The following is a 57,671-nucleotide window of genomic DNA, read 5'->3' as shown; positions in this document are numbered from 1 at the left end:
AGCGGGGTAACTTGCAGCAGGGCGCGCAGTTGCTGGTCGAGCAGTTCCGGGCGTACCTGAGCCATGCGAATACCGCGCAGGCCCAGTACCGGGTTGGCCTCGACGGGCAGCGGCAGGTAGTCGAGCTGCTTGTCGCCGCCCACATCGATGGTGCGAATGATCACCGACTTGTCGCCCATGGCATCCAGCACGGCCTGATAAGCCTGGCGCTGCTCTTGCTCATCCGGCGCGGTGCGACGGTCGACGAAGAGGAATTCGGTGCGCAGCAGGCCGACGCCGTCTGCGCCGTTGTCAAACGCCACTTGGGCTTCGGCGCTGGAGGCGACATTCGCCGCGACTTCAACCGTCACGCCGTCGGTGGTGTTCGCCGATTGCCGGGCTTGGGCCTGTTGCTGCTGGCGTCGCAACTTCTGTGTTTCGCGAATCTGGTGAACTTCGGCGTGGCGCGCTTCGCTGGGGGCCAGTTCCAGGCGGCCGTTGGCGGCATCGAGCACCACCCGTTGGCCTTGGGGTACGTCGAGCACTTCATTGCCCAGGGCGACGAGACATGGCAGGCCTTTGCCCCGGGCCAGAATCGCCACATGGGAGGTCGCACCGCCTTCGGCCATGCAGATGCCCGCAGCCTGTTGCGCGCTCAATTGCAGGAGGTCCGAAGGTGTCAGCTCATGGGCACTGACAATCGCCCCCGCCGGCAATTCGAAATGCCAGGCTTCACCCAGCAACGCCCTTAGCACCCGTTGTTGCAGGTCGCGCAGGTCGTTGGCGCGCTCGGCAAACAGTGGCTTGCCCAATGCCAGCAGCACGGCGCACTGGGCCTGGATCGCATCCCGCCAGGCGTGGGTGGCGGCGCTGCCCTGTTCGATGGTTGCGCTGGCGGCGTCGAGTAACGTCGGGTCTTCCAGCAGAGCGAGGTGCGCGGCGAAGATCTCCTCTTCTTCGACGTTCTTGCGTTGGCGGGCCAGTTCCAGAGTGTTGCGGATTTCGCCACGCACTTGCTCAAGAGCCACATCCAGTCGTTGCAGTTGTTCGTCGACGTTATGGGTGTCGGTGTCTTCCGGCAACTCGATGCCCGCCAGGCGGAACAGCGGCCCACATACCAAGCCCGGAGCGGCGCAGACGCCTTGCAGCACATTGGCTTCGGTATTCGCCCGGCGTGGTGTGGCGGCGACCGGCGTGTGGTGTTCCTCGTGGATCGCCACGGACAGCGCGGCGACCAATGCCTGTAACGCCGCCTCGCCATCCTTGCCGCGACAGCTCACCCGTACCTCGTCACCTTCACCAATGCCCAGCCCCATCAGGCCGATCAAGCTGTCGCAAGCCGCCGTCTTATCACCGAAGTGCAGCTGTGACTGGCTGCTGAAACCCTGAGCAGTCTTGCGGATCAGTGCAGCAGGGCGTGCATGCAATCCGCCACGGTGTGTGATGCGCACTGTAGCGCTCACTTGCGCGTCCGAGTTATCCACAGCGGTGTTAACCGGTGCGGATGTGCGCACGGCAATCCGCATCAGCGCGTCACCGACCTTCACCGTCTTGCCTGCAATCGGTTGCAGCTCAAAGCGCTCACTGTTGGTCAGGATGATCAAGCTCACCAGGCTCTTGCACTGGCGCGCAATGCGGTCCAGATCAAACTGCACCAACGGCTGACCCTCGCTCACCCGTGCGCCTTCCTTCACCAGCAAGGCAAAGCCTTCGCCATTGAGTTCCACGGTGTCGATGCCCACATGCATCAGTACTTCGGCACCGTTATCAGCGCGGATGGTCAGGGCGTGCCCGGTGCGGGCGACGTGGATGATCACGCCGTCACAGGGCGCCTGCAGGCAGTCGTTCAGCGGGTCGATAGCGATACCGTCGCCCATGGCGCCGCTGGCGAACACTTCGTCGGGGACGCGGTTCAGGGCCAGCACCGGCCCACTCAAGGGGGCGCTAAGGGTCAATGGATTATTGTTGTTGGGCATGGGCACGGTACTCATCAGGAAAACGCCGCTTTAGTGCGTGCGGGTGACTTTGCTCAGGTGGCGCGGCTGGTCCGGGTCCATGCCCCGTGCCTGCGCCAGGCCGGCGGCCATCACGTAGAAGCTCTGGATCGCCAGGATCGGGTCCAGGCTCGGGTGTTCGGCGCGGCTCAGCGTCAGGTCGCGTTCGGCGATATCGTCCGGCGCGGCCAGCAACACGCGGGCGCCGCGTTGGCGCATGTCGGCGGCCAGGCTCAGCAGGCCGGCCTGCTCGGCGCCGCGTGGGGCGAACACCAGCAGAGGGTAGTTCTCGTCGATCAAGGCCATCGGCCCGTGGCGCACTTCGGCGCTGCTGAACGCTTCGGCCTGGATCGCCGAGGTTTCCTTGAGCTTGAGCGCGGCTTCCTGGGCGATGGCAAACCCGGCGCCACGGCCGATCACCATCAAGCGCTGGCTGCCTTTGAGGGCGTCGACGGCCAGGCGCCAATCCTGTCTGGCGGCGTCACGCAGGCCCTCGGGCAAGGCCTGACAGGCTTGCAGCAAGTCGGCTTCTTGATTCCAGTGGCCGACCAACTGTGCACTGGCGCTCAGGGTGGCGATGAAGCTCTTGGTGGCGGCCACGCTGAGTTCCGGCCCGGCGCACAGCGGCACATGAAATTCACACGCGGCTTCCAGCGGTGAGTCTTCGGCGTTGACCATCGAGATGCTCAAGGCACCCCGCTTGCGTAGCAGGCGCAGGCTGTTGACCAGGTCCGGGCTCTGCCCAGATTGGGAGAAACCAAACGCCACTTGGCCGCTGACTTTCATCGGCGCCTGCAACAGGGTCACCACCGACATTGGCAGCGACGCCACCGGAATGCCCACGTGTTGCATGGCCAGGTAGGCGAAGTAGCTGGCGGCATGGTCGGAGCTGCCGCGGGCGATGGTCATCGCCACCTGTGGTGGCTGGCGGCGCAGGCGGCCGGCGATTTCTTCCAGCATCGGGTCCAGGCGTTGCAGTTGGGCCGCGACGGCGTCGCAGGAGGCCAGGGCCTCTTCAAGCATTTTTGAAGTCAATGGTGTCTCCTTCGACCATTACGTCGGTGAGTGTCAGGGAGCGGTCCAGGCGCACGCAGTCGGCAAAGCTGCCCGGTTGCAGGCGGCCGCGTTCTTGCAAGCCCAGGTAGTCCGCAGGAAATTGCGACAGGCGTTGTGAGGCTTCACTGATGGGCAGGCCGATTTTCACCAGGTTGCGCAGCGCCTGGTCCATGGTCAGGGTGCTGCCGGCCAGGGTGCCATCGGCCAGGCGCACGCCGCCCAGGCATTTGGTCACGGTGTGGCTGCCCAGCTTGTACTCGCCGTCGGGCATGCCGGCGGCGGCGGTGGAGTCGGTGACGCAATACAGGCAGGGAATCGAGCGCAACGCCACGCGCATGGCGCCAGGGTGCACATGCAGCAAGTCCGGGATCAGCTCGGCGTACTGGGCGTGGGCCAGCGCGGCGCCGACGATGCCGGGTTCGCGGTGATGCAGCGGGCTCATGGCGTTGTACAAGTGGGTGAAACTGGTGGCGCCAGCGGCCAGGGCGGCAACGCCTTCTTCATAGCTGCCCAGGGTATGGCCGATCTGCATGCGCACGCCGCGTTCGCTGAGGGCGCGGATCAGGCCGTCGTGGCCGGCGATTTCCGGGGCGATGGTGATCACCCGGATCGGCGCCAGGCGCAGGTAGGCTTCCACTTCCTGCATCAACGCGGTGTGGGCGAAGTTGGGTTGGGCGCCGAGTTTGCCCGGATTGATGTAGGGGCCTTCCAGGTGCACGCCGAGTACGCGGGCGCTGCCGGCTGGGCGCTGTTCGCAGAACGTGCCGAGCTCACCAAGCACGCGGGAGATTTCTTCCACCGGCGCCGTCATGGTGGTGGCCAGCAGCGAGGTGGTGCCAAAACGCACGTGGGTACGGGTAATGGTCTCGAAGGCGCCCGCACCTTCCATGATGTCCGCGCCGCCACCGCCATGCACATGCAGGTCGATAAAGCCCGGCAGCAGGTAGGGCAGGTCGTTGTCGGCCGGGTCGCACGGCGTGCCGTCAATGGCGACAACCTTGCCGTGCTCGTGCACCAGGCGACCACGCATCCAGCCGCTGGGCGTGAGGATATTGTCTTCAGTCATGGGCAGTTCTCTAAGTTCACAATTCGGCGGAATAATCATGGCGGCGCAGTTCTGCGACAAAGTCGTAGTAATCGTTGCGGCAGTAGGTGTCGGTGATTTCAATCGGCGTGTTATCGGCGGTGTAGCCCACGCGGGTCATCAGCAGCATGGCGGTGCCGGGGGCGATGCCGACCAGCGCGGCGAACTGATCCGAGGCATTGATCGCCTGGATATGCTGCAAGGCGCGCACGATGGGCTTGCCGATGCTTTCCAGGTATTCGTACAACGAATTGCCGATGGCCTGGGGATGGGGCAACACCGAGGCCGGCATGGCGGTCATTTCAATCGCCATCACCGTGTCATCGGCTTTGCGCAGTCGCTTGAGGCGCGCCACTTTGTCGGTGGGCGACAGGCCCAGGCGGATCAGTTCTTCATGGGTCGGCGGGGTGATGTCGCGCTCCAACCACTGAGACGTGGGCACAAACCCCTTGAGCCGCAGCATTTCGCTGAACCCCGACAGGCGTGACAAGGGTTGTTCCAGGCGCGGCGTGATGAAGGTGCCGGAGCCTTGGCTGCGACGGATCAGGCCTTGAGCCAGCAACACTTCCAGCGCTTTACGGGCGGTGACCCGCGAGATGCTCAGTTGCTCGCTGAGGGCGCGTTCCGAAGGCAGGGCCTGTTCGGATTTCCACTGGCCGGCATGGATCGCTGCTTCAAGGCTGCGGGCCAGTTGCAGGTACAGCGGCGTGGATTGCTTATCGTCGGGGCGCAGGGCCAGGATGGGGTTCATCTGTCAGGTTTCCGATGCGTTATTGGAGTGTTGTCGCCCGGTAATGGCCGAAAACTAATACCACTTAAATACCATGTCAATGCTACCAAAACGGTGCGAATCCCGGTTTCAGGGCGCTTTAATGGGGCTTGGTATCAAGTGGTATTAGAGAGGTCTTTGTGGCGCGCACAAGTGCAGGGTCCCGCGCGGTGAACTGGTATTCACCGGCAGGCGCTGCCTGGGGCAGGAATTATTTTCGAATTATTTTACGAACGGCACGCGATTACGGCCGAATCTCGATGAGGGTGCCGTCTTTGACCAGGTTCCACACTTCGCGCATATCCACATTGCGCATGCCGATGCAGCCGTCGGTCCAGTCCAGGGTGTGGAACCACTGTTCCGGGTAGTCTTCGGTGTCGGGGGTGCCGTGGATCATGATCATGCTGCCTGGCTTCACGCCTTCGCGGCGGGCGCGGGCGGCGTCGCTGATGTTCGGGTAGGAAATGTGCATGGCCAGGTTGAAGCGGTCGCTGGTCTTGCGCCAGTCGATCCAGTAGAGGCCTTCGGGTGTGCGGCGGTCGCCTTCGATCAGCTTGTGGCCCTTGGGGTTCTTGCCCAGGGAAATGCGATAGGTCTTGAACGGCTTGCCGTCGTTGATCAGCTGCAGCTGGTGGGCGGACTTGAGTACCAGGACTTTCTCGACCGTTTTACCGCCAAGGGTTTGCACCGTGGAGGCCGGGGACAGCGTGGCGAACGACAGGCAGATCAGAGCAAGCAACCAACGCATTGAAACGGTATCCCTTTGGCGACATTGGCCGGCTTGTTATTGGGCGGGCTTGGACAGCGGTGGCACAGATTCGCTACGTACCGGGTACGCCTGTTGGCGACGGTCAGCGAAGAAGCATTCTAAGGTACGCCCGACCGTGCGGAAAGCCAGCTCGGACCAAGGGATGTCGGCTTCGTCGAACAGCCTCACTTCCAGGCTCTCCTGGCCAGCGGCGAAGTCCAGGTCGATCAGTTCGGCGCGGTAGAAGATATGCACCTGGCTGATGTGCGGCACGTTGATCAGGGTATAGATGCTCAGGTTGCGCACCCGGGCGCAGGCTTCTTCCAGGGTTTCACGCATGGCGGCCTGTTCGACGGTCTCGCCATTTTCCATAAAGCCTGCGGGCAGGGTCCAGTAACCCAGGCGTGGCTCAATGGCGCGGCGGCATAGCAGCACTTGGTCGCCCCATACCGGCACGGTACCGGCGACGATATTGGGGTTCTGGTAATGAATGGTCGAGCAGTGGTCGCATACATAGCGCAGGCGTGCGTCGCCTTCGGGAATGCGTTGGGTTACCGGTTTGCCGCACTGGCTGCAGAAATTCATGCTGGGGTTCCTGGACAATGGGCACATCTTGGCTCGGTGCCGGGCGTTCCTGCAAGTTGTCGTTTCGCGACAGCGCTGCGGTTTTGGGGTTGGGCGCTCGCACGCTTTGGTGCATGATGCAAGGTAGCCAACAGACCGAGATGACTCATGCTGGACGAGCTACTTCGCCGGGTAAGCAACCACACCCCCCACACTCTGGAAACCGACGGGCGTTTCCCCGAGGCTGCGGTGCTGGTGCCGATTACCCGCAGTGACGAACCGGAGCTGATCCTGACCCTGCGCGCCAGCGGCCTGTCGACCCACGGTGGCGAAGTGGCCTTTCCCGGCGGGCGCCGCGACCCCGAAGACCCGGACCTGATCTTTACCGCCTTGCGCGAAGCCGAAGAAGAAATCGGCCTGCCGCCGGGGCTGGTTGAAGTCATCGGCCCGTTGAGCCCGCTGATTTCCCTGCACGGCATCCGCGTAACGCCCTATGTGGGCGTGGTCCCCGATTACGTCGAATACCTGGCCAACGACGCCGAGATTGCCGCCGTTTTCAGCGTGCCTTTGGACTTTTTCCGACAGGACCCACGCGAACATACTCACCGCATTGATTACCAGGGCCGTAGTTGGTACGTGCCAAGCTACCGGTTCGGCGAATACAAAATCTGGGGGCTGACGGCAATCATGATTGTCGAGCTGATCAACCTGCTCTATGACGATGCCAAGATCAGCCTGCACCATCCTCCCAAGAGCTTCATCAATCTATAAGCCATCGTTTAAATGGCATGCCGTGAGGAAAAACCATGAAATACCGCCTGGGCGACGCCCGCGTCGAGACCCATCCCAACAGTTGGGTTGCACCGAATGCCACGCTGGTGGGCAAGGTCAAGCTGGAGGAGGGCGCCAACGTCTGGTTCAACGCGGTGTTGCGTGGCGATAACGAGCTGATCCTGATCGGCAAGAACAGCAACGTGCAGGACGGCAGCGTGATGCACACCGACATGGGCTACCCGCTGACCCTTGGCACCGGCGTGACCATTGGCCATAACGCCATGCTGCACGGCTGCACCGTCGACGACTACAGCCTGATCGGTATCAACGCAGTGATCCTCAACGGCGCCAAGATCGGCAAGCACTGCATCATCGGCGCCAACTCGCTGATCGGTGAAGGCAAGGAAATCCCCGACGGCTCGCTGGTCATGGGCTCGCCGGGCAAAGTGGTGCGTGAGCTGACCGAGGCGCAAAAGCGCATGCTTGAAGCCAGCGCCGCGCACTATGTGCATAACTCGCAGCGTTATGCCCGTGACCTGGTCGAGCAGGAATGAGCACGATTGAACGACCGGTCGCCTCGCCCTGCGTCAGCATTTGCGCACTGAATGATGACGATATCTGCACCGGCTGCCAGCGCAATGTGGATGAAATCACGCGCTGGAGCCGCATGGACAACGCCGAGCGCCGGGTGGTGCTGGGGTTGTGCCATGAGCGGGCGGTGGCGAGTGGGATGGTGTGGATGACCCCTGGGAAATCTGGCGCCTGACAGGCCGCCATCGCAGGCAAGCCAGCTCCCACCCTTGATGTGTGAATACCCTCAAATGTGGGAGCTGGCTTGCCTGCGATGAGGCCCTGCCAGACGACATCCTTGTAATTGTGTACCCTGTGCGGCATTGCCCACAGGTCCATCCTCCATGTTTTTCCTGATCGCCTACATCAGCAGCGTCGTGCTGATCAACTTCGCCTTCTCCACCGCCCCACACCTGGACATCATCTGGTCCGCCTGGGGCGGCCTGGTATTTATCCTGCGCGACATGGTGCAAACCCGCTTCGGCCATGGCGCAATCATCGCCATGCTGGCGGCACTGGTGCTGTCCTATATCACCTCCGACCCGTCCATCGCCCTGGCCAGTGCCACGGCGTTTGCGGTGTCCGAATGCATCGACTGGCTGGTGTTCAGCATCACCAAGCGCCCGCTGCATGACCGCCTGTGGATAAGTTCGGCGCTGAGCATTCCCCTCGATACCTTTATCTTTTTCGGCCTGATCGGCGCACTGACGCCGGCGGTGGCGGGCACGGCGTTGGTGTCCAAGTTCGCCGGTGTCACCGTGGTCTGGCTGATCATGGCCTGGCGCATCCGCCGGCGGGCTGTCGCCAACTGAGGCCAATTTTTACAGTTCATGTAAAATGCCGGCCTTTCTCCCCCATGATCCGCTCCCCTGAGGACCTGAGATGACCCGAATCGGAACTCCATTGTCGCCAACCGCGACCCGCGTTTTGCTGTGTGGCTGCGGTGAGCTGGGCAAGGAAGTGGTAATCGAACTGCAACGCCTGGGCGTTGAAGTGATTGCCGTGGATCGCTACGCCAACGCGCCGGCCATGCAGGTGGCGCACCGTAGCCATGTGATCAACATGCTTGACGGGGCCGCATTGCGTGCGGTGATCGAGGCGGAGAAACCGCACTTTATCGTGCCGGAAATCGAAGCCATCGCCACCGCGACCCTGGTGGAACTGGAGGCCGAAGGCTTTACCGTCATTCCGACCGCCCGCGCCACGTCGTTGACCATGAACCGTGAAGGCATCCGTCGCCTGGCCGCCGAAGAACTGGACCTGCCGACCTCGCCGTACCACTTCGCCGACACCTTCGAAGCCTACAGTAAGGCTGTCCAGGACCTGGGCTTCCCGTGCGTGGTCAAGCCGGTGATGAGTTCGTCGGGCAAGGGCCAGAGCCTGTTGCGCAGCACTGATGACGTGCAGAAAGCCTGGGACTACGCCCAAGAGGGCGGGCGTGCCGGCAAGGGCCGGGTGATCATCGAAGGTTTTATCGACTTCGACTACGAAATCACCCTGCTGACCGTGCGCCACATCGGCGGTACCACCTTCTGCGCGCCGGTAGGGCATCGCCAGGAGAAGGGCGACTATCAGGAGTCCTGGCAGCCGCAGGCCATGAGCCCCATTGCCCTGGCAGAGTCAGAGCGCGTAGCCAAAGCCGTGACCGAAGCCTTGGGCGGTCGTGGTCTGTTTGGTGTGGAGTTGTTCATCAAAGGCGATCAGGTGTGGTTCAGCGAAGTGTCGCCGCGCCCCCATGACACTGGCCTGGTGACCCTGATTTCCCAGGACCTGTCGCAGTTTGCCTTGCACGCGCGCGCCATCCTCGGCCTGCCGATCCCGTTGATCCGTCAGTTCGGGCCTTCGGCGTCTGCGGTGATCCTGGTGGAAGGGCAGTCCACCCAGACCGCATTCGCCAACCTCGGCGCCGCGCTGAGCGAGCCGGATACAGCGTTGCGTCTGTTTGGCAAACCTGAAGTGAATGGTCAGCGCCGTATGGGCGTGGCACTGGCGCGGGACGAGTCGATTGAAGCGGCTCGTGCCAAGGCGACCCGTGCTTCCAAGGCTGTTGTTGTAGAGCTCTAAGCCGCCACGCTCGTTCCCACGCTTTGCGTGGGAATGCCTCTTGTGACGCTCTGCGTCGCGCTTGGGGACGCAAAGCGTCCCTAACTGCATTCCCACGCAGAGCGTGGGAACGAGCATGGGGTCAGGCGACCTTGTTCAAGTCGTTATCCCGCGTCTCTTTCAGGCACAGCACCGCAATCAAACTCAGCAACGCTGCTGCCGATACATATCCCCCGACATAACTCAAACCACCCATCGCCACCAGCTTGGTCGCGAAGAACGGCGCCGCCGAGGCCCCCACGATCCCACCCAGGTTATACGCTGCCGATGCACCGGTATAACGCACGCGGGTCGGGAATAATTCCGGCAGCAGGGCGCCCATCGGTGCGAAGGTCACGCCCATCAAAAACAGCTCCAACGCCAGAAACAGCGCCACGGCCCAGGTCGAGCCATGGGTCAGCAGCGGCTCCATGGTAAAGCCCGACAGAATTGCCAGGACCGCGCCGACAATCAGCACCGGCTTGCGCCCGTAGCGATCACTGGCCAAGGCGGCCAATGGCGTTGCCAGCCCCATGAACAGCACCGCAAAGCACAGCAGGCCGAGGAAGGTTTCACGGCTGTAGCCCAAGGTGGAAACGCCGTAGCTCAACGAAAACGCCGTGGTGATGTAGAACAGCGCATAGCACACCACCATCGACGCGGCGCCCAGCAGTACCGGCAGCCAATGCTGGCTGAACAGTTCCACCAGCGGCACTTTCACGGGTTTTTCCTTGGCCACTGCATTGGCGAATACCGGCGTCTCATGCAGTTTGAGGCGCGCATACAGGCCCACCATCACCAGCGCGGCGCTGAGGATGAACGGAATGCGCCAGCCCCAGCTGCGAAATTGCTCGTCATTCAGGCTCATGGCCAAAATCAGGAACAAACCGTTGGCCGCCAGGAAGCCTATCGACGGGCCCAGTTGGGGAAACATGCCGAACCAGGCGCGCTTGCCCTTGGGGGCATTCTCGGTCGCCAGCAAGGCCGCGCCGCCCCATTCTCCACCCAGGCCGAGGCCTTGGCCGAAGCGCAAAACACACAAGAGAATCGGGGCCCAGGCGCCGATGCTGTCGTAGCCCGGCAACAAGCCGATCAAGGTGGTGCACACCCCCATCAGCAGCAGCGAAGCCACAAGGGTTGATTTACGGCCGATGCGGTCGCCGAAGTGACCGAATAACGCCGACCCCAGTGGCCGGGCGATAAAGGCGATGCCGAAGGTCAGAAACGACGCCAGCATCTGTGCGGTGCCAGAGGTCTGTGGGAAAAACACCGGGCCGATCACCAGAGCGGCAGCCGTGGCGTAGATGTAGAAATCGTAGAACTCAATGGCGGTGCCGACGATGCTCGCGGTGGCGACGCGGGCGGTCGAGTTGGCAGGTGCGGCGCTCGCAGCCTCTTGGTAGGTGGTGCTCATAACGTTATCCCTGACGGTTATTGCGCGTTTGGACGCGGATTATTATTGGTCGAACACCCATGGATCAGGGCTATGCGCGGAGCGGCTCGGGATGGGAGCAAACGCCGGTCGGACATGGTAAGGCGGTGCCAGGACACGCTGAGTGCGGGTAGCACGCGGTCGGGCGGGGCTTGGGTAAGCCGCTGGGATTATAGGAAGGGGGCTAAGGATCCAACAAGGGGCTGGTGAGGATCTATGGCCTGGAACTGGATCAATGTGGGAGCTGGCTTGCCTGCGATAGCATCACTGCGGTGTGACTGACACACCTAAGTGCCTGCATCGCGGGCAAGCCCGGCTCCCACACAAGCCAGCTCCCACATTGACCGGGTTGAGCCTGCTGAGGTCAGGCGGCCACTGGCACGTGGCTGGTATGCCAGATCAATACTTTGCTCACCCGGTTGTCCTCGGTCTCGAGGATTTCCAGGCGATAGCGGCCGACTTTCAGGCACACCGCGCAATCGGGGATGGTTTCCAGCGCTTCGGTCACCAGGCCGTTGAGGGTCTTGGGACCGTCGCTGGGCAGGTGCCAGCCCAGGCTTTTGTTCAGTTCGCGGATCGAAGCGGCGCCGTCGATGATGTAGCGGCCATCGGGCTGGGCTTCGATATGCGGGTTATCCACCGCCTGATCGCTTTCGAATTCGCCGACGATCTCTTCCAGAATATCTTCCAGGGTGACGATGCCCAGCACTTCACCGTACTCGTCCACTACCATGCCCAGGCGCCGCTGTTGTTTGTGGAAGTTCAGCAGTTGCAGCTGCAACGGCGTGCTTTCCGGCACGAAGTAAGGCTCGTGGCAGGCAGCGAGCAGGGCCTCTTTGGTCAGGCTGGCGTCAGGCAGCAGGTGTTGGACCTGCCGGGTGTTGAGCACGGCCTGCACCTGGTTGATGTCGCTGTGGAACACCGGCAGGCGTGTGCGCGGCGAGGTGCGCAACTGTTCGATGATGTTTTCTATTGGCTCATCGAGGTTGATGCCGTCCACTTCACTGCGCGGCACCAGGATGTCGTTGACCGTGATGTTGTCCAGGGCATGGATACCGGGCAGGCCGGGAGTGCGGTCGGCGTCGGTATCGGGCTCTGGGTTGTCATCATGGTCGGGCAGGGGCTCGTCGCTGTTTTTCGCCACGCCGGATTTGCGTGCAAACGGGCGCAATAACAGCAGGCTGATGCCATTGAGCAGCCAGGCCAGGGGGTAGAGGATTTTCAGCGGCACGCCCAGCAATGTATTGCCAAAGCCCAGCACTGCCTGAGGGTGACGGGTGGCCAGGGCGCGGGGCAGGTAGTCGGCCAGCACCAGCAGCGCTGCGCAGGAAATCAGCCAGCCTAGCCAGGGCCCGTTTTCTGCCCAGGCATAGATTGCCAGCAGGGTGCAAAGAATCACCACGGCGGCGCGACACAGGCTGTTGCACAGGATCAGGCTATGGCGCGGGAAGCTCAGGCGGGCGGCCGCCTTGTCGCCCTGGCGGGTGCCAGGGCGCAGGGCCAGCAGGTGTTGTTGCGCAGCTTCTATGGCAGTAAACAGCGCCGCCCACAAGATCAGCAGGGCAATTACGGCGAGCATCGGCCCTAAGGGCAAGTTGTCCATGATCACTGCCCGTCAGATATGCAGGATGTATTCGCGAACCAGCTTGCTGCCGAAATAGGCCAGCATCAACAGGCAGAAACCGGCCAGGGTCCAGCGGATGGCCTTGTGCCCGCGCCAGCCGAGGCGGTTGCGCCCCCACAGCAGCACGCTGAACACGACCCACGCCAGGCACGCCAGCAAGGTTTTATGGACCAGGTGCTGGGCAAACAGGTTCTCGACGAACAGCCAGCCGGAGATCAGCGACAGTGACAGCAGGGTCCAGCCGGCCCACAGGAACCCGAACAGCAGGCTTTCCATGGTTTGCAGGGGCGGGAAGTTCTTGATCAGCCCCGACGGGTGCTTGTGCTTGAGCTGGTGATCCTGCAGCAGCAGGAGCAGGGCCTGGAACACCGCGATGGTGAACATGCCGTAGGCGAGGATGGACAGCAGGATGTGGGCGAGGATGCCCGGCTCCTCGTCGATCACCTGTACGGTGCCAGTAGGGGTGAATTGCGCCAGCAGCACCGTGAGCATTCCCAGGGGGAATAGCAGCACCAGCAGGTTCTCCACCGGAATCCGGTAGCAGGCCAGCAGCGTCAGCGCGATGACGGCCGCGGCGATCAGGCTGGCGGCGCTGAAAAAGTCCAGGCCCAGGCCGACCGGGGTCATCAGGTGGGTGAACAGGCTGGCGGCATGGGCTAGCAGGGCCAGCACGCCAAGGCCGACGAGCAGACGTTTGTCCGCTTTGGCGCCTTGGGCCAGACGAGTGCCCTGATAGAGGGTCGCAGCGGCATACAAAATGGCGGCGGCGAGGCTGGGTAGCAAACTGGGTGACAAGGGGAGCATAAATCCTGGTAGGCAAGCCCGAAAGGCGTTGAGTTTGGCACACACCTGCGTTGCACGAAAGACTCCCGGGCCAGACAGCGGGTGTGCATGGGCGCAGTCTTCGCTATAATCCGCGACCTGCCCACGCCGCAGGCTCGGCGAACGCTGTTTTTAATAGCGATTTCCCCCAGCCTGGGCCGCCATTACCTCGGTCTACCTGCATTTCGATGAATAGGGCCTGAAAGGATCGCGCATGTTTGAAAACTTGACTGACCGTCTCTCGCAGACGCTGCGCCACGTTACCGGCAAGGCCAAGCTGACCGAGGACAATATTAAAGACACCCTGCGTGAAGTGCGCATGGCGTTGCTGGAAGCCGACGTGGCTTTGCCGGTGGTGAAGGACTTCGTCAACTCGGTCAAGGAGCGTGCGGTCGGCACCGAAGTGTCCCGCAGCCTGACCCCGGGCCAGGCCTTTGTGAAGATCGTCCAGGCCGAGCTCGAAAGCCTGATGGGCGCGGCCAACGAAGACCTGAACCTCAGCGCCGTGCCGCCAGCCGTCGTGCTGATGGCGGGTCTGCAAGGTGCGGGTAAAACCACCACCGCCGGCAAACTGGCGCGCTTCCTTAAAGAGCGCAAGAAGAAATCCGTGATGGTGGTGTCGGCCGACGTGTACCGTCCGGCGGCCATCAAGCAGTTGGAAATGCTCGCGGGCGAAGTGGGCGTGACCTTCTTCCCGTCCGACCTCAGCCAGAAGCCGGTCGACATCGCCAACGCGGCTATTAAAGAAGCCAAGCTCAAGTTCATCGACGTGGTCATCGTCGATACCGCCGGTCGCCTGCACATCGACGAAGAGATGATGGGCGAGATCAAGGCGCTGCATGCCGCGATCAACCCGGTCGAGACCCTGTTCGTGGTCGACGCCATGACCGGCCAGGATGCGGCCAATACCGCCAAGGCCTTTGGTGACGCACTCCCGCTGACCGGCGTGATCCTCACCAAGGTCGACGGCGACGCCCGTGGCGGTGCCGCGCTGTCGGTACGTGCCATTACTGGCAAGCCGATCAAGTTCATCGGTATGGGCGAGAAGAGCGAAGCGCTCGAGCCGTTCCACCCTGAGCGTATCGCCTCGCGCATCCTCGGCATGGGTGATGTGCTCAGCCTGATCGAGCAGGCCGAAGCCACGCTCGACAAGGACAAGGCCGACAAACTGGCCAAGAAGCTGAAGAAGGGCAAGGGCTTCGATCTCGAAGACTTCCGCGACCAGCTGCAACAGATGAAGAACATGGGCGGCCTCGGCGGCCTGATGGACAAGCTGCCCAACATCGGCGGTGTGAACCTGGCGCAAATGGGCAACGCCCAGGGCGCGGCAGAGAAACAGTTCAAGCAGATGGAAGCCATCATCAACTCCATGACCCCGGCCGAACGCCGCGACCCTGAGCTGATCAGCGGTTCGCGCAAGCGCCGGATCGCCATGGGTTCCGGCACCCAGGTGCAGGACATCGGTCGCTTGATCAAGCAGCACAAGCAGATGCAGAAGATGATGAAGAAATTCTCCGCCAAGGGCGGTATGGCCAAGATGATGCGCGGCATGGGCGGTATGTTGCCCGGCGGCGGCATGCCTAAAATGTAAAGTATTCGAGCGCAAGCCTTGCTTGCGCTCCGCCCCACAGGGATGTGGGATCTCCAGCAAACCCGCCGTTGGCGGGCGCTGACTCGCCGTTTTAACCGACGGCTCTATAGCAGATCTGAATGGCACGCTGATAGGCGCCAGAAAAAGACATTTGCAAAAGTCCGGATATTCCTTAGAATATGCGGCCTTTCGGGCACCTATGCCCGCTGTGCATTTAGATTTGCAGCACCGACTACAGGAACGATGTTCACATGCTAACAATCCGTCTTGCCCTTGGCGGCTCCAAAAAGCGCCCGTTTTACCACTTGACCGTAACCGACAGCCGCAACCCGCGTGACGGTTCGCACAAAGAACAGGTTGGTTTCTTCAACCCTGTTGCTCGTGGTCAAGAAGTTCGTCTGTCCGTGAACCAAGAGCGCGTAGCCTACTGGCTGAGCGTTGGCGCACAGCCATCCGAGCGCGTTGCAAAACTGTTGAAGGACTCGGCTAAGGCCGCAGCCTGAGCAATATGAACGCGACGCCAGCTGTTGCTGATGATTTGATCGTTATCGGCAAGATTTACTCTGTTCATGGCGTTCGCGGCGAAGTGAAGGTGTATTCCTTTACTGATCCGACTGAAAACCTGTTGCAGTACAAAACCTGGACGCTCAAGCGCGAAGGGAGTGTGAAGCAGGTTGAGCTGGTCAGTGGACGCGGGAGCGACAAGTTCCTGGTCGCAAAGCTCAAGGGTCTTGATGATCGTGAAGAAGCTCGTCTTCTGGCCGGTTATGAGATCTGCGTGCCGCGCAACCTGTTCCCTGAATTGACCGACGGCGAGTACTACTGGTACCAGCTCGAAGGTCTGAAGGTTATTGATCAACTCGGGCAATTGCTGGGGAAAATCGATCATCTTCTGGAAACCGGCGCCAATGATGTAATGGTGGTCAAGCCTTGCGCTGGCAGCCTGGATGACCGTGAACGCCTGTTGCCCTATACCGAGCAATGCGTGTTGGCCGTCGACCTGGCAGCGGGCGAGATGAAGGTGGAATGGGACGCGGACTTCTAAGCGTGGCTAATTTGCGCATTGAAGTGATCAGTTTGTTTCCCGAGATGTTTTCCGCCATCAGCGAGTACGGCATCACCAGTCGGGCGGTGAAACAGGGGCTGTTGCAGCTCACCTGTTGGAACCCGCGAGACTACACGACGGATCGACATCACACTGTGGACGATCGCCCATTTGGCGGTGGCCCGGGCATGGTGATGAAGATCAAGCCCCTGGAAGATGCGTTGGTTCAGGCCAAGGCAGCCGCCGGGGAGAAGGCGAAGGTAATTTACCTGTCCCCTCAAGGCCGTCAGCTGAAACAGGCGGCGGTACGCGAACTGGCGAATGAGGAAAGTTTGATCCTGATTGCCGGTCGCTATGAAGGCATTGACGAGCGTTTTATTGAAGCTCATGTCGATGAAGAGTGGTCGATTGGGGACTATGTCCTGTCTGGCGGCGAGCTGCCGGCGATGGTCCTGATAGATGCGGTTACACGACTGCTGCCCGGAGCTTTAGGGCATGCGGACTCCGCGGAGGAAGATTCCTTCACGGATGGTTTGCTGGATTGCCCGCACTACACCCGTCCGGAGGTGTATGTGGATCAGCGTGTTCCCGACGTATTGCTAAGTGGCAATCACGCACACATCCGGCGTTGGCGTTTACAGCAGTCCCTTGGTCGGACCTATGAACGACGCGCCGATCTTCTGGAAAGCCGCTCGCTTTCTGGAGAAGAGAAGAAGCTGCTCGAGGAATACATCCTCGCGCGGGACGATAGTTAACAACGTATCGATGGTAGGTCCATTGACTTACCTTAGGAGCACAGCATGACTAACAAAATCATCCTTGCACTCGAAGCAGAGCAGATGACCAAAGAGATCCCTACCTTTGCCCCGGGCGACACCATTGTCGTTCAGGTGAAAGTGAAGGAAGGCGACCGTTCGCGTCTGCAAGCGTTCGAAGGCGTGGTAATCGCCAAGCGTAACCGTGGTGTGAACAGTGCTTTCACTGTTCGTAAAATCTCCAACGGTGTTGGCGTAGAGCGTACTTTCCAGACCTACAGCCCGCAAATCGACAGCATGGCCGTCAAGCGTCGCGGTGACGTACGTAAAGCCAAGCTGTACTACCTGCGTGACCTGTCCGGTAAAGCAGCTCGCATCAAGGAAAAACTGGCTTAAGTCCAGCTTCCCGATGCAGAAAAAAGCAGCCTACGGGCTGCTTTTTTGTGCCTGAAATTTGCCTATCTGCCGGTATTGACCCATGACCACCCGCCTCGAAGAAATCCAGCGCCGCACCGACCTGTCCGTCACCCACGTGACCAAGGCCGTGTTCCCGCCCACCACCAACCATCACAACACCCTGTTCGGCGGCACTGCCCTGGCCTGGATGGACGAAGTGTCGTTCATCACCGCCACGCGTTTCTGTCGCTTACCTTTGGTGACGGTCTCCACCGACCGTATCGACTTCAACCATGCGATCCCGGCTGGCTCTATCGTTGAGCTGATCGGTCGGGTGATCAAGGTCGGCAACACCAGCCTCAAGGTCGAGGTTGAAGTGTTCGTCGAGAGCATGAGCGCTGATGGCCGTGAAAAGGCGATCCAGGGCGTATTCAGCTTTGTCGCGATTGACGCAGATAAACGCCCTGTCCCAGTACTGCCTGGCTTTGTTGACTGATTACTCGGCGGTGCTGGCCTGCGGTTGAATGACCGCCAGCAAGGTCCAGCCCGCTACGGGCTTCAAATTGCTCTCGGGCGAGACCACGTGCACCCAGCCGCTGGTGTCCCTGGCAAACAGCAAGGTGGCGCGCTCGCCGTGCAACGCCTGGTACTGCTCCCAGCCAAAGCCGTCGGTGAGGCTGGTGCTGTACAACTCGGCGCCTTGGCCCAGCAGGCTGGCCAATTTGGTGTAGCTCAAGGGTTGGCTGCCCAGCAAGTGTCCGCGGTGTTCATGACTGGCCTTGTGCTTGTCGGTGCGACGGTTTTCCTGGCTGCTGGCCAGGGCGAACAGGCGATGGCCGAAGTCATGGCGAAAACGCATGGTGGCCAAGGCATTCAGTTCGCCAGAAGGCGAGAGGGCGAGCAGGTGCCCCAGGCCGACCAGGTCCAGATGGGATTCGGCATGCTGGGAGGCCGGGTTGCCGAAGTACGTAGGCAAGCCTTCCATACGACTGGCGCGGATGTTTTCCCAGCTGGAATCCGTCAGCAACACGCGGCTGCCCAATTGCTGCAACGCCTTGCCGAGTGCTCGCGCCGGGCCGTTCGCACCCACGATCAAAAAGCCGCTAGGCGCCGGCTCAGCGACTTTGAGCAGGCGGGCCAAGGGGCGTGCCGTGGCGCTTTGCAGCACCACGGTGCCGATGATCACCGCGAAGGTCAGCGGCACCAGCAACAACGCGCCTTCGTGGCCAGCCTCATCCAGGCGGATCGCAAAGATCGCTGACACCGCCGCCGCCACAATGCCCCGTGGGGCGATCCAGGCCAGCAGTGCGCGCTCGCGCCAGTTCAACCCCGAGCCAAAGGTCGAAAGCGCCACGTTCAACGGGCGTGCAATGAATTGGATGATCAACAGCAGGATCAACACGAACGGCCCCAGGGCGATCATGGCGTTCAGGTCCAGGCGTGCCGCCAGCAGGATAAACAGCCCGGAAATCAGCAACACGCTGAGGTTTTCCTTGAAGTGCAGGATGTGCCGTACATCCACGCCTTTCATGTTCGCCATCCACATGCCCATCAGCGTGACCGCCAGCAGGCCGGACTCATGCATCACCTGGTTGGAAGCGATGAAGATACCCAGCACGCCCGCCAGTGTCGCCAGGTTATGCAGGTATTCCGGCAACCACTGGCGGCGCATGATCTGCCCCAGTACCCAGCCACCGGCGATGCCGAACAGGCTGCCGCAGAGGATGACGCCGCCGAAGGTCAGCAGGCTGTGGCTCAAACCATCGCCCGACGCACTGGCGATGATAAAGCTATACACCACTACCGCCAGCAGTGCGCCAATCGGGTCGATGACGATGCCTTCCCAGCGCAGGATATTGGCGATGGACGCTTTGGGGCGCACCACACGCAACATGGGCACGATCACGGTTGGGCCGGTGACCAGTGTCAGGGTGCCGAACAGCAGTGCCAGCATCCAGTCGAAACCCAGCAGCCAGTGGGTGGCCAGGGTGATCACCGCCCAGGTCGAGAGTGCGCCGACGGTGACCAGCCGGTGGACGACGCTGCCGATTTCCTTCCATTCCGACAGGTGCAGGGTCAGGCTGCCCTCAAACAGGATCAGCGCCACTGCCAACGACACCAATGGCATCAACAGAGGGCCGAACATTTCCTGCGGGTCGAGCCATCCGAGTATCGGCCCTGCCAGAATCCCGCTCAGCAGAAGAAACAGAATCGCCGGCAGTTTCAGGCGCCAGGCCAGCCACTGGCAGCCGAGTGCGGCCACGCCAATACCGCCAAAAGCCAACAAAATCTGTTGTTCGTTCATTAAAGCTTCCTGTTCCTTGAATTAGCGGGCTATGAAAGACTAATGGCTCTTGCCACAGTTCACTAAATAATTCGCGTATTGCCTTGTGCTGCGTTGCTTGAGTGCCCATGCCTGCTATTGACCATCCCCTGATCGACCGCTTCCTCGACGCCCTCTGGTTGGAAAAAGGCCTGTCGGACAACACACGCCAGGCCTACCGCAGTGACCTGGCGCTGTTTAACGGCTGGCTGCAGGAGAAAAAACTTGAGCTGAAAAATGCCGGGCGCGAGCTGATCCTCGATCACCTGGCCTGGCGCCTGGAGCAGAACTACAAACCGCGCTCCACTGCGCGATTCCTCTCCGGCGTGCGTGGCTTTTATCGCTACCTGCTGCGGGAAAAACTCATTGCCGTCGACCCGACCCTACAAATCGACATGCCGCAACTCGGCAGGCCGTTGCCAAAATCCTTGTCGGAAGCCGACGTCGATGCCCTGCTCGCGGCCCCAGACCTGAGCGAGGCCATCGGCCAGCGCGACCGCGCGATGCTTGAGGTGCTGTATGCCTGCGGCCTGCGCGTCACCGAACTGATCAGCCTGACGCTGGAGCAGGTCAACCTGCGCCAGGGCGTGTTGCGCGTGATGGGCAAGGGCAGCAAGGAGCGGCTGGTGCCCATGGGCGAGGAGGCGATTGTGTGGGTCGAGCGCTACATGCGCGATGCGCGCCACGAACTGCTGGGTGGGCGCCCCAGCGACGTGCTGTTCCCCAGCCAGCGCGGCGAGCAGATGACCCGCCAGACCTTCTGGCACCGCATCAAGCACCAGGCCAAAGTGGCCGGGATCGGCAAGGCGCTGTCACCCCACACCTTGCGCCATGCCTTCGCCACCCACTTGCTCAACCACGGCGCGGATTTGCGCGTGGTACAGATGCTGCTCGGCCACAGCGACTTATCCACAACCCAGATCTACACCCATGTGGCGCGCGCACGTTTGCAGGATATGCACGCCAAGCATCACCCGCGCGGATAAAACCGTCAGAAATGGCCCATTTTACCTGTCGCGGTCTGCCCTCCCGCCCAACTGTGGTAGGCTTTGCCGGTTCGCAAAGGGGACGGCATCCATTGTGGTCCAGATCAGTATTCTGCTCCCGTCCCTGCCTCTGCCTTCAGGAGTTCCCATGCGCTTGACCCAGATTATTGCCGCCGCAGCCATTGCGTTGGTTTCCACCTTTGCGGTCGCCGATGATGCGGCCGAGCAGACCATTCGCAAGAGCCTGGCCAACCTGGCGCTCGATACCCCGATCGAAAGCATCAGCGCCAGCCCCATGGCCGGCCTGTATGAAGTCAAGCTCAAGGGTAGCCGCGTGCTGTACGCCAGTGCCGATGGCCAGTACATCGTCCAGGGCTACCTGTTCCAGCTCAAGGACGGCAAGCCGGTCAACCTGACCGAGAAGGCCGAGCGCCTGGGCGTGTCCAAGCTGATCAACGGCATCCCGGTGGCTGAAACCGTGGTTTACCCCGCCATTGGCGAAACCAAGACCCACATCACCGTGTTCACCGACACCACCTGCCCGTACTGCCACAAGCTGCACGCTGAAATCCCGGCACTGAACAAGCTGGGCGTGGAAGTGCGCTACGTCGCGTTCCCGCGCCAGGGCCTGGGTTCGCCGGGTGACGAGCAGTTGCAAGCCGTATGGTGTTCGGCCGACAAAAAGGCGGCCATGGACAAGATGGTCGACGGCAAGGAAATCAAATCGGCCAAATGCGCCAACCCGGTTTCCAAGCAGTTCGCCCTGGGCCAGTCCATTGGTGTGAACGGTACACCGGCCATCGTTTTGGCCGACGGCCAGGTGATTCCGGGCTACCAGCCGGCGCCGCAAGTTGCCAAACTGGCACTGGGTGCCAAGTAAGCATTTATCGTTGAGCCTTTGACGATCATGGCCCGCCGAACCGTCGGCGAGTCATTAATTGAGAGCCGCAGTTGTGCGGCTGTTTTCACGGCCGACCTAGCGTCGGCCGTTTCATGGGGAGTTCTTCAGTGAAACCGGTCAAAGTAGGCATCTGTGGGTTAGGGACCGTCGGTGGCGGTACCTTCAACGTACTTCAGCGTAACGCTGAAGAAATTTCCCGCCGCGCAGGTCGCGGGATTGAAGTGGCGCAGATTGCCACGCGTTCGCCAAAGCCTCAGTTCGAAACGACCGGTATTGCGATTACCAACGATGTGTTCGCCGTGGCCACCAACCCTGAGATCGATATCGTCATCGAACTGGTTGGCGGCTACACCGTGGCCCGCGAGTTGGTGCTCAAGGCCATTGAGCACGGCAAGCACGTGGTCACCGCCAACAAGGCGCTGATCGCCGTGCACGGCAACGAGATCTTCGCCAAGGCCCGCGAGAAAGGCGTGATCGTGGCGTTCGAAGCTGCGGTGGCCGGTGGTATCCCGGTGATCAAGGCAATCCGCGAAGGCCTGTCCGCCAACCGCATCAACTGGGTGGCCGGCATCATCAACGGCACCGGTAACTTCATCCTCACCGAAATGCGCGAGAAGGGCCGTACCTTCGAAGACGTGCTGGCCGAAGCCCAGGCCCTGGGTTACGCCGAAGCCGACCCGACCTTCGACGTGGAAGGCATCGACGCGGCCCACAAGCTGACCATCCTGGCGTCCATCGCTTTTGGTATCCCGCTGCAATTCGACAAGGCCTACACCGAAGGCATCACCAAGCTGACCACCGCCGACGTGAACTACGCCGAAGCCCTGGGCTACCGCATCAAGCACCTGGGCGTAGCGCGCAGCACCCCGGCCGGTATCGAATTGCGGGTGCACCCGACGCTGATCCCGGCCGACCGCCTGATCGCCAACGTCAATGGCGTGATGAACGCGGTGATGGTCAACGGTGACGCCGCCGGTTCCACCCTGTTCTACGGCGCCGGTGCCGGCATGGAGCCGACCGCTTCGTCAGTGATCGCCGACCTGGTGGACGTGGTTCGCGCCATGACCAGCGACCCGGAAAACCGTGTGCCGCACCTGGCCTTCCAGCCGGACTCGCTGTCGGCCCACCCGATCCTGCCGATCGAAGCCTGCGAAAGTGCCTACTACCTGCGCATCCAGGCCCAGGACCATCCAGGCGTGCTGGCCCAGGTGGCCAGCATCCTGTCGGAGCGCGGTATCAACATCGAGTCGATCATGCAGAAGGAAGTCGAGGAACAAAACGGCCAGGTGCCGATGATCTTGCTGACCCACCGCGTGCTCGAACAGCACATCAACGATGCCATCCATGCCCTGGAAGCCTTACAAGGCGTGGTCGGCCCGGTGGTGCGGATTCGCGTCGAACACTTGAACTAACCGATTTGTTCCAGGGGCCCCGTCCATTCGGCGCCCCTGTTCGAGAATGTTTTAGAGGAGCCAGTCATGCGTTACATCAGCACCCGCGGCCAGGCACCGGCCCTGAATTTCGAGGACGTTCTGCTGGCAGGCCTTGCCACCGACGGCGGCCTGTATGTGCCCGAAAACCTGCCACGCTTCACCCAGGAAGAAATCGCCTCCTGGGCCGGCCTGCCGTATCACGAGCTGGCTTTCCGAGTGATGCGCCCGTTCGTCACCGGCAGCATTCCGGATGCGGATTTTAAAAAGATCCTGGAAGAGACGTACGGCGTGTTTGCCCATAGCGCCATCGCACCTCTGCGCCAGTTGAACGGCAACGAGTGGGTACTGGAGCTGTTCCACGGCCCGACCCTGGCGTTCAAGGACTTTGCCCTGCAACTGCTCGGTCGCCTGCTCGACTACGTGCTGGAAAAGCGCGGCGAGCGCGTGGTAATCATCGGCGCCACCTCCGGCGACACCGGCTCGGCGGCCATCGAAGGGTGCAAGCACTGCGAAAACGTCGATATCTTCATCCTGCACCCGCACAAGCGCGTGTCGGAGGTGCAACGTCGGCAGATGACCACCATCTTCGGTGAGAACATTCACAACATCGCCATCGAAGGCAACTTCGACGACTGCCAGGAAATGGTCAAGAACAGCTTCGCTGACCAGAGCTTCCTCAAGGGCACGCGTCTGGTGGCGGTGAACTCGATCAACTGGGCGCGGATCATGGCCCAGATCGTCTACTACTTCCATGCATCGCTGCAGTTGGGCGGCCCGGCGCGTTCGGTGTCGTTTTCGGTGCCGACCGGCAACTTCGGCGACATCTTCGCCGGTTACCTGGCACGCAACATGGGCCTGCCGATCAACCAGTTGATCGTCGCCACCAACCGCAACGACATCCTGCATCGCTTCATGAGCGGCAACCAGTATGTGAAGGAAACCCTGCACGCCACGCTGTCGCCGTCCATGGACATCATGGTCTCGTCGAACTTCGAACGCTTGCTGTTCGACATGCACGGTCGCAACGGCGCAGCCCTGGCCGAGTTGATGAACAGCTTCAAGCAAGGTGGCGGTTTCAGCGTCGAGCAAGAGCGCTGGACCGAAACCCGCAAGCTGTTCGATTCCCTGGCCGTGGACGATGCGCAGACCTGCGAAACCATCGCGCAGGTCTATGCCGAAACCGGCGAAGTGCTCGACCCGCACACGGCTATCGGCGTGAAAGCCGCCCGCGAATGCCGCCGCAGCCTGGATATTCCAATGGTGATCCTCGGTACCGCGCACCCGGTCAAGTTCCCGGAAGCGGTCGAGAAAGCCGGCATTGGCAAGGCCCTGGAGTTGCCGGAGCATTTGACCGACCTGTTCGAGCGCGAAGAGCGCTGCACCGTATTGGCCAATGACCTGAAGACAGTGCAGGCGTTTGTCAGCCAGCATGGCAATCGGGGCAAACCGCTCTAATCAAGAATGGGGTAGCGGGTTTGTGTGGGAGCTGGCTTGCCTGCGATGCAGGCGCCTCGGTACGACTGAATACCCAGGCGTCTGCATCGCGGGCAAGCCCGGCTCCCACATTCAGCTAACTCACCCGCTGACCCTGAGGCGGATATCAGGCTGCTACAGGTATGCATTCAGCTTTTTGCAGTCGGCCAAGCCCGTCCTCGTGACGGGCTTTTTCATTCTGGCGAGCCATACTTGCCCAGTCGCCCAATCAAGGAAACCCAACCGGTGCAGGTGTTGATCCAATGGACGTTGAAGCTGGTGTGCCTGTTGTGGCTCATCCAGGTGCCCATGAGCCTGGCCGCCGTCAGCCTGCCGTTCAAACTGGTCCCGGCGTTTATCCCGCTTGAACCTATGCCGCTGGCGCCAACGGAGCAGCAGTGGTTGGCGGCGCATCGGACACTCAAAGTGGGTATCTCGATAGATGACTACCAGCCGATCGATATCACCCGCGACCGCAATCGCTACCAGGGCATCAGCGCCGATTATTTGAGCCTGGTTGGCGCGCGGCTGGGTGTGCCCATGCAAGTGCTGGGCTTCTCCGAGCGCGCCCAGGCGGTCGAAGCGCTGCGCAACGGCACCATCGACATTCTCACCAGTGCCAATGGTTACGAGCGTGACGTACCTGGCCTGCAATTCACCCCGGACTACATGCCCGACCGCTCGGTGGTGGTGCTGCGTCGCGACGATACCCAAGGCGACGATCTGGCCGGCAAGAAGCTGGTGTTGCTCGACGGCTACGCCAACGTGCAGAAGGTGCACGCGGCGTATCCCGACAGCCACATCATGCTCGCCCCCAACCTCTACAGCGGCCTCGAAGCCTTGAAGCAAGGTGACGTCGATGCGTTTATCGGCAACGAAGTGATTGTGCGCGCCTATAAATCGCTGCGGCCTTACCTGGGGTTGCAGATCAAGGAGCAGAGCCGGCTGGCGCCCATCGGTTTTGCCTTCGCCACCCGCCAGGCAGATCCGTTGTTGGGGGCCATGATGAACCGCGCGCTGGCAAGCCTTGACGAGTCGGTGCAGCGTGAAATCCTCGCGCGCTGGACCACCGGGCTCGGCGTCGGTATCAGTGGTGAGCGCGTTGCGTTGTCGGCGTCGGAGCAGGCCTGGGTGCGTGAGCATCCCCATGTCGTGGTGGTGGCCCAGCAGATGTCGCCTTACATTTTCAGGGACAAGGACGGCCAGTGGGTTGGCCTGAATGTCGACCTGTTGAATCGCATCTCGCGCATGACCGGTTTGCAGTTCGTCTATGAAGAGGTGGGTTCTACTGCGCAAACCCTGGAATGGCTGGAAACCGGCCGGGCACAGATGAACACGACCCTGGCTGTGAATCAGGAGCGCAGTGCGTTGCTCAACTTCAGTCATGGTTTTGGCGGGTCCGGCTGGGTGTTTATCGAACGTGCCGATGCCTCGCCCCTGACGGGCTTGAACCAGTTGGACGGCAAGGTGCTGGCATTGCCGGCGCGCCACGTCTTGGAGAGCCAGATTCGCCATGACCATCCGCGTATCAAGTTGCGCTTGGTGGACAATTACAACCAGGCCCGTGAGCTGGTACGACGGGGCGAGGCGGCCGCCACGATACAGACCGAAGTGGAAGTGCAGAGTTACCCGGAAGATGGCCTACGTATCGGACGCAGTGTCGATGGCAAGTGGTCGTCCAACTGCCTGTCGGTGCGCAAGGACCAACCTGAGCTGCTGAGCATTCTGAACAAGGCCCTGGAGGCGTTGCCGGTGGCTGAGCTGAGTGCGTTGCGCCTGCGTTGGATCGGTGCCGTGGCGATTCCGCTGCCGGCCTGGCAACGCGTACCGCCATGGGCCTATTGGACGGTGGCCACGGCGCTGCTGTTTGTGTTGGTGTCGCTGGTGTGGAACAGCCGGCTCAAGCGCCAGATTCGCCAACGGCTGGAGGCCGAGCAACGGCTCAACGACCAGTTGGCGTTCAAGCGCGCACTGCTCGACGGCATGCCCAACCCGCTGTTCGTCCGCGACCTGGACGGGCGCCTGGTGACCTGCAATAAAAGTTATGAACAGCAATTGGCGACCCGGCTGGAGCTGATCCAGGGCCTGACGCTGATGGAGAGCAAGGTCGTGCCCGACGCCACAGCGGCACGCCTGCACGAAGGCCACATGGAGCAATTGGCCACGCAGCAGCCGTTGTTTGTCGACCGGCAATTGGAGCTCAACGGCGGCAGTTATCACGTCTACCAGTGGACCGTGCCTTTTTTTGATGCCCAGGGCCGTCTGCAGGGATTGTTGGGCGGTTGGATCGATATCAACGAACGCAAAGACCTGGAGCGCCAGTTGATGGACGCACGCCAGGCCGCCGACGAAGCGAACTACGCCAAAAGTGCATTTCTCTCGGCCTTGAGCCACGAGATTCGCACTCCCATGACTGCCATCATTGGCTTGCTCGAACTGGAGCAAGAGCGTTGCCTGGCAAGCGGCCAGCCGGTTTCCGAGGCGCTGCAGGTGGCCCATCGTTCGGCGCGCGAGCTGATTGCGCTGATGGGCGACAGCCTGGACTTGGCCAAGATCGAGGCCGGCCACCTGCAACTGGCGCCACAGACCACCGAGTTGAAGCGTTTTTTCGAGGGCATTCAGAGCCTGTTCGAAGCCACAGCGCAAAAGAAGGGCCTGCACCTGACCCTGGCGTTTGATCCGGCTGCTCAGGGTTATTACTGGTTCGACCCGCTGCGGTTACGCCAGGTGATGCACAACCTGTTGGGCAATGCGCTCAAATTTACCGAGCGGGGCGGGGTTCACCTCAGCGTGACTTGCCAACGGGATGAGACCGATACCGAATACCTGCACCTGTGCGTCAAGGACAGTGGCCCGGGCATCAGCGCCGAGCAACAGCCGCGGGTGTTCAAGCCTTTTACTCAGGTGAGCGCCTTGACCGCTGCGCAACACGGTGGCACCGGGCTGGGCCTGAGTATCTGCAAGCAACTGGTGGAATTGATGGGCGGCAGCATTCACCTCGATAGCGTGGTGGGCGAGGGGACGGTGGTGTGCATTGACCTGCGCCTAGACCGGGTCAGCACCGATGATGTGCCGGCAACGCCCACCGCGACGTTGTTACCGACGGGGCGCAGCCTGTCGATACTGGTGGTGGATGATTTGGCGGCCAACCGCCTGGTGCTGGCGCAGCAGTTGCAGTTCCTCGGTCATCAAGTGGTCGCCCTGGAGTCGGCCGAGGCCGCGTTGCAACGCTGGCGTGAGCAACGTTTTGACGTGTTGGTCACCGATTGCCAGATGCCCGGCATGTCCGGTTATGCCTTGAGTGCGGCGATACGGCGCCTCGAAGCCGAGGAGCAACGGCCTCGTAGCGCGCTGGTGGGTTGCACCGCGAACGCCATGAAAGATGAACAACGCCGCTGCGAGGACGCCGGTATGGATGAACTGCTGGTCAAGCCGGTGACCTTGGAACACTGGACCCAAGTGCTGGCACGCCTGGCACCCCAGCGTTCGTTCGATATCCAGGCCCTGCGCACCATGACCCAGGCCGATGGCCCGGTGCTGCAAAGCATGTTGCAGGAACTGGCCAAGAGCCTGGACCACGAACACGAGGTGTTGGCGGGTGCCCTGGCCGAGCGCGACGTGGCACGCTTGAATGCATCGCTGCACCGGCTCAAGGGCATTTGCTCGCTGGTGGACGCACTGCCACTGGCCAAGGCCTGTGTCGCCCTTGAGCAATGCGCCCGTGAACAGCGCGGCGCCGAGCTTGAAGAACCCTGGTTGCGCTTGTCCGAGGTGCTCAAGGCGTTTCGTCGCGACCTGCAACCTTATCTGGATGCGTAACCCAGCCCGTATGCCGATCAGCCAAGCGAACGCAATGCTCAAGGCAACGAAGATCAAATGTGGGAGCTGGCTTGCCGGCGATAGCGGTAGTGCAGTAACAGATGTAGCGACTGACACACCGCCTTCGCCGGCAAGCCAGCTCCCACAGGAGGTCTGCGCTTGACCGACAAGGCTTGCCCCTCCCACATTTAAAGAAGCTTTTAGGACACGTCCTATGGGATACGGCGTAGCGTATGGCTACTGTGCAGGACTTTCTCTGTACCGACACCCTTACCCATGCGATCCCTGAACGTCCTGATCCTCGAAGACAACCCGTTTCAACTGATGGCCCTGCACCAGATGCTCAATGCCAACGGTGTGTTCAATGTGCGGGCCGCGGAAACGGTCGAAATTGCCCGCCAGTCCCTGGACAGCAAAGGCCCGGTGGATATCGCCATCTGCGACCTGTACCTGGAGCAGGGCGATGGCCTGGCGTTGATCCGTGAGTTGGCGGAACGCCGCCTGGCCCAGGTGTTGATCCTGCTCAGCAACGCCGAGCCCGACGTGCTGGAAGGCGTGGCGAACATGGCTCGCCAATTGGGGCTCAAGGTCTTGGCGTGCTTGCCCAAGCCGGCCTCGGCCAAGCTGATCGGGCAAGTATTGAGCGATTGTCAGGAGCACTTGCGTCCAGGGCCAGCGGTGCTGTCCTGGGAGCGCGTCCGTCAACTGCTGAGCTTGAGCGAGCAGGAACAACTGCCGCCCTCGGCGGATGTCAGCCAGGCGACTATCGCAGCCTGTGGCAGGGTCTGGTACCAGCCCATCGTCAGTCAGGCCGGTGTGTTGCAAGGGGTGGAGGCGCTGGCGCGTTGGCAGTTGCAGGACGGTGAGCTATTGCTGCCTGACGAGTTCCTGCCAGTGCTGGAGTTTGCCGGCATGGAAGAGGCGTTTACCTGGCATGTGCTGGAGCAGGCGCTTGGCCTGGCGAACCAGGTGATGGGCGAAAGCGGCCGAGTGCTGCCGGTAGCTGTGAACATTCCCGGGCGTATGCTGGAGCGCGAGCACTTCCCCCAGGTGCTGCAAGGTTTGCTGCAACTTCATGGTGTGCCCGCCCATAGCCTGACCCTGGAGTTGGTGGAAACCTCGACGCTGAAAACCGACAGCGCCCATGTCACTGGGTTGCTGCGCTTGCGCATGTTGGGTTGCCAGTTGTCCATCGGCGACTTCGGCATGGGCGGCACCAGCCTGCAGCATTTGCTGGAACTGCCTTTTACCGAGCTGAAAATTCCCCCGGCGTTTGCCTGTGGGATGGCCAATGATGATCGCAAGGCCGCTGTGGTGGCGGGCGCCATGAGCATGGCGGCGCGCCTGGATGTCGCCGTGGTGGTCACCGGCGTGGAAACCGCCGCCGATTATCACGCCGTGGGCGAACTGGGCGCGGCGTGGCTGCAAGGTTGCTTTATCGCCCGGCCGATGGAGGCCGAGACGCTCAAGCAATGGATCGCGTTCCAGGCTAGGCCAGCCCGTGTTCCTGCACGTAAATAAACAGGGCGGCATCGTTGACCAGCCCCAGCTTGCGCATGGCGCTGACTTTTTGCGCGCTGACGGTCTGCTTGCTGCGGTGCAGGTGCGCGGCGATCTCGCCCACCGTCATGCCACTGGCCAACAGGCGAATCACCTCCAGTTCCCGGGGTGACAGGTGCTCCTGGGAGTGCAGGCGATCAGCGCCGACTTCCCCGGCCAGGCTCAGCGCCTGGCGGATGGTCTGGGCCACATAGGTACGTTGCTGGCGAACCTGGCGGATCGCCTGGGGCAGCTCATCGGCCAGGCTGGCCTTGCTCAGCAAGCCCATCACGCCCAACGCCAGGATGGAATGAAACAACCCGGCATTGTTGAGCATGGTCACCACCACAATGGGCAGGTGCGGATAGTGCCGGCGCAGTTGCTCGATCAAGCGCAACCCGTCGGCTTGGGGCTCGACGGGCATCATGAAGTCGGTCACCACCACATCGCAGGCACAGTGTTGCAACAACGCACTGAGGGCCTGGGGGGAATTGGCCTCGCCGACGATGCTGATATGCGTGTCACGCTCGAGCACGGCGCGCAGGCCAATCAGGAAAATCGGGTGATCGTCGGCAATCACGATACGCAAGGGCGGTTCAGACGCAGCTCTCAAGGCAGGCTCCCGGGACAATCCAGGGATTCTAGCCTGTGCGCCGTTGTTTTTTCTCTGTCATCTTTTCCGTGCATGCTCGTTTTCCTCAAGCAGTGGATTACACAAAAGGTAGAACTTTCTGCTTTGAGCACGGGTCACTTGAATGTCAGCCTCTTCGTGACATTTTTGTTTTTCGAACCTTTTTCGAATGATTGAGTGGTGATCGAGATGGAAAGTATCAACCTATTGCTCAGCCAAGCACTGAGCCCTTATCAGGTTACGCTGACCTCTGCCGGTATGCGCGACGACTGCCTGGTAACCGTGAAGAACCCCGGTGGTGCCATCGTGGTTGAACGTGAAGTCGATCGTGCGCAATTGAGCGACAAGCGCGCGCTGGTGGATGTGGTGGATTGCCTGCTCCGCGACCTGAAAATCGCCGAAGGGCGCCTGGAACCTTCAGTCATCGCTGCCTTGCGCAACGCCTCCCAAACCCGTGGCGGCGCACTGGCATGAAACATTATTTTTCTTCGGAACCTTCCTACAAGGTGGTCAGTCAGAGTTTGTAACAGCAAGAGCAGGCATTGTGCTCCGGTGTTTGTCGCTTGCTGTGCGGGTCTTTTTGTAGACCACGTTTAACCCCGAGTTGTCTCCCCACTGCTCGGGGTTTCTTTTTGCCTGGGATTTGTCAGATCGCGCCATCCTCGCGCAGGCGAGTGATAGCCGCCGCGTCGTAGCCCAAGGCATTGAGCACCAGGCTGTTGTGTTCACCCAGTTGCGGGCCGACCCATTCGCAGCTGCCCGGTGTGTCCGAGAGCTTGGGCACGATGCCGGGCATCTTGAAGTCCTTGCCGCCCGGCAACTGCGCCTTGAGGAACATTTCCCGGGCCAGGAATTGCGGGTCGCCCAGCATGTCTTCGGCGCTGTAGATGCGGCTGGCGGGCACCTCGGCTTTGTTCAGATGCTCAATCACCTGGTCGAGAGACAGCGAATTGACCCAGCGATCAATCACGCCGTACAGCTCATCGCGGCGAGCGTCACGCCCGTCATTGCTGGCCAGTGCAGGGTCGTCCGCCAAGTCGTCACGGCCGATCACCCGCATGAAGCGCTTGAAGATTGCATCGCCATTGGCGCCGATCTGCACATGCTTGCCGTCTGCGGTGGTGTGGATCGAGGACGGGGTGATACCGGGCATGATGTTGCCGGTGCGCTCACGGATAAACCCGAACACATCGAACTCGGGGATCATGCTTTCCATCATGGCGAAGATGGCCTCATACAGCGCCACATCCACCACCTGGCCCAAGCCGCCGTTGACTTCGCGGTGACGCAGCGCCATCAGCGCGCCGATCACTGCCCACAACGCGGCAATCGAGTCGCCGATGGAAATCCCGGTGCGCACCGGCGGGCGGTCCTCGAAGCCGGTGATATAGCGCAAGCCGCCCATGGACTCGCCCACCGCGCCAAACCCCGGCTGGTCCTTCATCGGTCCCGTCTGGCCGAAGCCCGAGAGGCGTACCATCACCAGCTTGGGGTTGAGGGCGTGCAGGGTTTCCCAGCTCAGGCCGAGTTTCTCTAGCACGCCTGGGCGGAAGTTTTCGATCAGGATGTCGGCGTCGGCCAACAGTTGCTTGAGGATCGCCAGGCCTTCAGGGTGCTTGAGGTTGAGGGTCAGCGACTGCTTGTTACGGGCCTGCACGAACCACCACAGCGAGGTGCCTTCATACAGCTTGCGCCATTTGCGCAGCGGGTCGCCGCCGTCCGGGGATTCGACCTTGATCACCTCGGCGCCGAATTCAGCGCAAATGCGTGAGGCAAACGGGCCGGCGATCAAAGTGCCCAGTTCGATGACTTTCAGGCCGGCAAGTGGTTTGGCAGTGAGCGACATGGGGATCCTTACGAGCGCGGGACGATGATGTCCTGCTTTTTAACATAGGCGAGCCGCGCGGATGCAGCGCAGTATTCGTTCAATGCCCTCGCCATCGGTTAGACTGGCCGCCTTTCCTTGTCTTTAGAAGCCCGTTCATGGCCCAGCCGTCCACGACCTACAAATTCGAACTCAACCTCACCGACCTCGACCGCTCGGTGTACGAGAGCGTCAAACAGACCATCGCCCGCCACCCTTCGGAAACCGAAGAGCGCATGACCGTGCGCCTGCTGGCGTACGCCCTCTGGTACAACGAGCAGTTGGCGTTCGGGCGTGGCCTGTCGGATGTAGACGAACCGGCCCTGTGGGAAAAAAGCCTGGATGATCGGGTTTTGCACTGGATCGAAGTCGGCCAGCCAGATGCCGACCGCCTGACCTGGTGCTCGCGTCGCACCGAACGCACCAGCCTGCTGGCCTATGGCAGCCTGCGCGTGTGGGAAGGCAAGGTGGTGCCGGTGGCCAACAACCTGAAAAACGTGCACATCGCTGCCGTGCCCCAGGAAGTCTTGGAGACCCTGGCCAAGGACATGCCGCGGGTGATCAAGTGGGACGTGATGATCAGCGAAGGCACGATCTTTGTGACCGATGACCGTGGCCAGCATGAAGTGCAACTGCAATGGCTGGTCGGCGAGCGCGGTTGAAAAGGTGGGAGCTGGCTTGCCTGCGAGGGCATCCACTCGGTGTGTCTGATGTACCGAGTCGTATGCATCGCAGGCAAGCCAGCGCCCACACTTGATCTCTGCTGCGTTCACTTTCTGTGTTTAACCGATGTATTAGAAGAGAAGCTCCCGTCACCCCATGCGTATCGATCCCCGCCCATTGCCCGCCGTCCTGCCTTTTCTCGGTGAACTGCCGCCGCTGTTGACCCGCCTTTACGCCGCACGCGGGGTGCAGTCGGAGGCCGAGCTGGACAAGAGCCTGGCGCGGTTGATTCCCTATCAGCAGCTCAAGGGCATCGATGCGGCGGTGGACTTGCTGGTGACGGCCCTGGAGCAACGCCAGCGCATCCTGATCGTCGGTGACTTCGACGCCGATGGCGCCACGGCGAGTACCGTGGGCACCCTGGGCCTGCGTTTGCTTGGCGCGGCCCATGTCGATTACCTGGTGCCCAACCGCTTCGAATACGGCTACGGCCTGACCCCGGAAATCGTCGCGGTGGCGCTGGAGCGCGAGCCGCAGTTGCTGATCACCGTGGACAACGGTATCTCCAGCGTCGAAGGCGTGGCGGCGGCGAAAGCGGCGGGGTTGCAGGTGCTGGTGACCGACCACCACTTGCCCGGCGATGAACTGCCGGCCGCTGACGCCATCGTCAATCCTAACCAGCCGGGCTGCACATTTCCCAGCAAGGCCCTGGCCGGCGTCGGCGTGATCTTCTATGTATTGATGGCCCTGCGTGCACGGTTGCGCAGCCTGGGTTGGTATGACAACAAGCCCCAGCCGAACATCGGTGAACTGCTTGATCTGGTGGCCCTGGGCAGCGTCGCTGACGTGGTGCCGCTGGACGCCAACAACCGCATCCTCGTGCACCAGGGGCTGGAGCGTATTCGGGCCGGTCGGGCGCGGCCGGGGATCAAGGCGATCCTGGAAGTGGCCAAGCGTGATCATGCGCGTATCACCTCCACCGACCTGGGTTTTATCCTCGGCCCGCGCCTGAATGCCGCCGGACGCCTGGATGATATGAGCTTGGGCATCGAATGCCTGCTTACCACGGACTTCGCCGCCGCACGGGAAATGGCCGCGCAACTGGACGGCATGAACCAGGACCGTAAGTCCATCGAGCAAGGCATGCAGCGCGAGGCCCTGGCCCAGCTCAAGGACCTGCCGGTGGAGTCGATGCCGTACGGTCTGTGCCTGTTTGACCCGGAGTGGCACCAAGGGGTGATCGGGATCCTCGCGTCACGTATGAAGGAGCGTTATTTCCGCCCGACCATCGCCTTCGCCGATGCCGGTGATGGCCTGCTCAAGGGCTCTGGACGCTCGGTGCAAGGCTTTCATATCCGCGATGCGCTGGCGGTCGTCGCCAGCCAGCACCCCAACCTGATCACCAAGTACGGCGGCCACGCCATGGCGGCGGGGCTGACCTTGCCCGAGGCCAACTTCCCGTTGTTTGCGCAAGCCTTCGATGCCGAAGTGCGCCGGCAACTGCGCGAAGAAGACCTCACCGGCCGCCTGCTTTCAGACGGCACCCTGGCGGTTGAAGAATTTCACCTGGAACTGGCCCGCGCCCTGCGCCATGCCGGCCCGTGGGGGCAGCACTTTCCCGAGCCGTTGTTTCACGGGGTATTCCAATTGGTGGAGCAGCGGGTGGTGGGCGAGCGGCATTTGAAAGTGGTGCTCAAGAGCGAGTGCGGGTCGGTGAAGCTCGATGGCATCGCCTTTGGTGTGGACCGCGAAGTGTGGCCAAACCCGACGGTGCGTTGGGTGGAATTGGCCTACAAGCTGGATGTGAATGAATTTCGTGGCAATGAGACGGTGCAACTGATGATTGCGCACATCGAACCGCGCTAGTTTTCATCAACACCACGTACCACTGTGGGAGCGGGCTTGCCCGCGATGACGGAGTGTCAGTCAACGCTACTGTGACTGAGCCACCGCTATCGCGGGCAAGCCCGCTCCCACATTGGGTCTTAGGTTAAGCTGGAGTTATTCGGCTTTGGCCTGATGCTTGACGATAATATCCACCAAGCGCTTGGCCAGCGCCGGGTAGTTCTCATCGAAGTGATGCCCGCCCGGCAGCTTCATGGCTTCGCCCACGGCGGTCTTGTCGGTGCAGCCACTCTCGTCGACTTCTTCGGCGCCGTAGATGCACACGACTTTCTCAGGCGGCAGCTTGGCCATTTCCGGGCCGGTGGCGGCTTCTTTGCCGGCGTTGCCCAGCCAGCCTTCCACTTCGATTTCAAAGCTGCCGGTACGGGCGAAGGCCAGCAGGATGATCGCGTCCACCCGTTGCTGTTCGTTCTCTGGCATACGGTTGTAGATGGCCGGCAATACGTCGGCGCCGAACGAGTAACCGGTCAGCACGAAGCGCTTGGTGCCCCACTTTTGCCGGTAGTGTTGCATCAGCTCGGTGAGGTCCTTGGCGCTTTGCTCCGGCGTCTTGTGCTGCCAGTAGTAGCGCAGGGTGTCGATGCCCACCACCGGGTAGCCGATCTTCGCCATCTCGCCCGCCACGTCGCGGTCCAGGTCGCGCCAGCCGCCGTCACCGGAGAGGAATAGGGTCACGGTGTCCTTGGCTTGGCCAGCAGGCACTTCCACCACCGGAATCGCCAGGCCGCCGTTGTCCGAACCGACCAGTTGCTTGCGCAGTTCGTTATTCAGCACCTGTGGGTAATGAATGTCGTAGTCGCTGATGCTGGTAGTAGCGCGCGGTGTGTCACGTACGAAACTGGCGCTTTCATCGTCGGGGTTATCGTTCCACGCCACCAGCCAGCTGCCATGGGCGGCGGTTTTCGGCAGCGGGTCGTTGCAGCCTTCCTGTTTCAGGGCGAAGCCCACGGAGATGGCGTTGGCCTTGTCGTCGTTCTGGGTGGCCAGCCAGCGCCAGGCGAGTGCGGCGCCAGGGCCGATGCCGCTGACCAGGGTTGCCGGGCCTTTGAGCTGGGCCAGGGCGCCTTGCAGGGCTTTTTCCTGCAGTGCGCAGTCATCCTTGGGCAGCACCACCTGAACCAGTTGCGCAGCACCACCCTGGCTCAGGGCAATCAGTTGGCTGTCGGTCAGGGTTTCGTCGGCCATCACCGCCACGGCCACGCGGGCTTTTGCGTTGCTGGCCGGGGTTACGCGGGTCATTACCGAACCGTCGGCCTGGGGCAAGTGCTCCAGGGTCGGTTGCGGGGCGGGGCGGTTCCAGTACCAGAAGCCACCCGCCGCGATCAGCGCAAGCAGCACCACTAAAGCCAATACATACCGCCAGGAGCGTCGAATCATCAGCGTTTCACCAATCCAGTCAAGCCGCCCGCGATCAGGGCGGCGGTATCGGCCAATGCCACCAGCGGATCCAGTCCTGCGGGCACGGCCATGTAACGGGGTTCCCAGTCGGGCTGGAACTTGTCTTTGAAGCGGCGCAAACCTTGGAAGTTATACAGTTGCTCGCCACGGCGGAACACCATCGAGCCCAGGCGCTGGGTCAGCGGTGCGCCACGGCGCGGTTGCAAGCCCGACAACGGCACCATGCCGAGGCTGAAGCGCGCGTAGTCGTGGCTCTTATAGTGTTGAATCAGGCCCACCATCATGAACTCCATGGTCAACTTGGGCGCGTCCGGGTGGGCACGCATCAGGTCGAGGCTGGCCAGGTCATGATTATAGGTTTCGAGCAGATTGGCGAAGGCCACCGGGCGCCCTTCGAAGCGAATGATCGCGATACGAAAGTGCTTGAGGTAATCATCGCTGAAACGGCCCAGGGAGAAGCCCTTTTCCCGCACATTCTTACCTGTAAGCCAGGCGTCGGAGATGACTTTTAATTCATCCATCGGCGCCTTGCCCGGTTCGCAGATTTCCAGGGACAGGCCGTCCCGGGTGCCACGGTTCCAGGTGTAGCGCAAATCCTTCATTTCCTTGCCCTTGGCTTCCAGGTCAAAGCGTTTCAGGTCGACGCGGGCTTCTTCACCCAGTTTGATCGCGGTGAGGCCGATGTCCATGTAATACGGCAGGTTCTCGGCGCGTACCTGATAGAACACCGGACGGGCGTGGTGGATGTCGCACAGGTCGCGGAACTGCCAGATCATCTCGGCGCGCGGTTGGGTCGGGCCGATCGGGTCGTACAAGGCCACCAGGCTACGCCCGCGACGGGCATACATCAGGAAGGCTTCATCGTTAGGGTGAAACAGCAGCGCCTTGTCGCCGGTGAGCGCCAGGCCGCCGTCGGGTTGGGACGAGGCCATCAGGATCTTGCTGGCGCGCTCCAGTTCTTCCGGGGTCGGCAGGTGGATGACCGGGCGTGCCGTGCGCAGCAGCCAGGTCAGCGACACGATCACCAGTAACACGGCGGCGCCGAGCAGCGAACGCAAGCCACGTGGGGCGTTGGCATCTAGGGTGAACTGCCACCAGAGTTGATGGCTGTAGGGCACGTCCTGGTAGGCAAACAGCAACAGCCAGATCGAAGCGCCGAGCACACAGACACTGGCCACCAGGTACAGCGGCGAAAACGGCAACTCGGTCAGGCGACTGGCGCGGTAGAAGGAGCGTCGGAAGATGGCCAGCAGCACCGCGGTCATGGTCATCAGGCTGGCTTCTTCCCAGTCGAAGCCTTTAAGCAGCGAGAGCAGGGCGCCGACCAGCAGCAACACCATGGTCAGCATCCAGGCGGCCGACAACCGCCGGCGCAGGCCTTGGGCGAGCAACAGGCACAACACACCGATCAGGCTGGCACCGAAGTGCGACGCGTCAATCAGGCGATGGGGAATCAGGAAACCGATGTTTTCCAGGCGTGAGTCGATCTCTGGCGTGGCGCCGGAAAACAGCAGGACCACGCCGGACAAAAAAACCAGGACGGCCAATACTGGCGCTGCCAGCCCCGACGCTACCCGCAGACTTTGCTGGGTCTGGAACAGGCGCTGGGCCTCGTTGACCAGCAGGAATACACAGGCGATCAGCAGCGGCAGCACCACGTAGATCATGCGGTACAGCAGCAAGGCAGCAGCCAGGGGCGCGGCACCGAGTTTGTCGGCAAAGGCCGCCAGCAGGATCGCTTCGAATACCCCCACGCCGCCCGGCACATGGCTGAGCACACCGGCGGCCAGGGCCAGCAGGTACACCAACAGGAACGGGCCGAAGGGCGGCGCTTCCGGCAACAGCAGATACAGCACGGTGGCGGCTGCGGCGACGTCCAGTGCGGTGATGATCAGTTGCAGGAAAGTCAGGCGTCGGCCAGGCAGGCGCAGGGTACGGCGCCCGGCCTTGACCAGCAGGTTGTCGGGGTAGGGCTGTTCCGGCAGGCGGCGGCGATAGATGCCGATGCACAGCAGGGCCGACAACAGCAGCACGGCGCCGGCAATGCCGCCGAGCAGGCTTTGCGATAAATGCAGGTAAGTGGAGGCGGCCGGCAAGTTACTCAACGTGGCCAGCGCGGCCAGCGGTGGCAGGGCACAGCCCAGGGCCAGGCTGGCGAATACGGTCATGTGCGCCACTTCCGAGGCGCCGATGCCATGGCGTGCATATAAACGGTAACGCACCGAACCCCCCGAGAGCATCGACAAGCCAATGGCGTTGCCGATAGCAAAGGCGGTGAAACCACCCAGGGCCAGGGTCTTGGCGGGCAATTGCACGCCGGCATAACGCGCGCCGGAGAACTCATAGCCGAGCAGGATTACAAAACCGGCGACCGCCGCCGCAAAGGCCCCCAATAGGGCCGGCTTGGGCACTTCCAGGATCGAATCGTGCAGGGCGTAGAGGTCCAGCTCCAGCAGCAGGTGCCGGCAGGCGATCAGGGCGATTGCAAACAGCAGAAGCGTCACGGCCAGGCCGATGGGCTGGCGGTATTTGCTCAACAGGTCCAGCCACCGCAAACGGGTGGGAGTGATCGGTTGTTCTGCTGTAACGGTGTCTTGTGGTTCAGACGAGTTGGCGCGCATCAATCACCTCGTGGATTGTGCGCGACAGGATGGAGGTATCCAGCCAAGTTACCAATCCCTATGGACAAAATAATTACAAATATTAACGCGGATCACCGGGCGCGGCGACTGCGGCCATTGGTCGTAGAGGGGTAGCGCTTGAGCATTGAGCATAGCGTGCAATGAGATGGACTCTGCAAACCGTCTACGGTTTCATGAAAGATGCCATGTCATTGTTTCAGAAGAACTTTTTCGTCAGATACAAAAAAGGCCACTCTTTCGAGTAGCCTTTTTTGATGTTTGGTTGCGGGAGCCGGATTTGAACCGACGACCTTCGGGTTATGAGCCCGACGAGCTACCAGACTGCTCCATCCCGCGTCTGTGGGCGGCATTCTACAGCCCAGCGGCGGGGTGTCAACCGTTAATGAGCTGATCGCTGAAATAAGCGCTAATTATTCTGAAATCAAGGTGTTGGCTGCATTGTGCAGGCAAAAACAAGCGCGCACAAAAAAGGCCACTCTTTCGAGTAGCCTTTTTTGATGTTTGGTTGCGGGAGCCGGATTTGAACCGACGACCTTCGGGTTATGAGCCCGACGAGCTACCAGACTGCTCCATCCCGCGTCTGTGTGTCGGCATTCTACAGAGGAACGCGAGTGTGTCAACCTGTGAATCAAACAAAAGCGCTTGTGGTTCAATCGGTTAGCTCTCCAAAGAGGGGGCGTGAAGTGCTCTGGGCCAGTCAGGCCAAGGCTTTCAGCTCTATCGGAAGCCCGAATTCGATTGAAAAAATAAATTCATCAAGGAAACTTCCTACCACTTGGAAGGAAGAATCAAACTACTGGTGCTATATACAGGTGTGAATGCGATACTGGCCACCCGTTGGTTCACACCCCGTTTATATGACGCAGCGCAAAATCATCCACGTTGACTGTGATTGCTTCTACGCCGCCATCGAGATGCGTGACGACCCGAGCCTGGCGCAAAAGCCCTTGGCGGTGGGCGGTTCGGCGGACCGGCGGGGGGTGATCGCTACCTGCAACTACGAGGCGCGAGCGTATGGGGTGCGTTCGGCGATGTCGTCACGTCATGCCTTGAAGCTCTGCCCGGACTTGACCATTGTTAAGCCGCGCATGGATGCCTATAAAGAAGCGTCGAAAGAAATCCAACTGATCTTCCGCGACTACACCGACTTGATCGAGCCGTTGTCGCTGGATGAGGCTTACCTTGATGTGTCTGACAGCCCGCATTTTGGCGGCAGCGCCACGCGTATTGCCCAGGACATTCGGCGCCGGGTCTCCAACCAGTTGCATATCACTGTGTCTGCCGGCGTGGCGCCCAACAAGTTTTTGGCCAAGATCGCCAGCGACTGGAAAAAGCCCAACGGCCTGTTTGTGATCACGCCGGATCAGGTTGAAGACTTTGTCTCGCAGTTGCGTGTCAGCAAGCTGCATGGCGTGGGCAAGGTCACCGCTGACAAGCTGGCGCGCCTGGGCATCGAAGACTGCCTGCAATTGCGCGACTGGAACAAACTGGCGCTGGTGCGCGAATTCGGCAGTTTTGGCGAGCGCCTCTGGAGCCTGGCCCGTGGAATTGATGACCGTGTGGTGCAAAACGACAGCCGTCGGCAATCGATTAGCGTGGAAAACACCTACGATGTGGACTTGCCGGATCTTTCAAGCTGCCTGGCGAAACTGCCGGAGCTGATGGAGACCCTGGCCGGGCGCATGGCGCGTATCGACAGCAGCTACCGGGCGGGCAAGCCGTTCGTGAAAGTGAAGTTTCATGACTTTACCCAGACGACGCTGGAGCAGGCCGGGGCAGGACGGGATCTGGAGAGTTATGAACAGTTGATGACCCAGGCGTTCAATCGCGGGGGCAAGCCGGTGCGGTTGCTGGGGATAGGCGTACGGTTGCTGGACCTGAGCGGCGGCAACGAACAGCTCGAGTTTTCCTGGTAAAAACCCGAAACAAATGTGGGAGCTGGCTTGCTTGCGATAGCCGTGTGTCAGTCAAGAATGCTTTAACTGATACACCGCTATCGCAGGCAAGCCAGCTCCCACAGTTTGATCTTTACAGGTATTGCACGATCAGCGTGCGCCAGGATCGGCGACTAACCGCCCCCCATCCTTGGTCAACGCCTGCACAAACTCCTGCTGCAACTCCGGATCATTGCGCGTCAGTTCAATCAGGCTTTGTTCCAGCTCGCTGGCTTCTTCTTCCAGGCCCAGCTCCGACAAGCGTTTGACCCGGTGTACCCACTGGTTCACTTCGTCATCTTCCAGGTCGTCATAGATCAGGGCATGGGCTTCGAGCAGCTTGCTGCGCAGCGTGTTGCTGACCGCCAGGGTCGAGTCGGTATGCACGTCGTCCTGGCCATCCGCCACAGTGATTTTCAGCGTGGTGACGCGGTTCAGGTCCTGCTCGGCAAAGGGGCTGTCCAACAGGTTAAGGCGCAGTATGCCGTTACGGTCGGTGGTCAGCTCGTGGGTCTGCTTGCCGGCGGTGACTTGCACCGGGCGCTCGCTCCAGGGCAGGCTCGAATACTCCAGGCGCTTGTCACGCTGGACTTCATCGATAGCCGCCAGGTTCTGTTGCGCACGGCCGTGGGATTGCACGTTCATGAACGGGTTGATGCCGTCCACGCCATAGCTCAACCAGTCATGGGTCACACTCGTGGGCAGGTTGCCGAGGGCGAAGATATTCACCACGTTAGCACCCACGCCCGCCACCAGCGCCACGGCACCCAGGGGCATCTCATAGAGTTTGCGCCAGGGCTGGTAGGGTGTGTAGCGGTCGTAACGACGGGTGACTTCGAATTCGGTGACCTCGAAGGTCTTCTGCTCATGAATGCGAACCCGGCGTTGCGGTAGCTCCAGCACTTTAGGCTCGCCTACATCGATCTGCAGGCTGTGGTCGAGCAACTTACGCTCGACCCGCTCCTCGTGTTCACTGCGTTGCGACATCTGATTGGCGCAGCCGCTGACCAGCAGGGCGCCGCACAAGGCGGCGCCCCCCAGGGCTCTGGTGTTTCGCTTGAACATGACTTCTCTTGATCTGGTTTTCAGCGACGAATACGCGCCTGGAGGAAAGACAGCACCTCAGCCACCGGCAACGGTTGGGCTTCGGCTTCGGTCCGGCTCTTGTATTCCAGATTGCCATCCGCCAGGCCGCGGTCACTGACCACGATCCGGTGCGGGATGCCAATCAGTTCCATGTCGGCGAACTTGATGCCCGGGCTGGTTTTCTTGTCCCGATCATCGAGCAGCACTTCAAAACCGGCGGCGGTGAGTTCCGCGTACAGTTTGTCGGTGGCTTCGCGTACTTGCTCGGTTTCATAGCGCAATGGCACCAGGGCCACCTGGAACGGCGCCAGCGCGTCACTCCAGATGATGCCTTTCTCGTCGTTGTTCTGCTCGATGGCAGCGGCCACCACGCGGGATACGCCAATGCCGTAGCAGCCCATGTCCAGGGTGATCGGCTTGCCGTTCTCACCCAGTACTTCGCACTTCATCGCCTTGCTGTACTTGTTGCCCAGCTGGAAGATGTGCCCGACTTCGATGCCGCGCTTGATCTCCAGGGTGCCCTTGCCATCCGGGCTCGGGTCGCCGGCCACGACGTTGCGCAGGTCGGCCACGGTCGGAACCGGCAGGTCACGCTCCCAGTTCACGCCGAAGTAGTGCTTGTCGTCGATGTTGGCGCCGATACCGAAGTCGCTCATCAGCTCAACGGAACGGTCGATGATGATCGGCAGTGGCAGGTTCAGCGGGCCGAGGGAACCGGCACCGGCGCCAATGGCGTCGCGCAGTTCGGCATCGGTGGCCATGACCAGCGGGCTGGCTACGCCAGGCTGGTTAGCGGCCTTGATTTCGTTGAGCTCGTGGTCGCCACGGATCACCAGGGCGATCAGCTTGCCTTCTTCTTCGGCGCGCACGATCAGGGTCTTGATGGTCTTTTCAATCGGCAGATTGAATTTCTCCACCAGGGCCGCGATGGTCTTGGTGTCTGGCGTGTCGACCAGGCGCAGCTCCTCGGTGGGAGCAGGGCGCGAGGTTTCACGTGGTATGGCTTCGGCCTTCTCGATGTTCGCCGCGTAGTCGGAACCGTTGCTGAACACGATATCGTCTTCGCCAGACTCGGCCAGCACGTGGAATTCGTGGGAGCCGGCACCGCCGATGGAGCCGTTGTCCGCTTCAACCGGGCGGAACTTCAGGCCCAGGCGCGTGAACACGTTGCAGTAGGCCTGGTGCATGCGGTCGTAGGTCGCTTGCAGGGAAGCCTGGTCGGCGTGGAACGAATAGGCGTCCTTCATGATGAATTCGCGGCCACGCATCAAGCCGAAGCGTGGGCGGATCTCATCACGGAACTTGGTCTGGATCTGATACAGGTTGAGCGGCAACTGCTTATAGCTGCTCAACTCGTTGCGCATCAGGTCGGTGATGACTTCTTCGTGCGTCGGGCCGGCGCAGAAATCGCGGCCATGACGGTCTTTGAAGCGCAGCAACTCAGGGCCGTACTCTTCCCAGCGCCCGGATTCCTGCCACAACTCAGCCGGTTGGGTGCTCGGCATCAACACTTCCAGAGAGCCGGCAGCGTTCATTTCTTCACGAACGATGGCTTCGACCTTGCGCATCACCTTCAAGCCCATGGGCAACCAGGTGTACAGGCCCGAGGCCAGTTTGCGGATCATACCGGCGCGCAGCATCAACTGATGGCTGATTACAACCGCGTCGGAAGGCGTTTCTTTCTGTGTGGCGAGCAAATATTGACTGGTACGCATGGTAGGCCGTTGTCGGTTGCTTGGACTTGAAATGACTTGGGATTGTACGGGCGCTTGTCGCCGGAGTACAGGCGTGAGGTGGCGGGGCGTATCTGTCGTAACGGTCGCTTGTGTGGGAGCTGGCTTGCCTGCGATAGCGGCGCTGGGTTCACCACCGCTATCGCAGGCAAGCCAGCTCCCACATTGACTGAGTCGTGTCAGTCTTCCGGCGGGGGATTCAGCCGGGCGCGGCGGTTCTCCTGGAACCAATGCAACGCAATCAGCAGCAGCGTCGGCACGCCCAGCAGGCAGGTGATCATAAAGAAGTTGTGGTAACCGAACTTCTCCACCATCACGCCTGAATAGCCGCCGATCAAACGTGGCAGCAACAGCATGATCGAACTGAGCAGCGCATATTGGGTGGCGGAGAACTTGAGGTTGGTGAGGCTCGACAGGTAAGCCACGAATGCCGAGGTGGCCATGCCCGAACTGAAGTTGTCCAGGGAGATGGTGACGATCAACATCTGCAGGTCGGGGCCCATGTCGGCGAGCATCACGAACAGCAGGTTGGTACCGGCCGAGGCCACGCCGCCGATGAACAGGATCGGCAATATGCCGAACCGCACGATCAACAGGCCGCCCATGCCGGCGCCGAGCAGGGTCATGATCAGGCCGAAGATCTTGCTCACTCCGGCGATCTGGTCCTTGGTGAAACCCTGGTCGATATAGAACACGTTGGCCATGACGCCCATCACCGTGTCGGACATGCGATAGGTGGCAATCAGCCCGAGCAGCAGCAGCGCCTGCCAACGGTAGCGCAGGATAAAGTCGTTGACCGGCGTGAGCACGGGCGCCAGGCCCCGGCGGCCCATGGCTGAAAGGCACAGGGTAGTGAGGATGATATAGAGGATGGCGCGCAGGAACGCGCGGTCTTCCATCAGCAGTTCCCACAAACTCACGCCCTGGAACAGCACGCTGGCGAAGTCGGTGTTGTACAACTGAGTGAACATCGCCGGCACCGAGACCAACAGCACGATCAGCACAAACACCGACACCAACTGGTGCATGAAACTGTAGCGGCCGGCCTGCAACTGGGTGCGCAGTGGCACATCAGGTTCACGCATGAGGAAGGTGGTGAGCAACGCCGGCACCATCAACACGCCGAACAACACATAGGTGCCGGTCCAGGCCGAGTGTTTATAGTTGAAGCCGGTGGAGCCAAAGCCTTCGGCAAAGAACAGCGCACCGGCGGTGGCCAGCAGGGCGGCAATGCGATAGCCGGACATGTAGCTTGCCGCCAGGGCGGCCTGACGGCTGTCGTCGGCGATTTCCAGGCGGTAGGCATCCACGGCGATATCTTGGGTGGCCGACGCGAAGGCGACGATCACCGCGATGGCGATCAACCAGGACAGGTGTTTTTGCGGGTCACAAAAACCCATGCCGATCAATCCGAGGATCACCAGCGATTGGGCCAGCACCAGCCAGGAGCGACGACGCCCCAGTTTACCGAGCAACGGCAAGCGCCATTGATCGAGCAGCGGCGACCAGACCCATTTAAAGGCGTAGGCCAGGCCGATCAGGCTCGCATAGCCAATGGTCTCGCGAGCCACACCGGCTTCACGCAGCCACACCGAAAGCGTCGAAAACACCAACATGTAAGGCATGCCGGCGGCGAAACCGAGCAACAACAGCACTAACGTCGAAGGGCTGGCATAGGCGGCGAGCGCGGCGCGCCAGGTTTTACGGGGCATGGGCTGGAGTCTGCCTCAGATTTGCGGAAACAAAGCGCGCACTCTAACCGCTGTGCTCTACCGGGCGCCAGCCATGACGCTGAATATCAACACGATTGTTCAGGATAGTGACGCCTTCGCTACGTAAACGCGCACGTTGTTCGTCGCCCGAGGCACTGCCCACCGGCAGGCTTATCCGACCACCGGCACCCAGCACCCGATGCCAGGGCAACCGCGTGTCTTGCGGCAACTGGCTCAGGGTGCGCCCGACCCAGCGGGCAGCACGGCCCAGACCCGCCAGGTGGGCCAGCTCGCCGTAACTCACCACGCAGCCTTCGGGCACCTGCGATAACGTCAGGTACAAGGCGGTGCGGCGCATCCCGGCAGGGCTTTGTGGTGCATCTGCAGGTGGGATCACTGTGGAGATATCCGTTGAGATCGTCGTTGTTTTGTCAGAAACGTCTGTAAACATGACGATGAGTATTGAACTCAATATAAATCCTTGAGTCAGTTCTAGCCATGTAACACTATAACGCCCCTTTTTTCGCCTATCCTGAGCCCCGTACCTGCTTATGTTGTCCAGAACCCTGTTGTGCCTTGCTGTTTTCAGTGCTTCCACGCCCTTGCTTGCCGATACCGTCTGGTTGAAAAACGGTGACCGGCTCACTGGCAAGATAAAAGTCTTCGACGGTGGCAAGTTGCTGATCCAAACCACCTACGCAGGCTCCATTCCGGTGGACTGGAAGCAGGTCAAAACCCTGGAAAGTGACCAGGAGCTGCTGGTCAAGCAGGACGCCTACAGCGGTGAAAAGGCCAAGTCCTTGCAGGCATCGGATGACGGCAAGGTGGTGCTGGCCAATGGCGAGGCGCCCAAGACGGTGGAACTGGCAAGTATCCAACAGATCATGAAGCCCAAGCCCGTGATCGAAGACCTGGTGTGGAAGGGTAATGTCGACCTGGCGCTGGACTACAAACGCGCGGACAAAGACACCAACGACTACGACATCGACTTCAAGACCTCGGCCCGTCACGGCCAGTGGCGTCATACGGGCAAGGGCGAATATAACCGGGAGTTCCAGGACGACGTCACCACCACCGACAACTGGGCCCTGGAATACGACCTGGACCGTTTTATCACCGAGCACTGGTTCTGGCAGGGGCGCCTGACTTATAAGCGCGACAAGGTCGAAGACCTGGCGCGCCAGCGCACCGTGGGTACCGGCCCGGGCTACCAGTTCTGGGACGATGAGTTGGGCGCGTTCTCCCTCGGATCGCTGGTCAACCGTACCGATTACGAATATGCCGACGGCGGCAAGGACAACTTCTACTCTCTGGCCATGAAGTGGAACTACAACCGCTACTTGGTGGGCAAGACCGTGGAGTTCTTCACCAACGGCGAATTGGGCAAGCCTCTGGACGGCCCGGCCGATTACTCCCTGGATGCCGAGATGGGCCTGCGCTACAAAGTCACCGAATGGGCGTCCCTCAATCTCAAGGCCGAGCGTGACGTCATCAGCGGCGACTCCGATAGCAGCTTGAGCAAGACCCGTTACACCGCAGGCTTCGGCGTGGCCTGGTAAACCGGCGTCGGCCACTCTGGCAACCTGCGCAGATATTGATTACCTTGTGTTGAGATCCATTCCCATATGCCATGGGCGGCGGAACACCCGAGGAGTCATCTATTGAGCACGCAGGTTGCCAAGAACGCCCGAGAGCTGTTGCTCAAGGAATACCGTGGGGCGCTCGCCACACAGTCCAAAGCCATGCCCGGCTTTCCCTTTGGCTCGGTGGTGCCCTACTGCCTGGACGAGCAGGGCCGCCCGCTGATCCTGATCAGCCGCATTGCCCAGCACACCCACAACCTGCAAAAAGATCCCAAGTGTTCGCTGTTGGTGGGTGAGCGCGAGGCCGATGATGTGCAAGCCGTGGGGCGCCTGACCTACCTGGCCGAAGCCGAGAAGCTGGAAGACCCCGCCGCCATCGAAGCTGCGGCCGAGCGCTACTACCGCTACTTCCCTGATTCGGCCAACTACCACAAGGCCCACGATTTCGATTTCTGGGTGCTCAACCCCGTCCGTCACCGTTACATCGGTGGGTTTGGCGCGATCCATTGGGTCGACCAGTTAACCTTGGCCAACCCGTTTGCGGGCAAGGCCGAGCGCAGCATGATCGAGCACATGAACAGCGATCACACCAAGGCCATCGCCCATTACGTCGAGCTGGGCGGCTTGCCGACCACCGAGCCTGCACAGTTGGCCGGCATCGACAGCGAAGGCATGCACCTGCGCATTGGCCAATCGTTACATTGGCTAGGGTTTGCCGAGCCCTGCAATACGCCGACACAAGTGCGTGAAGCCCTGGTTTCATTGGCGCACGCTGAAGTCTGGCCGAAAAAACCGCGGCTACTGCTTGAATTCACACAACGGCGACGTCATCTAAGGTGAACTGGCAAGGCATTCTTGCGTTGAGGAACCATTTGATGCGCCCTTTTTTATTGCTCTTTCTGCTGTTCCCGGTGCTGGAGCTGTTCGTATTCGTTAAAGTCAGCGGTGCGATCGGGTTTTTCCCGGCACTGTTGCTGATCATCGTAGGCTCCATGCTCGGCGTCCTGGTGCTGCGTGTCGCCGGCCTGGCCACCGCGCTGCGTGCCCGTGAAAGCCTGAACCGCGGCGAACTGCCGGCCCAGACCATGCTTGAAGGCCTGATGATGGCCCTGGCCGGTGGCCTGCTGATCCTGCCGGGTTTTATCAGCGATGTGCTCGGCCTGGTGCTGTTGCTGCCGTTCACCCGCAAGCTGCTGGCCGGCAAAATGCGCCAGCGTGCTGAAGAGGCCGCGATGCGCCAGCGTGCGTTCGCCGACGACCTGCAACCCCGTGGTGGCCCGGCTCCACGCCAACCCCTGGGGCGTGAAGGTGATGTGATCGAAGGCGAGTTCGAACACCGCGACCCTAAGTAACCGCTTCACTGGCACGGCACCTTCGGGTGCCGTGTTGCATTTACCCTTGAGCCGACACAAAAAATTTCATCCTCGGCCCCTTGTAATAAGCCTGGGCGCCCTTATGTAACGGTCACCGCAAGGTTTCTGGTGGTGACATCAGACAGACTTCCGCGTCTCGCCCCGCGAGCCGCGACCGGCACCGCCGGAATTTAACCCGCCGGAATTGATACCGGCCGATGAAAAACACAATTAGGAGAGATCGACAATGAAGCTTCGTCCTCTGCACGACCGCGTCGTAATCCGTCGCAGCGAAGAAGAAAAGAAAACCGCTGGCGGGATCGTTCTGCCAGGTTCGGCTGCTGAAAAAGCCAACCACGGTGTGATCGTCGCTGCTGGCCCAGGCAAAACCCTGGAGAACGGTGATGTACGCGCACTGGCCGTGAAAGTGGGTGACAAGGTTGTTTTCGGCCCTTACTCCGGCAGCAACACTGTGAAAGTAGACGGCGAAGACCTGCTGGTAATGGCTGAGAACGAAATTCTCGCCGTTCTGGAAGACTGATTTCCTCGCTCATTTTCCCGTTACTACAAAGTATTTAAGGAATATCGATCATGGCTGCTAAAGAAGTTAAATTCGGCGACTCCGCCCGCAAGAAAATGCTCACTGGCGTCAACGTACTGGCTGACGCAGTAAAAGCGACCTTGGGCCCGAAAGGCCGTAACGTGATCATCGAGAAGAGCTTCGGCGCTCCGACCATCACCAAGGACGGCGTTTCCGTCGCCAAAGAAATCGAACTGGAAGACCGTTTCGAAAACATGGGCGCGCAGCTGGTCAAAGACGTTGCCTCCCGTGCCAACGATGACGCAGGTGACGGTACTACCACCGCAACCGTACTGGCTCAGTCGATCGTCAACGAAGGCCTGAAGGCCGTTGCTGCCGGCATGAACCCGATGGACCTCAAGCGCGGTATCGACAAGGCGACCATCGCCATCGTCAAAGAGCTGAAGAACCTGTCCAAGCCATGCGCCGACACCAAGGCCATCGCTCAGGTAGGCACCATCTCTGCCAACTCCGACAGCTCCATCGGCGACATCATTGCCGAAGCCATGGAAAAAGTCGGTAAAGAAGGCGTGATCACCGTTGAAGAAGGCTCGGGCCTGGAAAACGAACTGTCGGTTGTAGAAGGCATGCAGTTCGACCGTGGCTACCTGTCCCCGTACTTCGTCAACAAGCCGGACACCATGGTTGCCGAGCTGGACAGCCCGCTGATCCTGCTGGTCGACAAAAAGATCTCCAACATCCGCGAAATGCTGCCAGTGCTGGAAGCCGTTGCCAAAGCCGGCCGCCCACTGCTGATCGTGGCTGAAGACGTTGAAGGCGAAGCCCTGGCGACTCTGGTTGTGAACAACATGCGTGGCATCGTCAAGGTTGCAGCCGTCAAGGCTCCAGGCTTCGGCGACCGTCGCAAGGCCATGCTGCAGGACATCGCCGTTCTGACCGGCGGTACCGTTATCTCCGAAGAGATCGGCCTGAGCCTGGAAAGCGCCACCCTGGAAAACCTGGGTAGCGCCAAGCGCGTGACCCTGTCCAAGGAAAACACCATCATCGTTGACGGTGCTGGCGTTGAAGGCGACATCGAGTCCCGTATCGCTCAGATCCGTGCACAGGTTGCCGAGACTTCCTCGGACTACGACCGTGAAAAACTGCAAGAGCGCCTGGCCAAGCTGTCTGGCGGCGTTGCAGTGATCAAGGTTGGCGCTGGCTCCGAAGTTGAAATGAAAGAGAAGAAGGCCCGCGTTGAAGACGCCCTGCACGCAACCCGTGCAGCCGTTGAAGAAGGCGTGGTACCTGGCGGTGGCGTTGCGCTGATCCGTGCTCTGGAAGCCCTGACTGAGCTGACCGGCGACAACGCTGACCAGAACGTCGGTATCGCTGTACTGCGTCGTGCCGTTGAAGCACCGCTGCGCCAGATCGCTGCCAACTCCGGCGACGAGCCAAGCGTTGTGGTCAACGAAGTCAAGAACGGCAAAGGTAACTACGGTTACAACGCTGCGACTGGCGTGTACGGCGACATGATCGAAATGGGCATCCTGGATCCAACCAAGGTGACTCGTTCCGCGCTGCAAGCAGCATCCTCCATCGGCGGTCTGATCCTGACCACCGAAGCTGCGATCGCTGAAGCACCGAAGAAAGAAGGCTCGGCTGGCGGCGGTATGCCAGACATGGGCGGCATGGGTGGCATGGGCGGCATGATGTAGTGCGACGAGAGTCGCTATAGGTAGAAGCACCTAGCGGGCTACATCTTAGGTGATCACCGGTTGAACCGGTGATCACTTTCCCGCAGAAACAGCTTAAAAAACCCGAAGTCCGGGCGTCAAAACCCGGATTTCCGGCACTCACAAGGTGCTTAGAATTCGGCGTAATGTCGCCTATATATCGTGATTTTCTCTCTGGAAATCATCAGAACGATATGCGTACTGAGCTTGCAGATTTTGAATCACTGCGAGGGAGGTATGGGAAATCGTGTCCAAAGAGCTGGCCTGCTCCTATCTATAGGGCGCAAGCCATAGCTGTCATTGTCTCACCCGGAAACCGCAAGGTAGAGGGGCGCGAGACCTTTTGTTCAGCCAAAAGTAGCCTAGGGATAGTGCGTCGCTGGTAACGGCGGGGTGCGAAGCTTCCTGACAATGTAGTCCCATGATTCTGTGGTGTGTGGTCGCCGCGAGGCACCATGCAGACCCTGCGAGCAACACGCGGGTGAGACGCTAGGCTGGTTGGTATGGCCAACGTAAGTGAACTGCTGATAAACACCGTCAACCGCATGGAGCCAAAGTTGCTGATAGGCTTTGACCAAAATGGTGCATGACTGGTTGTCCCTTTTACATCTGGGGGCACGCTGACATTGAGTCATCGGTGAATAGGCAGGGCCTAACCCATCCTTGTGACGGTTATGGAACTCGGTAAGCCCGTATTTTCGCCATTGGCCTGTATGGCAAGGCAGGTCGACCGTGAGGAAGACTGTTGAAAATGCGGGTAGAGGATGTCGGAAAAAGCGAATGCCTCCCTGTAATGGGGTTGGATAAGGGCTCTGCCCTGACTGGAAACGGTGCTGACTTCCGACTGGTCTTTGATCGCGAGAAGGCCTGTAAAGCCATCAAGAACAGACGTTTGTCGGTTTGACCGGCTGCGTCTAACTCATAGAAATCCCTTGCGGGGCAGTGTACTCACTCCCCCACAAGGGCGACGTGCGTCTACTGCCCTCTGGGGAAATCTTCTCTGGAGGAAAAGCAAGATGAGTGCGTCTGAAATAGAAGTACCTGCGTCCTCCCATCTGGCCATCAGTTGGCATTCGATAGACTGGGAAACAGGTCATCGACAGGTGCGAGGGCTACAGGTACGGATCGCGAAGGCAGCCAAGAATCAGCAATGGCGGCAGGTGAAAACCTTGCAGCGTATGCTGGTTCGCTCGTTTGCCGCCAAGGTATTGGCGGTTAAACGGGTCACTGAAAACCGGGGTCGCAGGACTCCCGGCGTCGATGGGGAAACCTGGAGCACGCCTGAAAGCAAATGGAAGGCAGTTTTTCGGTTAGAGCGCAGGGGCTACAAGCCCCGGCCACTGCGGCGGATTTACATTCCCAAAGCAAATGGCCAGCGTAGACCGCTGGGGATTCCGACGATGCTGGATCGAGCGATGCAGGCGTTATACCTGCTGGCACTTGAACCGGTGTCTGAGACCACAGCCGACCGAAATTCCTATGGCTTTCGCCCTCACCGTTCCACGGCAGATGCAATCGAGCAATTGTTCGTCAATCTCGGTCGCAAGCATTCTGCGCAGTGGGTCATGGAGGGCGATATAAAGGGATGTTTCGACAACATCAGTCACGACTGGCTGATCACTAACGTCCCGATGGACAAAGTGGTTCTAAGGAAATGGCTGAAAGCGGGATATTTGGAATCCGGTCGATTGAATCCGACAGGGGCGGGAACTCCGCAAGGAGGGATCATCTCGCCCGTATTGGCCAACCTGGCCCTTGATGGACTGGAAAAGGAGCTCGAATCTCGGTTCGGGCAGCGTAATACCAAAGCCAGCTACAAGACCAAGGTCAACTATGTGCGATACGCAGATGATTTCGTCATCACCGGCATCTCGAAAGAGCTGCTGGAAAACGAGGTGAAGCCACTCGTCGAAGCCTTCATGGCCGAGCGGGGGTTGAGCCTTGCGGTGGAGAAAACGTTGTTCACGCATGTATCGGATGGGTTCGATTTCCTCGGTCAGAATATTCGCAAGTACGGTGACAAGCTGCTGATAAAGCCAGCCCACAAGAACGTGAAAGCATTTCTGGCCAAGGTTAAGGCGTTGGTTGAAGCGAACAAAGCGGCACCGGCCAGCCTGTTGATCAAGCAGCTCAATCCAGTTATTCGGGGTTGGGCCAATTATCATCGGCCGATTGTCGCCAAGCAGACCTTCAACTACGTGGATTACAGGATCTGGAAATTGCTATGGCGATGGTGCAGGCGGCGACATCTGAATCGCTGCAAACGTTGGATCAAGGAAAAATACTTCAAGCGCGTGGGAACACGTAGTTGGGTATTCTCCGGGCTACACCCCAGCGGCAAACTGCTCCACTTGTTGTACGCCAGCGATACGCCGATCAAGCGGCACACCAAGATCAAGGCGGAGGCTAACCCATACGCCCCAGAGGACGAGATGTACTTCGAGCAACGGCTGGAATATGCGTGGCGAAGCTCGGACGAGGGGAAGCGGAAGACGCTGACGCTGTGGCTTGGCCAGAGCAAGCGCTGCCCGATGTGCAAGCAGTTGATTACGTTCGAAAGCGGGTGGAACATTCACCATGTTATCGAGCGGCACAAGGGCGGATGCGACGAGCTGGGCAATCTGGTGTTGTTGCATCCCAACTGTCATCGACAGTTACACAGTGCGGCACCGGCTCTTTCAACTGAGAAAGGGCTTACAAAGGCTTGAGCTGTATGCGGGGAAACTCGCACGTACAGTTCTTAGGGGAGGGACGGTCAGTAATGGCCGTTTCTTACCCGACAGCCAGCCTACCCGGCGCTATAAAAAGCCCCGCCTGCAGTGATGCAGGCGGGGCTTTTTTATGCACGGCTGTACCCACCCGACGGCGGCCTGACAGCCACGCTTATCTAACTGATGCACGGCGGTCAAAATGTGGGAGCTGGCTTGCCTGCGAAGACGGCCTGCCAGCCTGCAGGAATGTTGGATCAGAGCGCGTTCATATCCGTTAGTCAGGCAACGGCCATCTAGGGGCCGCCCTGACGGCGGCTAACCCGGCATCCTGCCGGGTTACCAGGAGTTCAAGCCTGCGTTCGACCAGCGTGGTTATCGAGGTTGTAGTTGCCGTCGACCGCTGCAAAGTTGTGTCGATACTTATGGCCAATCGCAGGCAAGCCAGCTCCCACATTTGATCTTCGTTGCATTCGTTTAACTGGCCGGCATTACGGCTTGCCGTGAAGGCCGGTACAGCAACAAGCAATACAGCCCCAGGCAGATCAGCCAGCAAAAGATCGCTGTCCACACATTGTGGGAAAAGAAATGCGCCCCTTGCAGCATACGGCTGACTGAAAACACGCTGCCCAGGCCGACAGCAAAGATGAACGCGTAGCGCGCCAGCCGTGGCCGTCGATCCCGCAGCGCGAAGAACCAGGCGAACAAGGCAAACCCGGTGGCGGCATGCCCGCCGGGCCAGCAGCGGCCGGGTTTATCGGTCGGCGGGCGCGGGCTGAGCAGTTCGCTGTAGGTTTCCTGGCCGCCGAACTCCTTGAGGCTCCAGGGGCATTGCACGGCGGTGATGGTTTTCAATGGCGACACGAACGCCGTCGCCATTCCCAGCGACAGCACCAGGCACACCAGTTCACGGCGGTACGGCTTGAGCCGCTGCAGGATGAAGCTGCCGACCAGACCCAGAATCGCCAGCACCGAAAACAGGATCACCAGTTGCTTGGCACGGTCATGCAGGATGTCTTCAAGGAAGAAGCTATAGCGGCCAATGAAGCCGCCAGCCTCTGCGCTATAGAAATGCCTGGCCAGGTCCATGTCCAGTGACGTCAGTTCAAGCAACAGCAAGGCCACCGCAGCGCTGGCAGGCAGGCCCAGGCACAGCCAAAAATCAAGCGGTTTGGAAACCGGTAAAGAGGAGGCGGATTTCATCACGAACCTTGGTAGAAAAGCCCCGTGCTCACCTGCACGGGGCTTTTTGATTAGCGTTTGCTTAAGACTGGAGCCTCTTCCTTGGGCGCTTTCCAGCTCAGCAGTTGCTGTTTGTAGTCATAACTGGCGGCCTGGTAGTAGGTGATCGCCCGTTGAATCAAGGGGTCATCGCTACCGACGCGCAGCTCCTGGCTCTCGCCCAAGGCCTGGTCGTGGCGACGCAAGCCTTGGCGCGGGCTGAGGATTGCCAGGTCCTTGCCATCGAACAGACCCAGGTGCTGGTAATTGCCCACCACTACCCGTGCAGGCAATGGGTTGTCTTGCAGCAGGTTGCGGCCAAAGAATGTTGATTCGTAGCTCAGGTTGAGCAGGCCCAGCAAGGTCGGCGCCAGGTCGATCTGGCTGGCCAGTTGGGCGGATTCCCGTGCGTCGATCAGCTTGGGCGCGTAGATAAACAGCGGTATCTGGTAGTTGGTGATCGGCAGGTCTTCCTTGCCCGCGCTGCCGGCCGTGTGGTCGGCGACGAACACGAAGATCGTGTTATCGAACCACGGCTTCTGGCGTGCAGCTTCGAGGAACTGGCCGATGGCGTAGTCGGTGTATTTCACCGCGCCGTCGCGGCCCTTGCCGGACTTGATATCGATACGCCCGTCCGGGTAGGTATAAGGGCGATGGTTGGAGGTGGTCATCAGTTGCAGCAAGAACGGCTGCTGCTTGGCGTAATCGGCGTCGGCCAGTTTCAAGGTCTGTTTGAACAGGTCTTCGTCGGCCATGCCCCAGGCGTTTTTGAACGAGATCTCCGACTCTGGCACGCTGCTCTGGTCCACGACCCGATAACCGTTGCCGCTGAAGAACGCGTTCATATTGTCGAAGTAACCGCGCCCGCCGTAGACAAATACGCTGTCATAACCGATGGCCGAGAGCTGTTGCCCCAGGCTGGCGAACCCGCTTTCGCGGCCGATGCGCTTGACGATCGAACGTCCCGGCGTCGGCGGGACTGCCAGGGTAATGGCTTCCAGGCCTCGGTCGGTGCGCGTACCGGTGGCGTAGAAGTTATTGAAGTACAGGCTCTGTTGGCGCAATGCATCCAGATTGGGCGTGAGGTTGCGCGCATCGCCATTGCTGCCCATGTACTTGGCGCTGAAGCTCTCGATGGTCACCAGTACGATGTTGGGCTTGCGCAGTGTGCCGGGGTTGGTGATGGCACGGCGAATATCCAGCGGGTCCGGGTCGATAAAGCGGGCGTTGGGCTCACTCAGTTCGGCGCGCAACTGCTTGGCGACGACGTCGGTCGGCAGGCTTTTGTAGAACTGGGTGTAATCCAGTTCGTTGTTACGGAAGGCGGCGAAGAACTGATAAGGCCCGTTGCTGGCCAATTCGTTGTTGTACGCGTTACCGCCTTGGGTGCGTGGGCTGTCCTGGCTGACCAGTTGCAGGCTGAGGCCGGCGAGCACCAGCAGGCCCAGGGCGTTGACCAAACGGCCACGCAGCGCAGGCACGGGCGCTGCCATCGCGGCATTGAAGGGCTTGCGCAGAGCCACGCTCAGAATCAGTGCAAGCATCGCCAGCAGGCTCAGCAGCTTGCCGATCGGGTAAGACTCCAGCAGGTTGTTCAGTACCTCATCGGAGTACACCAAGTAATCGACAGCGATAAAGTTGAAGCGCACGCCAAACTCATCCCAGAACAACCATTCGGCCACCGAGGTGAACAGCATGGCGAACAGGCTGACAGTCAGCACCGCTTGCAGGAACCAGCGATGGCCACGGCGGCGCCACAGGGCTGGCGGGCAGAGCAGCAAATACAGGCCAAGCGGCAAGGCTGCGTAGGCGAGGAAGGCCAGGTCGTAGAGCACACCTACGCCAAACACCGGCAGCAGGTTGCCGCCGACTTCATCCAGGTGACTGATGAGCAGCACACTGCGGGTGAGCAGGAAAACCACTAACCAGGCCCCGGTGATCAATAGCAAATAACGCATTGGCGCGGTTTTGAAAAAACCCATGTCTATGTTCCTTAGATCAATGGGGGGCGATCTTCTTCCTGAGGCTGTAGTCAGTTTGTGAAGCTATAGTGAAAAACTTGTTCGGCTCTGCAAACAGTTGAAAACCTTTATCAGCGGGGCTCTGCGCTCTATCCCTGAGCCCCGCTTGGCCTTAAGCTGCGCGAGCCAACACGGCCGTTACCGCGTACGGAGACACTGCCCATGCGAATTCTATTGGTTGAAGACAACCGCGATATCCTCGCCAACCTGGCCGATTACCTGGGGCTCAAAGGCTACACAGTGGACTGTGCGCAGGACGGTTTGTCGGGCCTGCACCTGGCGGCCACCGAGCATTACGACCTGATCGTGCTCGACATCATGTTGCCCGGCATCGATGGCTACACCCTGTGCAAGCGCCTGCGCGAAGACGCGCGCCGTGACACTCCGGTAATCATGCTTACCGCTCGCGACCAACTGGACGACCGGCTGCAGGGCTTCAAGTCTGGCGCCGATGACTACCTGCTCAAACCCTTCGCCTTGTCGGAACTGGCTGCGCGTATCGAAGCGGTGTTGCGCCGTGCCCAGGGTGGCGGGCGTCGTGCCCTGCAAGTGGGTGACCTGAACTACGACCTCGATACGCTGGAAGTCACCCGCGAAGGGCGCCTGCTCAAGCTCAACCCCGTGGGTCTGAAACTGCTCGCCGTGCTGATGCAGAAAAGCCCGCACGTTCTGCGTCGGGAAGTTCTCGAAGAAGCCCTGTGGGGAGACGACTGCCCGGACAGCGACAGCCTGCGCAGCCATGTTCACCAATTGCGCCAAGTGATCGACAAACCCTTCGCCAAACCGCTACTGCAAACGGTGCACGGTGTGGGTTATCGCCTGGCCGAGGGTCGTGATGGAGTTTAAGCAAAGCCTTGCCCAGCGCATCATCATCGCCTTCGCCTTGATGAGTGCGTTGGTGGCGGGGGCCTTCGCCATCGGCATCATCGCGACGGTGCACCTGGTGGAAGAGAAGTTGATCTCGGCGGGCTTGGGCGGCGACTTGCAACGCCTGCTGTTGATGGACAGCGTCGAAGACTGGAACCATCGGCCGGAGCCGGACCAGCTGTTCTATTTCAGCGGCGGGCGTGGCGATTTTGAACTGCCCAAGGACCTGCGCCATCTGGACCCGGGGTTTCATGAGGTGTTTCGCGAGGCGCTGTCGTACCACGCCATGGTTGAAGTGGTCGATGGCCGACGTTATGTGTTGCTGCAAGACCAGAG

The 57,671-nt window shown here is 60.6% G+C and carries 49 protein-coding genes and 2 tRNA genes (2 of these 51 running past the window's edge); 29 read left to right on the top strand and 22 right to left on the bottom strand.

What is annotated here, in order from left to right:
* The 6 genes from ptsP to RHM69_RS14920 all read right to left on the bottom strand — a co-directional run.
* Positions 1 to 1,955 carry the 5' portion of a phosphoenolpyruvate--protein phosphotransferase gene (gene ptsP / locus RHM69_RS14945; RefSeq protein WP_200600597.1) on the bottom strand. It extends 556 nt beyond the left edge of the window, so only the first 1,955 of its 2,511 coding nucleotides appear in the window; it begins with the start codon at positions 1,953 to 1,955; its stop codon lies beyond the left edge, outside the window.
* Positions 1,956 to 1,985: 30 nt separating this feature from the next.
* Entirely contained in the window at positions 1,986 to 3,008 is a 1,023-nt protein-coding gene (locus RHM69_RS14940) for an SIS domain-containing protein (protein ID WP_014719792.1), read from the bottom strand.
* Positions 2,989 to 4,095 (bottom strand): N-acetylglucosamine-6-phosphate deacetylase, encoded by a 1,107-nt coding sequence (gene nagA, locus RHM69_RS14935; RefSeq protein ID WP_014719791.1) that lies wholly within the window; start codon positions 4,093 to 4,095, stop codon positions 2,989 to 2,991. Before nagA ends, RHM69_RS14940 begins: the two co-directional genes overlap by 20 nt.
* A gap of 16 nt (positions 4,096 to 4,111) precedes the next feature.
* Positions 4,112 to 4,864: a GntR family transcriptional regulator gene (locus RHM69_RS14930; RefSeq protein ID WP_200600580.1), complete on the bottom strand. Its 753-nt coding sequence runs from the start codon at positions 4,862 to 4,864 to the stop codon at positions 4,112 to 4,114.
* Between the two features lie 262 nt (positions 4,865 to 5,126).
* Positions 5,127 to 5,630: a L,D-transpeptidase family protein gene (locus RHM69_RS14925; protein ID WP_014719790.1), complete on the bottom strand. Its 504-nt coding sequence runs from the start codon at positions 5,628 to 5,630 to the stop codon at positions 5,127 to 5,129.
* Between the two features lie 36 nt (positions 5,631 to 5,666).
* The gene (locus RHM69_RS14920; protein WP_003193976.1) at positions 5,667 to 6,215 is read right to left on the bottom strand and encodes an NUDIX hydrolase; all 549 of its coding nucleotides are present in this window, start codon (positions 6,213 to 6,215) and stop codon (positions 5,667 to 5,669) included.
* A 147-nt stretch (positions 6,216 to 6,362) separates the two neighbouring features.
* On the opposite strand from RHM69_RS14920, the gene RHM69_RS14915 reads away from it, so the two are divergent.
* The 5 genes from RHM69_RS14915 to purT all read left to right on the top strand — a co-directional run bounded on the left by RHM69_RS14915 (position 6,363) and on the right by purT (position 9,602).
* Positions 6,363 to 6,965 (top strand): CoA pyrophosphatase, encoded by a 603-nt coding sequence (locus RHM69_RS14915; protein ID WP_014719789.1) that lies wholly within the window; start codon positions 6,363 to 6,365, stop codon positions 6,963 to 6,965.
* A gap of 35 nt (positions 6,966 to 7,000) precedes the next feature.
* On the top strand, positions 7,001 to 7,522 hold the full coding sequence (locus RHM69_RS14910; protein ID WP_014719788.1) for a gamma carbonic anhydrase family protein: 522 nt from the start codon (positions 7,001 to 7,003) through the stop codon (positions 7,520 to 7,522).
* On the top strand, positions 7,519 to 7,734 hold the full coding sequence (locus RHM69_RS14905; RefSeq protein ID WP_014719787.1) for a DUF1289 domain-containing protein: 216 nt from the start codon (positions 7,519 to 7,521) through the stop codon (positions 7,732 to 7,734). Before RHM69_RS14910 ends, RHM69_RS14905 begins: the two co-directional genes overlap by 4 nt.
* Positions 7,735 to 7,882: 148 nt before the next feature.
* Positions 7,883 to 8,350 (top strand): preQ0 transporter, encoded by a 468-nt coding sequence (locus RHM69_RS14900; RefSeq protein WP_014719786.1) that lies wholly within the window; start codon positions 7,883 to 7,885, stop codon positions 8,348 to 8,350.
* A gap of 70 nt (positions 8,351 to 8,420) precedes the next feature.
* Positions 8,421 to 9,602, top strand: coding sequence for a formate-dependent phosphoribosylglycinamide formyltransferase (purT, locus tag RHM69_RS14895; protein ID WP_032902708.1), 1,182 nt, complete (start codon positions 8,421 to 8,423; stop codon positions 9,600 to 9,602).
* Positions 9,603 to 9,723: 121 nt separating this feature from the next.
* Here the strand turns inward: purT and RHM69_RS14890 are convergent, their stop codons facing one another.
* The 3 genes from RHM69_RS14890 to RHM69_RS14880 all read right to left on the bottom strand — a co-directional run bounded on the left by RHM69_RS14890 (position 9,724) and on the right by RHM69_RS14880 (position 13,480).
* The gene (locus tag RHM69_RS14890) at positions 9,724 to 11,034 is read right to left on the bottom strand and encodes an MFS transporter (RefSeq protein WP_003193968.1); all 1,311 of its coding nucleotides are present in this window, start codon (positions 11,032 to 11,034) and stop codon (positions 9,724 to 9,726) included.
* 382 nt (positions 11,035 to 11,416) lie between these two features.
* Positions 11,417 to 12,655, bottom strand: a complete 1,239-nt coding sequence (locus RHM69_RS14885) for a transporter associated domain-containing protein (RefSeq protein WP_003193967.1) — start codon at positions 12,653 to 12,655, stop codon at positions 11,417 to 11,419.
* A 12-nt stretch (positions 12,656 to 12,667) separates the two neighbouring features.
* Positions 12,668 to 13,480 (bottom strand): cytochrome C assembly family protein, encoded by an 813-nt coding sequence (locus RHM69_RS14880; protein ID WP_003193966.1) that lies wholly within the window; start codon positions 13,478 to 13,480, stop codon positions 12,668 to 12,670.
* Positions 13,481 to 13,712: 232 nt separating this feature from the next.
* On the opposite strand from RHM69_RS14880, the gene ffh reads away from it, so the two are divergent.
* From ffh to RHM69_RS14850, 6 genes are all read left to right on the top strand, one after another.
* A complete protein-coding gene (gene ffh, locus RHM69_RS14875; protein ID WP_003193965.1) occupies positions 13,713 to 15,089 on the top strand; it encodes a signal recognition particle protein in 1,377 nt (458 codons plus the stop codon).
* Between the two features lie 251 nt (positions 15,090 to 15,340).
* Positions 15,341 to 15,592 carry a 30S ribosomal protein S16 gene (gene rpsP, locus RHM69_RS14870; protein ID WP_003175899.1) on the top strand — a complete coding sequence of 84 codons (252 nt, stop codon included), beginning with the start codon at positions 15,341 to 15,343 and terminating at the stop codon, positions 15,590 to 15,592.
* A 5-nt stretch (positions 15,593 to 15,597) separates the two neighbouring features.
* Positions 15,598 to 16,134, top strand: a complete 537-nt coding sequence (gene rimM, locus RHM69_RS14865) for a ribosome maturation factor RimM (RefSeq protein WP_003175898.1) — start codon at positions 15,598 to 15,600, stop codon at positions 16,132 to 16,134.
* Positions 16,116 to 16,889: a tRNA (guanosine(37)-N1)-methyltransferase TrmD gene (gene trmD, locus RHM69_RS14860; RefSeq protein WP_153475158.1), complete on the top strand. Its 774-nt coding sequence runs from the start codon at positions 16,116 to 16,118 to the stop codon at positions 16,887 to 16,889. Before rimM ends, trmD begins: the two co-directional genes overlap by 19 nt.
* A 45-nt stretch (positions 16,890 to 16,934) precedes the next feature.
* A complete protein-coding gene (rplS, locus tag RHM69_RS14855) occupies positions 16,935 to 17,285 on the top strand; it encodes a 50S ribosomal protein L19 (protein ID WP_003175895.1) in 351 nt (116 codons plus the stop codon).
* 82 nt (positions 17,286 to 17,367) lie between these two features.
* Positions 17,368 to 17,781, top strand: coding sequence for an acyl-CoA thioesterase (locus tag RHM69_RS14850; protein ID WP_003193963.1), 414 nt, complete (start codon positions 17,368 to 17,370; stop codon positions 17,779 to 17,781).
* Here RHM69_RS14850 and RHM69_RS14845 read toward each other — a convergent pair whose 3' ends face one another.
* Positions 17,782 to 19,590 (bottom strand): cation:proton antiporter, encoded by a 1,809-nt coding sequence (locus tag RHM69_RS14845; RefSeq protein WP_014719784.1) that lies wholly within the window; start codon positions 19,588 to 19,590, stop codon positions 17,782 to 17,784.
* A gap of 107 nt (positions 19,591 to 19,697) precedes the next feature.
* Here RHM69_RS14845 and xerD point away from each other — a divergent pair, with 107 nt between their 5' ends.
* From xerD to RHM69_RS14815, 6 genes are all read left to right on the top strand, one after another.
* On the top strand, positions 19,698 to 20,594 hold the full coding sequence (gene xerD, locus RHM69_RS14840) for a site-specific tyrosine recombinase XerD (protein ID WP_014719783.1): 897 nt from the start codon (positions 19,698 to 19,700) through the stop codon (positions 20,592 to 20,594).
* Positions 20,595 to 20,742: 148 nt separating this feature from the next.
* Complete coding sequence (locus RHM69_RS14835; RefSeq protein ID WP_005791088.1) at positions 20,743 to 21,474, top strand: thioredoxin fold domain-containing protein; 732 nt, start codon at positions 20,743 to 20,745, stop codon at positions 21,472 to 21,474.
* Positions 21,475 to 21,602: 128 nt separating this feature from the next.
* Complete coding sequence (locus tag RHM69_RS14830) at positions 21,603 to 22,907, top strand: homoserine dehydrogenase (protein WP_005791086.1); 1,305 nt, start codon at positions 21,603 to 21,605, stop codon at positions 22,905 to 22,907.
* Positions 22,908 to 22,973: 66 nt separating this feature from the next.
* Positions 22,974 to 24,383 (top strand): threonine synthase, encoded by a 1,410-nt coding sequence (thrC, locus tag RHM69_RS14825; protein WP_014719782.1) that lies wholly within the window; start codon positions 22,974 to 22,976, stop codon positions 24,381 to 24,383.
* A gap of 264 nt (positions 24,384 to 24,647) precedes the next feature.
* Complete coding sequence (locus RHM69_RS14820) at positions 24,648 to 28,220, top strand: transporter substrate-binding domain-containing protein (RefSeq protein WP_200600599.1); 3,573 nt, start codon at positions 24,648 to 24,650, stop codon at positions 28,218 to 28,220.
* A gap of 276 nt (positions 28,221 to 28,496) precedes the next feature.
* Positions 28,497 to 29,741, top strand: a complete 1,245-nt coding sequence (locus RHM69_RS14815; protein ID WP_014719780.1) for an EAL domain-containing protein — start codon at positions 28,497 to 28,499, stop codon at positions 29,739 to 29,741.
* On the opposite strand, the gene RHM69_RS14810 is transcribed toward RHM69_RS14815, so the two are convergent.
* Positions 29,710 to 30,372, bottom strand: a complete 663-nt coding sequence (locus RHM69_RS14810; protein WP_003193955.1) for a response regulator transcription factor — start codon at positions 30,370 to 30,372, stop codon at positions 29,710 to 29,712. The two genes, RHM69_RS14815 and RHM69_RS14810, sit on opposite strands and share 32 nt — an antisense overlap.
* A gap of 207 nt (positions 30,373 to 30,579) precedes the next feature.
* Between RHM69_RS14810 and RHM69_RS14805 the strand changes: the two genes are divergently transcribed.
* Positions 30,580 to 30,864 carry a DUF3509 domain-containing protein gene (locus tag RHM69_RS14805; protein WP_020301357.1) on the top strand — a complete coding sequence of 95 codons (285 nt, stop codon included), beginning with the start codon at positions 30,580 to 30,582 and terminating at the stop codon, positions 30,862 to 30,864.
* Between the two features lie 172 nt (positions 30,865 to 31,036).
* Here RHM69_RS14805 and RHM69_RS14800 read toward each other — a convergent pair whose 3' ends face one another.
* Entirely contained in the window at positions 31,037 to 32,236 is a 1,200-nt protein-coding gene (locus RHM69_RS14800) for a CaiB/BaiF CoA transferase family protein (RefSeq protein WP_019817243.1), read from the bottom strand.
* Between the two features lie 137 nt (positions 32,237 to 32,373).
* Between RHM69_RS14800 and RHM69_RS14795 the strand changes: the two genes are divergently transcribed.
* Positions 32,374 to 32,916: a YaeQ family protein gene (locus RHM69_RS14795; protein ID WP_003193952.1), complete on the top strand. Its 543-nt coding sequence runs from the start codon at positions 32,374 to 32,376 to the stop codon at positions 32,914 to 32,916.
* A gap of 157 nt (positions 32,917 to 33,073) precedes the next feature.
* A complete protein-coding gene (gene recJ / locus RHM69_RS14790) occupies positions 33,074 to 34,783 on the top strand; it encodes a single-stranded-DNA-specific exonuclease RecJ (RefSeq protein ID WP_014719777.1) in 1,710 nt (569 codons plus the stop codon).
* 135 nt (positions 34,784 to 34,918) lie between these two features.
* On the opposite strand, the gene RHM69_RS14785 is transcribed toward recJ, so the two are convergent.
* The 4 genes from RHM69_RS14785 to RHM69_RS14770 form a co-directional block, all read right to left on the bottom strand.
* Positions 34,919 to 36,199 (bottom strand): virulence factor family protein, encoded by a 1,281-nt coding sequence (locus RHM69_RS14785; protein WP_014719776.1) that lies wholly within the window; start codon positions 36,197 to 36,199, stop codon positions 34,919 to 34,921.
* Complete coding sequence (gene mprF / locus RHM69_RS14780; RefSeq protein WP_014719775.1) at positions 36,199 to 38,841, bottom strand: bifunctional lysylphosphatidylglycerol flippase/synthetase MprF; 2,643 nt, start codon at positions 38,839 to 38,841, stop codon at positions 36,199 to 36,201. The genes RHM69_RS14785 and mprF overlap by 1 nt, the downstream gene beginning before the upstream one ends.
* 280 nt (positions 38,842 to 39,121) lie before the next feature.
* Positions 39,122 to 39,198, bottom strand: a tRNA-Met gene (locus RHM69_RS14775).
* A gap of 166 nt (positions 39,199 to 39,364) precedes the next feature.
* Positions 39,365 to 39,441 (bottom strand) — tRNA-Met (locus RHM69_RS14770).
* A gap of 278 nt (positions 39,442 to 39,719) precedes the next feature.
* Between RHM69_RS14770 and dinB the strand changes: the two genes are divergently transcribed.
* Positions 39,720 to 40,778 carry a DNA polymerase IV gene (gene dinB / locus RHM69_RS14765; protein ID WP_014719774.1) on the top strand — a complete coding sequence of 353 codons (1,059 nt, stop codon included), beginning with the start codon at positions 39,720 to 39,722 and terminating at the stop codon, positions 40,776 to 40,778.
* A gap of 129 nt (positions 40,779 to 40,907) precedes the next feature.
* On the opposite strand, the gene RHM69_RS14760 is transcribed toward dinB, so the two are convergent.
* The 4 genes from RHM69_RS14760 to RHM69_RS14745 form a co-directional block, all read right to left on the bottom strand.
* The gene (locus RHM69_RS14760) at positions 40,908 to 41,861 is read right to left on the bottom strand and encodes a hypothetical protein (protein ID WP_032902715.1); all 954 of its coding nucleotides are present in this window, start codon (positions 41,859 to 41,861) and stop codon (positions 40,908 to 40,910) included.
* A gap of 20 nt (positions 41,862 to 41,881) precedes the next feature.
* Positions 41,882 to 43,597 (bottom strand): proline--tRNA ligase, encoded by a 1,716-nt coding sequence (locus RHM69_RS14755; protein ID WP_060766540.1) that lies wholly within the window; start codon positions 43,595 to 43,597, stop codon positions 41,882 to 41,884.
* Between the two features lie 197 nt (positions 43,598 to 43,794).
* Entirely contained in the window at positions 43,795 to 45,327 is a 1,533-nt protein-coding gene (locus tag RHM69_RS14750; protein WP_014719771.1) for an AmpG family muropeptide MFS transporter, read from the bottom strand.
* Positions 45,328 to 45,370: 43 nt separating this feature from the next.
* Positions 45,371 to 45,685: an MGMT family protein gene (locus RHM69_RS14745; RefSeq protein WP_020301352.1), complete on the bottom strand. Its 315-nt coding sequence runs from the start codon at positions 45,683 to 45,685 to the stop codon at positions 45,371 to 45,373.
* A gap of 193 nt (positions 45,686 to 45,878) precedes the next feature.
* On the opposite strand from RHM69_RS14745, the gene RHM69_RS14740 reads away from it, so the two are divergent.
* The 6 genes from RHM69_RS14740 (at position 45,879) to ltrA (ending at position 53,226) form a co-directional block, all read left to right on the top strand.
* Positions 45,879 to 46,886, top strand: coding sequence for a DUF481 domain-containing protein (locus tag RHM69_RS14740; protein ID WP_014719769.1), 1,008 nt, complete (start codon positions 45,879 to 45,881; stop codon positions 46,884 to 46,886).
* A 102-nt stretch (positions 46,887 to 46,988) separates the two neighbouring features.
* Positions 46,989 to 47,750, top strand: a complete 762-nt coding sequence (locus RHM69_RS14735) for a HugZ family protein (protein WP_200600590.1) — start codon at positions 46,989 to 46,991, stop codon at positions 47,748 to 47,750.
* A gap of 35 nt (positions 47,751 to 47,785) precedes the next feature.
* Positions 47,786 to 48,262, top strand: a complete 477-nt coding sequence (locus RHM69_RS14730; protein ID WP_003193941.1) for an FxsA family protein — start codon at positions 47,786 to 47,788, stop codon at positions 48,260 to 48,262.
* A 247-nt stretch (positions 48,263 to 48,509) separates the two neighbouring features.
* Positions 48,510 to 48,803 (top strand): co-chaperone GroES, encoded by a 294-nt coding sequence (locus RHM69_RS14725; RefSeq protein ID WP_003193940.1) that lies wholly within the window; start codon positions 48,510 to 48,512, stop codon positions 48,801 to 48,803.
* Positions 48,804 to 48,853: 50 nt separating this feature from the next.
* The gene (gene groL, locus RHM69_RS14720) at positions 48,854 to 50,500 is read left to right on the top strand and encodes a chaperonin GroEL (protein WP_014719767.1); all 1,647 of its coding nucleotides are present in this window, start codon (positions 48,854 to 48,856) and stop codon (positions 50,498 to 50,500) included.
* Between the two features lie 1,034 nt (positions 50,501 to 51,534).
* Positions 51,535 to 53,226, top strand: a complete 1,692-nt coding sequence (gene ltrA / locus RHM69_RS14715) for a group II intron reverse transcriptase/maturase (RefSeq protein WP_071534438.1) — start codon at positions 51,535 to 51,537, stop codon at positions 53,224 to 53,226.
* A gap of 477 nt (positions 53,227 to 53,703) precedes the next feature.
* Here ltrA and RHM69_RS14710 read toward each other — a convergent pair whose 3' ends face one another.
* Together RHM69_RS14710 and RHM69_RS14705 are read right to left on the bottom strand one after the other, a co-directional pair.
* The gene (locus RHM69_RS14710) at positions 53,704 to 54,429 is read right to left on the bottom strand and encodes a phosphatase PAP2 family protein (RefSeq protein ID WP_133634354.1); all 726 of its coding nucleotides are present in this window, start codon (positions 54,427 to 54,429) and stop codon (positions 53,704 to 53,706) included.
* Between the two features lie 50 nt (positions 54,430 to 54,479).
* A complete protein-coding gene (locus RHM69_RS14705; RefSeq protein ID WP_200600593.1) occupies positions 54,480 to 56,429 on the bottom strand; it encodes an LTA synthase family protein in 1,950 nt (649 codons plus the stop codon).
* Between the two features lie 201 nt (positions 56,430 to 56,630).
* Here RHM69_RS14705 and colR point away from each other — a divergent pair, with 201 nt between their 5' ends.
* On the top strand, positions 56,631 to 57,314 hold the full coding sequence (colR, locus tag RHM69_RS14700) for a two-component system response regulator ColR (protein ID WP_003193936.1): 684 nt from the start codon (positions 56,631 to 56,633) through the stop codon (positions 57,312 to 57,314).
* Positions 57,304 to 57,671: the 5' portion of a sensor histidine kinase gene (locus RHM69_RS14695; RefSeq protein WP_019817331.1), read on the top strand. 913 nt of this gene lie beyond the right edge of the window; 368 of the gene's 1,281 nt are visible here — the first part of the coding sequence; its start codon is at positions 57,304 to 57,306; the stop codon falls past the right edge of the window. The genes colR and RHM69_RS14695 overlap by 11 nt, the downstream gene beginning before the upstream one ends.

This window comes from Pseudomonas sp. CCI1.1 (assembly GCF_034348165.1).
Lineage (GTDB): Bacteria > Pseudomonadota > Gammaproteobacteria > Pseudomonadales > Pseudomonadaceae > Aquipseudomonas > Aquipseudomonas paracarnis.
The sequence above is the reverse complement of the archived record's forward strand: the minus strand, read 5'-3'. Positions and strand labels throughout refer to the sequence as shown.

Coding starts and splice junctions, on each gene's coding strand:
- nagA (WP_014719791.1), bottom strand. CDS start 4,095: ATGACTGAAGACAATATCCTCACGCCCAGCGGCTGGATGCGTGGTCGC.
- RHM69_RS14930 (WP_200600580.1), bottom strand. CDS start 4,864: ATGAACCCCATCCTGGCCCTGCGCCCCGACGATAAGCAATCCACGCCG.
- RHM69_RS14925 (WP_014719790.1), bottom strand. CDS start 5,630: ATGCGTTGGTTGCTTGCTCTGATCTGCCTGTCGTTCGCCACGCTGTCC.
- RHM69_RS14920 (WP_003193976.1), bottom strand. CDS start 6,215: ATGAATTTCTGCAGCCAGTGCGGCAAACCGGTAACCCAACGCATTCCC.
- RHM69_RS14915 (WP_014719789.1), top strand. CDS start 6,363: ATGCTGGACGAGCTACTTCGCCGGGTAAGCAACCACACCCCCCACACT.
- RHM69_RS14910 (WP_014719788.1), top strand. CDS start 7,001: ATGAAATACCGCCTGGGCGACGCCCGCGTCGAGACCCATCCCAACAGT.
- RHM69_RS14905 (WP_014719787.1), top strand. CDS start 7,519: ATGAGCACGATTGAACGACCGGTCGCCTCGCCCTGCGTCAGCATTTGC.
- RHM69_RS14900 (WP_014719786.1), top strand. CDS start 7,883: ATGTTTTTCCTGATCGCCTACATCAGCAGCGTCGTGCTGATCAACTTC.
- purT (WP_032902708.1), top strand. CDS start 8,421: ATGACCCGAATCGGAACTCCATTGTCGCCAACCGCGACCCGCGTTTTG.
- RHM69_RS14890 (WP_003193968.1), bottom strand. CDS start 11,034: ATGAGCACCACCTACCAAGAGGCTGCGAGCGCCGCACCTGCCAACTCG.
- RHM69_RS14885 (WP_003193967.1), bottom strand. CDS start 12,655: ATGGACAACTTGCCCTTAGGGCCGATGCTCGCCGTAATTGCCCTGCTG.
- RHM69_RS14880 (WP_003193966.1), bottom strand. CDS start 13,480: ATGCTCCCCTTGTCACCCAGTTTGCTACCCAGCCTCGCCGCCGCCATT.
- ffh (WP_003193965.1), top strand. CDS start 13,713: ATGTTTGAAAACTTGACTGACCGTCTCTCGCAGACGCTGCGCCACGTT.
- rpsP (WP_003175899.1), top strand. CDS start 15,341: ATGCTAACAATCCGTCTTGCCCTTGGCGGCTCCAAAAAGCGCCCGTTT.
- rimM (WP_003175898.1), top strand. CDS start 15,598: ATGAACGCGACGCCAGCTGTTGCTGATGATTTGATCGTTATCGGCAAG.
- trmD (WP_153475158.1), top strand. CDS start 16,116: ATGGGACGCGGACTTCTAAGCGTGGCTAATTTGCGCATTGAAGTGATC.
- rplS (WP_003175895.1), top strand. CDS start 16,935: ATGACTAACAAAATCATCCTTGCACTCGAAGCAGAGCAGATGACCAAA.
- RHM69_RS14850 (WP_003193963.1), top strand. CDS start 17,368: ATGACCACCCGCCTCGAAGAAATCCAGCGCCGCACCGACCTGTCCGTC.
- RHM69_RS14845 (WP_014719784.1), bottom strand. CDS start 19,590: ATGAACGAACAACAGATTTTGTTGGCTTTTGGCGGTATTGGCGTGGCC.
- xerD (WP_014719783.1), top strand. CDS start 19,698: ATGCCTGCTATTGACCATCCCCTGATCGACCGCTTCCTCGACGCCCTC.
- RHM69_RS14835 (WP_005791088.1), top strand. CDS start 20,743: ATGCGCTTGACCCAGATTATTGCCGCCGCAGCCATTGCGTTGGTTTCC.
- thrC (WP_014719782.1), top strand. CDS start 22,974: ATGCGTTACATCAGCACCCGCGGCCAGGCACCGGCCCTGAATTTCGAG.
- RHM69_RS14815 (WP_014719780.1), top strand. CDS start 28,497: ATGCGATCCCTGAACGTCCTGATCCTCGAAGACAACCCGTTTCAACTG.
- RHM69_RS14805 (WP_020301357.1), top strand. CDS start 30,580: ATGGAAAGTATCAACCTATTGCTCAGCCAAGCACTGAGCCCTTATCAG.
- RHM69_RS14800 (WP_019817243.1), bottom strand. CDS start 32,236: ATGTCGCTCACTGCCAAACCACTTGCCGGCCTGAAAGTCATCGAACTG.
- RHM69_RS14795 (WP_003193952.1), top strand. CDS start 32,374: ATGGCCCAGCCGTCCACGACCTACAAATTCGAACTCAACCTCACCGAC.
- recJ (WP_014719777.1), top strand. CDS start 33,074: ATGCGTATCGATCCCCGCCCATTGCCCGCCGTCCTGCCTTTTCTCGGT.
- RHM69_RS14785 (WP_014719776.1), bottom strand. CDS start 36,199: ATGATTCGACGCTCCTGGCGGTATGTATTGGCTTTAGTGGTGCTGCTT.
- mprF (WP_014719775.1), bottom strand. CDS start 38,841: ATGCGCGCCAACTCGTCTGAACCACAAGACACCGTTACAGCAGAACAA.
- dinB (WP_014719774.1), top strand. CDS start 39,720: ATGACGCAGCGCAAAATCATCCACGTTGACTGTGATTGCTTCTACGCC.
- RHM69_RS14760 (WP_032902715.1), bottom strand. CDS start 41,861: ATGTTCAAGCGAAACACCAGAGCCCTGGGGGGCGCCGCCTTGTGCGGC.
- RHM69_RS14755 (WP_060766540.1), bottom strand. CDS start 43,597: ATGCGTACCAGTCAATATTTGCTCGCCACACAGAAAGAAACGCCTTCC.
- RHM69_RS14750 (WP_014719771.1), bottom strand. CDS start 45,327: ATGCCCCGTAAAACCTGGCGCGCCGCGCTCGCCGCCTATGCCAGCCCT.
- RHM69_RS14745 (WP_020301352.1), bottom strand. CDS start 45,685: ATGCGCCGCACCGCCTTGTACCTGACGTTATCGCAGGTGCCCGAAGGC.
- RHM69_RS14740 (WP_014719769.1), top strand. CDS start 45,879: ATGTTGTCCAGAACCCTGTTGTGCCTTGCTGTTTTCAGTGCTTCCACG.
- RHM69_RS14730 (WP_003193941.1), top strand. CDS start 47,786: ATGCGCCCTTTTTTATTGCTCTTTCTGCTGTTCCCGGTGCTGGAGCTG.
- RHM69_RS14725 (WP_003193940.1), top strand. CDS start 48,510: ATGAAGCTTCGTCCTCTGCACGACCGCGTCGTAATCCGTCGCAGCGAA.
- groL (WP_014719767.1), top strand. CDS start 48,854: ATGGCTGCTAAAGAAGTTAAATTCGGCGACTCCGCCCGCAAGAAAATG.
- ltrA (WP_071534438.1), top strand. CDS start 51,535: ATGAGTGCGTCTGAAATAGAAGTACCTGCGTCCTCCCATCTGGCCATC.
- RHM69_RS14710 (WP_133634354.1), bottom strand. CDS start 54,429: ATGAAATCCGCCTCCTCTTTACCGGTTTCCAAACCGCTTGATTTTTGG.
- RHM69_RS14705 (WP_200600593.1), bottom strand. CDS start 56,429: ATGGGTTTTTTCAAAACCGCGCCAATGCGTTATTTGCTATTGATCACC.
- colR (WP_003193936.1), top strand. CDS start 56,631: ATGCGAATTCTATTGGTTGAAGACAACCGCGATATCCTCGCCAACCTG.